58 protein-coding genes (2 of these 58 running past the window's edge) are annotated in these 54,467 nt (G+C 59.2%); 27 read left to right on the top strand and 31 right to left on the bottom strand.

Annotated elements, in window-relative coordinates; all coding sequences use genetic code 11:
- From J7413_RS12970 to J7413_RS12955, 4 genes are all read left to right on the top strand, one after another.
- On the top strand, positions 1–729 hold the 3' portion of the coding sequence (locus J7413_RS12970; RefSeq protein WP_209098837.1) for an SMP-30/gluconolactonase/LRE family protein. The gene continues 132 nt to the left of window position 1, outside the view; the window shows 729 of its 861 coding nt (coding positions 133–861); the start codon falls outside the window, past its left edge; it ends in the stop codon at positions 727–729.
- On the top strand, positions 726–2,663 hold the full coding sequence (locus tag J7413_RS12965) for a beta-galactosidase (RefSeq protein WP_209098835.1): 1,938 nt from the start codon (positions 726–728) through the stop codon (positions 2,661–2,663). The genes J7413_RS12970 and J7413_RS12965 overlap by 4 nt, the downstream gene beginning before the upstream one ends.
- A 145-nt stretch (positions 2,664–2,808) precedes the next feature.
- The gene (locus J7413_RS12960; RefSeq protein ID WP_209098833.1) at positions 2,809–3,270 is read left to right on the top strand and encodes a MarR family transcriptional regulator; all 462 of its coding nucleotides are present in this window, start codon (positions 2,809–2,811) and stop codon (positions 3,268–3,270) included.
- A complete protein-coding gene (locus tag J7413_RS12955; protein WP_247743510.1) occupies positions 3,270–4,166 on the top strand; it encodes an alpha/beta fold hydrolase in 897 nt (298 codons plus the stop codon). Before J7413_RS12960 ends, J7413_RS12955 begins: the two co-directional genes overlap by 1 nt.
- A gap of 93 nt (positions 4,167–4,259) precedes the next feature.
- On the opposite strand, the gene J7413_RS12950 is transcribed toward J7413_RS12955, so the two are convergent.
- Positions 4,260–5,174, bottom strand: coding sequence for a manganese-dependent inorganic pyrophosphatase (locus J7413_RS12950; RefSeq protein ID WP_209098831.1), 915 nt, complete (start codon positions 5,172–5,174; stop codon positions 4,260–4,262).
- A gap of 103 nt (positions 5,175–5,277) precedes the next feature.
- Positions 5,278–6,279, bottom strand: coding sequence for a TraB/GumN family protein (locus J7413_RS12945; protein WP_209098829.1), 1,002 nt, complete (start codon positions 6,277–6,279; stop codon positions 5,278–5,280).
- Between the two features lie 116 nt (positions 6,280–6,395).
- Between J7413_RS12945 and J7413_RS12940 the strand changes: the two genes are divergently transcribed.
- Both J7413_RS12940 and J7413_RS12935 read left to right on the top strand, forming a co-directional pair.
- Positions 6,396–7,055, top strand: coding sequence for a DUF2161 family putative PD-(D/E)XK-type phosphodiesterase (locus J7413_RS12940; RefSeq protein WP_209098827.1), 660 nt, complete (start codon positions 6,396–6,398; stop codon positions 7,053–7,055).
- A gap of 124 nt (positions 7,056–7,179) precedes the next feature.
- Positions 7,180–7,593 carry a GrpB family protein gene (locus tag J7413_RS12935; RefSeq protein ID WP_247743509.1) on the top strand — a complete coding sequence of 138 codons (414 nt, stop codon included), beginning with the start codon at positions 7,180–7,182 and terminating at the stop codon, positions 7,591–7,593.
- Positions 7,594–7,958: 365 nt separating this feature from the next.
- On the opposite strand, the gene J7413_RS12930 is transcribed toward J7413_RS12935, so the two are convergent.
- A complete protein-coding gene (locus J7413_RS12930; protein WP_209098825.1) occupies positions 7,959–8,546 on the bottom strand; it encodes an NAD(P)H-dependent oxidoreductase in 588 nt (195 codons plus the stop codon).
- Between the two features lie 161 nt (positions 8,547–8,707).
- Between J7413_RS12930 and J7413_RS12925 the strand changes: the two genes are divergently transcribed.
- Both J7413_RS12925 and J7413_RS12920 read left to right on the top strand, forming a co-directional pair.
- Positions 8,708–9,535 (top strand): hypothetical protein, encoded by an 828-nt coding sequence (locus tag J7413_RS12925; protein WP_209098822.1) that lies wholly within the window; start codon positions 8,708–8,710, stop codon positions 9,533–9,535.
- 146 nt (positions 9,536–9,681) lie between these two features.
- A complete protein-coding gene (locus J7413_RS12920) occupies positions 9,682–10,017 on the top strand; it encodes a hypothetical protein (protein WP_209098820.1) in 336 nt (111 codons plus the stop codon).
- A gap of 353 nt (positions 10,018–10,370) precedes the next feature.
- Here the strand turns inward: J7413_RS12920 and groL are convergent, their stop codons facing one another.
- Both groL and J7413_RS12910 read right to left on the bottom strand, forming a co-directional pair.
- Positions 10,371–12,008 (bottom strand): chaperonin GroEL, encoded by a 1,638-nt coding sequence (gene groL / locus J7413_RS12915; RefSeq protein WP_209098818.1) that lies wholly within the window; start codon positions 12,006–12,008, stop codon positions 10,371–10,373.
- A gap of 38 nt (positions 12,009–12,046) precedes the next feature.
- The gene (locus tag J7413_RS12910; RefSeq protein WP_209098815.1) at positions 12,047–12,334 is read right to left on the bottom strand and encodes a co-chaperone GroES; all 288 of its coding nucleotides are present in this window, start codon (positions 12,332–12,334) and stop codon (positions 12,047–12,049) included.
- A 243-nt stretch (positions 12,335–12,577) separates the two neighbouring features.
- Here J7413_RS12910 and J7413_RS12905 point away from each other — a divergent pair, with 243 nt between their 5' ends.
- The 5 genes from J7413_RS12905 (at position 12,578) to J7413_RS12885 (ending at position 18,035) form a co-directional block, all read left to right on the top strand.
- Entirely contained in the window at positions 12,578–14,077 is a 1,500-nt protein-coding gene (locus tag J7413_RS12905; RefSeq protein ID WP_209098812.1) for a malonyl-CoA synthase, read from the top strand.
- Between the two features lie 3 nt (positions 14,078–14,080).
- On the top strand, positions 14,081–14,965 hold the full coding sequence (locus tag J7413_RS12900; protein WP_209098808.1) for an alpha/beta hydrolase: 885 nt from the start codon (positions 14,081–14,083) through the stop codon (positions 14,963–14,965).
- A 244-nt stretch (positions 14,966–15,209) separates the two neighbouring features.
- Complete coding sequence (gene rsgA / locus J7413_RS12895) at positions 15,210–16,298, top strand: ribosome small subunit-dependent GTPase A (protein WP_209098805.1); 1,089 nt, start codon at positions 15,210–15,212, stop codon at positions 16,296–16,298.
- 133 nt (positions 16,299–16,431) lie between these two features.
- A complete protein-coding gene (locus J7413_RS12890) occupies positions 16,432–16,986 on the top strand; it encodes a chalcone isomerase family protein (protein WP_209098802.1) in 555 nt (184 codons plus the stop codon).
- Positions 16,987–17,171: 185 nt separating this feature from the next.
- Positions 17,172–18,035 carry a DMT family transporter gene (locus J7413_RS12885; RefSeq protein WP_209098799.1) on the top strand — a complete coding sequence of 288 codons (864 nt, stop codon included), beginning with the start codon at positions 17,172–17,174 and terminating at the stop codon, positions 18,033–18,035.
- Positions 18,036–18,039: 4 nt separating this feature from the next.
- On the opposite strand, the gene J7413_RS12880 is transcribed toward J7413_RS12885, so the two are convergent.
- The gene (locus J7413_RS12880; protein WP_209098796.1) at positions 18,040–18,489 is read right to left on the bottom strand and encodes an NUDIX hydrolase; all 450 of its coding nucleotides are present in this window, start codon (positions 18,487–18,489) and stop codon (positions 18,040–18,042) included.
- Positions 18,490–18,600: 111 nt separating this feature from the next.
- Here J7413_RS12880 and J7413_RS12875 point away from each other — a divergent pair, with 111 nt between their 5' ends.
- Both J7413_RS12875 and J7413_RS12870 read left to right on the top strand, forming a co-directional pair.
- The gene (locus J7413_RS12875) at positions 18,601–19,473 is read left to right on the top strand and encodes an alpha/beta fold hydrolase (protein WP_247743525.1); all 873 of its coding nucleotides are present in this window, start codon (positions 18,601–18,603) and stop codon (positions 19,471–19,473) included.
- A complete protein-coding gene (locus J7413_RS12870) occupies positions 19,463–20,605 on the top strand; it encodes an alpha-D-ribose 1-methylphosphonate 5-triphosphate diphosphatase (protein ID WP_209098791.1) in 1,143 nt (380 codons plus the stop codon). The genes J7413_RS12875 and J7413_RS12870 overlap by 11 nt, the downstream gene beginning before the upstream one ends.
- A gap of 113 nt (positions 20,606–20,718) precedes the next feature.
- Here J7413_RS12870 and J7413_RS12865 read toward each other — a convergent pair whose 3' ends face one another.
- From J7413_RS12865 to lgt, 6 genes are all read right to left on the bottom strand, one after another.
- Complete coding sequence (locus J7413_RS12865; RefSeq protein WP_209098789.1) at positions 20,719–21,798, bottom strand: 5-(carboxyamino)imidazole ribonucleotide synthase; 1,080 nt, start codon at positions 21,796–21,798, stop codon at positions 20,719–20,721.
- The gene (gene purE / locus J7413_RS12860) at positions 21,791–22,282 is read right to left on the bottom strand and encodes a 5-(carboxyamino)imidazole ribonucleotide mutase (RefSeq protein WP_209098788.1); all 492 of its coding nucleotides are present in this window, start codon (positions 22,280–22,282) and stop codon (positions 21,791–21,793) included. The genes J7413_RS12865 and purE overlap by 8 nt, the downstream gene beginning before the upstream one ends.
- A 206-nt stretch (positions 22,283–22,488) precedes the next feature.
- Positions 22,489–22,629 carry a hypothetical protein gene (locus J7413_RS12855; protein WP_209098786.1) on the bottom strand — a complete coding sequence of 47 codons (141 nt, stop codon included), beginning with the start codon at positions 22,627–22,629 and terminating at the stop codon, positions 22,489–22,491.
- A 244-nt stretch (positions 22,630–22,873) separates the two neighbouring features.
- On the bottom strand, positions 22,874–23,632 hold the full coding sequence (pgeF, locus tag J7413_RS12850; RefSeq protein ID WP_209098784.1) for a peptidoglycan editing factor PgeF: 759 nt from the start codon (positions 23,630–23,632) through the stop codon (positions 22,874–22,876).
- Entirely contained in the window at positions 23,629–24,687 is a 1,059-nt protein-coding gene (locus tag J7413_RS12845) for an SAM-dependent methyltransferase (RefSeq protein WP_209098781.1), read from the bottom strand. Before J7413_RS12845 ends, pgeF begins: the two co-directional genes overlap by 4 nt.
- Positions 24,684–25,580 (bottom strand): prolipoprotein diacylglyceryl transferase, encoded by an 897-nt coding sequence (gene lgt, locus J7413_RS12840; RefSeq protein ID WP_209098779.1) that lies wholly within the window; start codon positions 25,578–25,580, stop codon positions 24,684–24,686. Before lgt ends, J7413_RS12845 begins: the two co-directional genes overlap by 4 nt.
- A 110-nt stretch (positions 25,581–25,690) precedes the next feature.
- Between lgt and J7413_RS12835 the strand changes: the two genes are divergently transcribed.
- Positions 25,691–25,930, top strand: a complete 240-nt coding sequence (locus J7413_RS12835) for an accessory factor UbiK family protein (protein WP_058239539.1) — start codon at positions 25,691–25,693, stop codon at positions 25,928–25,930.
- A 60-nt stretch (positions 25,931–25,990) separates the two neighbouring features.
- Here the strand turns inward: J7413_RS12835 and J7413_RS12830 are convergent, their stop codons facing one another.
- Positions 25,991–26,815 (bottom strand): PhzF family phenazine biosynthesis protein, encoded by an 825-nt coding sequence (locus J7413_RS12830; protein WP_209098776.1) that lies wholly within the window; start codon positions 26,813–26,815, stop codon positions 25,991–25,993.
- Positions 26,816–27,076: 261 nt separating this feature from the next.
- On the opposite strand from J7413_RS12830, the gene J7413_RS12825 reads away from it, so the two are divergent.
- Genes J7413_RS12825 through J7413_RS12810 form a run of 4 tightly spaced genes read left to right on the top strand, consistent with a single transcriptional unit; the run spans position 27,077 to position 29,704 of the window.
- Positions 27,077–27,577 carry a YbjN domain-containing protein gene (locus tag J7413_RS12825; RefSeq protein ID WP_209098773.1) on the top strand — a complete coding sequence of 167 codons (501 nt, stop codon included), beginning with the start codon at positions 27,077–27,079 and terminating at the stop codon, positions 27,575–27,577.
- A gap of 30 nt (positions 27,578–27,607) precedes the next feature.
- Positions 27,608–28,423, top strand: coding sequence for a pyrroline-5-carboxylate reductase (gene proC, locus J7413_RS12820; protein WP_209098771.1), 816 nt, complete (start codon positions 27,608–27,610; stop codon positions 28,421–28,423).
- The gene (locus J7413_RS12815; protein WP_209098769.1) at positions 28,416–28,754 is read left to right on the top strand and encodes a tRNA-binding protein; all 339 of its coding nucleotides are present in this window, start codon (positions 28,416–28,418) and stop codon (positions 28,752–28,754) included. Before proC ends, J7413_RS12815 begins: the two co-directional genes overlap by 8 nt.
- Complete coding sequence (locus J7413_RS12810) at positions 28,751–29,704, top strand: D-glycerate dehydrogenase (protein WP_209098766.1); 954 nt, start codon at positions 28,751–28,753, stop codon at positions 29,702–29,704. The genes J7413_RS12815 and J7413_RS12810 overlap by 4 nt, the downstream gene beginning before the upstream one ends.
- 49 nt (positions 29,705–29,753) lie before the next feature.
- Here J7413_RS12810 and J7413_RS12805 read toward each other — a convergent pair whose 3' ends face one another.
- Positions 29,754–30,356 (bottom strand): thymidine kinase, encoded by a 603-nt coding sequence (locus tag J7413_RS12805; RefSeq protein WP_209098764.1) that lies wholly within the window; start codon positions 30,354–30,356, stop codon positions 29,754–29,756.
- A gap of 401 nt (positions 30,357–30,757) precedes the next feature.
- Here J7413_RS12805 and J7413_RS12800 point away from each other — a divergent pair, with 401 nt between their 5' ends.
- Both J7413_RS12800 and J7413_RS12795 read left to right on the top strand, forming a co-directional pair.
- The gene (locus tag J7413_RS12800) at positions 30,758–31,213 is read left to right on the top strand and encodes a hypothetical protein (protein ID WP_209098762.1); all 456 of its coding nucleotides are present in this window, start codon (positions 30,758–30,760) and stop codon (positions 31,211–31,213) included.
- A 3-nt stretch (positions 31,214–31,216) separates the two neighbouring features.
- A complete protein-coding gene (locus J7413_RS12795) occupies positions 31,217–32,092 on the top strand; it encodes a LuxR C-terminal-related transcriptional regulator (protein ID WP_209098759.1) in 876 nt (291 codons plus the stop codon).
- A gap of 403 nt (positions 32,093–32,495) precedes the next feature.
- On the opposite strand, the gene J7413_RS12790 is transcribed toward J7413_RS12795, so the two are convergent.
- Entirely contained in the window at positions 32,496–33,617 is a 1,122-nt protein-coding gene (locus tag J7413_RS12790) for a beta-ketoacyl-ACP synthase III (protein WP_209098757.1), read from the bottom strand.
- Positions 33,618–33,767: 150 nt separating this feature from the next.
- On the bottom strand, positions 33,768–34,532 hold the full coding sequence (truA, locus tag J7413_RS12785; RefSeq protein WP_209098755.1) for a tRNA pseudouridine(38-40) synthase TruA: 765 nt from the start codon (positions 34,530–34,532) through the stop codon (positions 33,768–33,770).
- 107 nt (positions 34,533–34,639) lie between these two features.
- Here truA and J7413_RS12780 point away from each other — a divergent pair, with 107 nt between their 5' ends.
- Positions 34,640–36,052 (top strand): YcjX family protein, encoded by a 1,413-nt coding sequence (locus J7413_RS12780; RefSeq protein ID WP_209098753.1) that lies wholly within the window; start codon positions 34,640–34,642, stop codon positions 36,050–36,052.
- The gene (locus J7413_RS12775) at positions 36,049–37,044 is read left to right on the top strand and encodes a TIGR01620 family protein (RefSeq protein WP_209098751.1); all 996 of its coding nucleotides are present in this window, start codon (positions 36,049–36,051) and stop codon (positions 37,042–37,044) included. Before J7413_RS12780 ends, J7413_RS12775 begins: the two co-directional genes overlap by 4 nt.
- A gap of 76 nt (positions 37,045–37,120) precedes the next feature.
- Here J7413_RS12775 and J7413_RS12770 read toward each other — a convergent pair whose 3' ends face one another.
- Positions 37,121–37,528, bottom strand: a complete 408-nt coding sequence (locus J7413_RS12770) for a group III truncated hemoglobin (RefSeq protein ID WP_209098749.1) — start codon at positions 37,526–37,528, stop codon at positions 37,121–37,123.
- A 306-nt stretch (positions 37,529–37,834) separates the two neighbouring features.
- Between J7413_RS12770 and J7413_RS12765 the strand changes: the two genes are divergently transcribed.
- The 3 genes from J7413_RS12765 (at position 37,835) to J7413_RS12755 (ending at position 41,899) form a co-directional block, all read left to right on the top strand.
- Positions 37,835–38,032: a hypothetical protein gene (locus tag J7413_RS12765; RefSeq protein WP_209098746.1), complete on the top strand. Its 198-nt coding sequence runs from the start codon at positions 37,835–37,837 to the stop codon at positions 38,030–38,032.
- A gap of 417 nt (positions 38,033–38,449) precedes the next feature.
- Complete coding sequence (gene ileS, locus J7413_RS12760; RefSeq protein ID WP_209098744.1) at positions 38,450–41,377, top strand: isoleucine--tRNA ligase; 2,928 nt, start codon at positions 38,450–38,452, stop codon at positions 41,375–41,377.
- Positions 41,378–41,446: 69 nt separating this feature from the next.
- Complete coding sequence (locus J7413_RS12755) at positions 41,447–41,899, top strand: methylated-DNA--[protein]-cysteine S-methyltransferase (protein ID WP_209098742.1); 453 nt, start codon at positions 41,447–41,449, stop codon at positions 41,897–41,899.
- Between the two features lie 15 nt (positions 41,900–41,914).
- On the opposite strand, the gene J7413_RS12750 is transcribed toward J7413_RS12755, so the two are convergent.
- The 14 genes from J7413_RS12750 to J7413_RS12685 all read right to left on the bottom strand — a co-directional run.
- Positions 41,915–42,610 carry a CDP-alcohol phosphatidyltransferase family protein gene (locus tag J7413_RS12750; RefSeq protein WP_209098740.1) on the bottom strand — a complete coding sequence of 232 codons (696 nt, stop codon included), beginning with the start codon at positions 42,608–42,610 and terminating at the stop codon, positions 41,915–41,917.
- A 99-nt stretch (positions 42,611–42,709) separates the two neighbouring features.
- Positions 42,710–43,555, bottom strand: coding sequence for an NAD(P)-binding domain-containing protein (locus tag J7413_RS12745; protein ID WP_247743508.1), 846 nt, complete (start codon positions 43,553–43,555; stop codon positions 42,710–42,712).
- Positions 43,556–43,598: 43 nt separating this feature from the next.
- The gene (locus J7413_RS12740) at positions 43,599–44,999 is read right to left on the bottom strand and encodes a PepSY domain-containing protein (RefSeq protein WP_209098738.1); all 1,401 of its coding nucleotides are present in this window, start codon (positions 44,997–44,999) and stop codon (positions 43,599–43,601) included.
- Positions 45,000–45,071: 72 nt separating this feature from the next.
- Entirely contained in the window at positions 45,072–45,437 is a 366-nt protein-coding gene (locus J7413_RS12735) for a DUF2946 domain-containing protein (protein WP_209098736.1), read from the bottom strand.
- Between the two features lie 3 nt (positions 45,438–45,440).
- A complete protein-coding gene (gene yihA, locus J7413_RS12730) occupies positions 45,441–46,094 on the bottom strand; it encodes a ribosome biogenesis GTP-binding protein YihA/YsxC (protein WP_209098734.1) in 654 nt (217 codons plus the stop codon).
- Positions 46,094–46,837 carry an MOSC N-terminal beta barrel domain-containing protein gene (locus tag J7413_RS12725; protein WP_209098732.1) on the bottom strand — a complete coding sequence of 248 codons (744 nt, stop codon included), beginning with the start codon at positions 46,835–46,837 and terminating at the stop codon, positions 46,094–46,096. The genes yihA and J7413_RS12725 overlap by 1 nt, the downstream gene beginning before the upstream one ends.
- Positions 46,837–48,657 (bottom strand): membrane protein insertase YidC, encoded by a 1,821-nt coding sequence (yidC, locus tag J7413_RS12720; protein ID WP_209098730.1) that lies wholly within the window; start codon positions 48,655–48,657, stop codon positions 46,837–46,839. The genes J7413_RS12725 and yidC overlap by 1 nt, the downstream gene beginning before the upstream one ends.
- Before the next feature lie 150 nt (positions 48,658–48,807).
- The gene (locus tag J7413_RS12715; RefSeq protein WP_348538750.1) at positions 48,808–50,265 is read right to left on the bottom strand and encodes a bifunctional diguanylate cyclase/phosphodiesterase; all 1,458 of its coding nucleotides are present in this window, start codon (positions 50,263–50,265) and stop codon (positions 48,808–48,810) included.
- A 158-nt stretch (positions 50,266–50,423) separates the two neighbouring features.
- Entirely contained in the window at positions 50,424–51,293 is an 870-nt protein-coding gene (ttcA, locus tag J7413_RS12710) for a tRNA 2-thiocytidine(32) synthetase TtcA (RefSeq protein WP_209098726.1), read from the bottom strand.
- Between the two features lie 257 nt (positions 51,294–51,550).
- The gene (locus J7413_RS12705; protein WP_209098724.1) at positions 51,551–52,054 is read right to left on the bottom strand and encodes a hypothetical protein; all 504 of its coding nucleotides are present in this window, start codon (positions 52,052–52,054) and stop codon (positions 51,551–51,553) included.
- A gap of 102 nt (positions 52,055–52,156) precedes the next feature.
- Positions 52,157–52,414, bottom strand: a complete 258-nt coding sequence (gene yidD, locus J7413_RS12700; protein ID WP_209098722.1) for a membrane protein insertion efficiency factor YidD — start codon at positions 52,412–52,414, stop codon at positions 52,157–52,159.
- Positions 52,415–52,498: 84 nt separating this feature from the next.
- A complete protein-coding gene (locus tag J7413_RS12695) occupies positions 52,499–53,806 on the bottom strand; it encodes an ATPase (RefSeq protein WP_209098720.1) in 1,308 nt (435 codons plus the stop codon).
- A 119-nt stretch (positions 53,807–53,925) separates the two neighbouring features.
- Positions 53,926–54,450 (bottom strand): prepilin peptidase, encoded by a 525-nt coding sequence (locus tag J7413_RS12690; RefSeq protein ID WP_209098718.1) that lies wholly within the window; start codon positions 54,448–54,450, stop codon positions 53,926–53,928.
- Positions 54,451–54,462: 12 nt separating this feature from the next.
- On the bottom strand, positions 54,463–54,467 hold the end of the coding sequence (locus tag J7413_RS12685) for a tetratricopeptide repeat protein (RefSeq protein WP_209098716.1). It continues 844 nt past the right edge of the window; 5 of the gene's 849 nt are visible here — the last part of the coding sequence; its start codon lies off the right edge, out of view; the stop codon is at positions 54,463–54,465.

Raw genomic sequence — 54,467 nt, 5'->3', positions numbered from 1 at the left:
GAATGGCAATTTGATGAGCATTTCTCTGCGGCGGGCTGGGTTGACGAGGACACGCTGATTGTTGCCTCAGAGACGGCGCTGTGGCGGATGGATCTGGAAACCGGTCTGCGCGAACATGTGATCGCGCTCGAAGCGGACAATCCGGTGACGCGCTCCAACGATGGGCGTGCGGACCGTTGGGGTGGTTTCTGGATCGGGACCATGGGGAAAGCCGCTGAGGCCAAGGCGGGCGCGATTTATCGGTTCTACAAAGGGGAACTGCGTCAGGTGGTTGGCGACATCACCATTTCCAATGCGATCTGTTTCGATCAGACACGGGCCTGTGCATATTACACCGACACGCCAACAGGTCAGGTGATGCGCCAAAGCGTGGACCCAGTAACCGGCTGGCCTCAGGGCGCGGCGGAGGTTTATCTCGACTTGAAGCCAGAAGGTTTGAATCCGGATGGCGCGGTGGTCGACGCGGAAGGCACTGTCTGGATCGCGCAATGGGGCGCGTCGCGTGTGGCCGCCTATGATCCTGAGGGCCGCTTTGTGAAAGCTGTGGAGGTGGGCGCGCTGCAAGCCTCTTGCCCGGCTTTTGGCGGGCCTGAGCTGCGTGATCTCTATATCACCACAGCGGCGGAGGATCTGGCGGCAGATGTGCTGGCAGCTGCGCCGGAGAATGGCATGACATTTGTGCAGGAAAATGCCGGTCAGGGCGTTGCGGAACCGCGGGTGATCCTATGAAACAAGAGGTGGGCGTCTGTTATTATCCGGAGCATTGGCCGGAGGAAATGTGGGCGAAAGATGCCGCTGATATGATCGCGGCAGGCATCACCTGGGTGCGGATTGGCGAATTTGCCTGGAGCCGGATGGAGGGAGTGGCGGGCACGCTGACGCTGGAGTGGCTGGACCGCGCGATTGAGGTGCTGGGCAGTGCGGGGTTGAAGGTTGTGCTGGGCACGCCAACAGCCACACCGCCGCGCTGGATGATCGACAAACACCCCGACATGCTGGCGGTGGACGAGGCGGGCAATCCGCGCAAGTTTGGCTCGCGTCGGCATTATTGCTTCAGCCATGAAGGGTTTAAGGCGGAAAGCGCGCGGATCACCAAGATCATTGCGGAGCGCTATGGGAAGAACCCGCATGTGGCCGCATGGCAGACGGACAATGAATACGGCTGTCATGACACGATCATCAGTTATTCCAAACCTGCGAAGACCGCCTTCCAAGCTTGGTGCAAGGCGCGCTATGGCACGGTTGAAGCGCTGAACGCGGCCTGGGGCAATATCTTCTGGTCGATGGAGTATTTCTCCTTTGATCAAATCGACTTGCCCAACCTCACGGTGACCGAGCCGAACCCGGCGCATGTGCTGGCCTTCCGCCGGTTCAGCTCTGATCAGGTGGTGGCGTTTAACAAGGTGCAGACCGATATTCTGCGCGCCCATACCGATGCGCCGCTGATCCACAACTACATGGGTCGCATCCTGGAATTTGACCATTTTGACGTGGGCGCAGACCTCGATATTGCGAGCTGGGACAGCTATCCGATTGGCTTCTTGTCAGACCGCTTGGAAGCGTCAGAGGATCACAAGGCGCGGTTTCTGCGACAAGGGGACCCAGATATGCAGGCCTTCCACCACGATCTTTATCGAGCGGTGGGCAAGGGCCGTTGGTGGGTCATGGAGCAGCAACCCGGCCCGGTGAACTGGGCACCATACAATCCCGCGCCTTTGCCGGGGATGGTGGCGCTGTGGTCGCTGGAGGCCTTCGCCCATGGGGCTGAGGTGGTGAGCTACTTCCGTTGGCGGCAGGCACCGTTTGCGCAGGAGCAGATGCATGCAGGGCTGCAAACGCCCGACGGCCGTGAGGCACCGGGTATGGATGAGGCGCGCGCGGTGGCCAAGATTTTGGCCGCTTTGCCCCCGCAAGAGACACAGCAGGCCGATGTGGCACTGGTGTTTGACTACCCGTCCGACTGGGCTTGGCACACACAGCCGCAGGGCGCTGGCTTTGACTATTTTAGACTGGTGTTCTCCGCTTACCGCGGGCTGCGCCGTGCGGGGCTTTCGGTGGACATCGTAAGCGCCTCCTGCCGTGACTTTGCAGGCTACAAAGCGGTGTTTGCGCCGGGGGTGGCGACGGTGGATCCGGCATTGGTGGAAGCTGTCAGCACCACAGGCGGGCTGGGCATCTACGGGCCGCGCACCGGGGCCATCACCGAGGACTTCTTTATCCCCGCAGGAGGCCGCCCGGAGGTGCCGGAGCTGGATGTGCGTGTTGAGCTGATTGAAAGCATGCCACCTCATGCCGGGATGCCGGTTGTAGGTGGCGGTATGGCCGATCACTGGCATGAACGGCTGAGCGGCGCAGCAGAGGTGCTGCTGGCAACCGAAGCAGGTGCGCCGGTGCTGATGGGGCAGGGGGACCGTTGGTATCTCGGCAGCTTCCCCGACGATGCGTTGTGGGATCGGCTAGTGGCTATGGTGGCAGAGAAGGCTGGTTTCGCTGTCAGCCCTCTGCCGGAAGGCCTGCGCAAACGCCGCTTCGGAGAGTTGGAATTTGTGATCAACTACAATGGCTTTGCAGAAACGCTTGGGGATGTGACGGTGCCCGCATGCGGCGTTGTGGTGCTTCGAGGTGGAAAGCCGATTGCGGTAAGCGATCTGAGCCAGAGCTGATCCAGGTCTCCCAAATTGATACACAGAAAGGGCGAGGGGGTTTCTCTCGCCCTTTTTGGTTGGCGTGACGTCAACGTCAAGATGACTTGCTAAGGCAGGTGATTCGTATACGAATTAACTGAAACAAATTCGGATGCGAACCAAAATGGCCAGACAACCCCGTCTGTTTTTTCTGATCAACAAAGCCTATGCGGCGCTGGCGCGGGCGTCTGAGCGAAAGACGCAAGCCATGGCTGGGCTGTCGATGCCGCAACATGGCGTGTTGGCGCTTTTGTCCAAAGAGGACGGTCAAACAGTGACCGATTTGGCTAAGGCGCTATCGATGCGCAAATCAAGCCTCAGCGGGTTGATTGACCGTATGGTGGAGCGCGGCTTTGTCCGTCGCGCGCGTGAGGATGCTGATGGGCGCGTGGTGCGAGTATACCTCGAACCCTCTGCGCAGGACTTACTGCAGCGTACGTTGCCTTTGGTTCAGCACATTAACGGGCTGCTGCTGGCACCGTTTGACGCGGCCGAACAGGAGGTGATCGGGCGCTTTTTGACCCACATGGCTGAGAATGCGGAAGAGATCATTGATCAGGTAGAACTTTCTGAGGAGCGAGCGTGATGTTGGATATGAGTGATGTTGCCATCAAAGATGTAACGCTCACCACCGAGGATGGCACGGTGCTGGCTGGCACGCTCTATCGAGGGGCCGCGCCGCAGGTGGCAATCTTGATCTCGGCAGGGACCGGATATCCGCGCAGGTTTTATCGCCATGCGGCGGCCTATCTGGCGGCGCGGGGTGCGGTGGTGCTGACCTATGATTTTCGTGGGATTGGCGACAGCGGCGCAAAGGACCTTGCAGCATCGGAGATCGATTACCCTGATTGGGGGCGGCTGGATATGACGGCGGCGCTAAGCTGGTTGGCGCAGGAAGCGGAGGGGCTGCCGCTGACCACATTGGGGCATAGCGTTGGCGGGCAGTTTGTCGGATTTGCGCAGAACAATACACTGGCGGTGCGGCATGCCTTTGTCGCCGTGGGCAGCGGATATTGGCGGCTGCACAAGCCTGCGAATTGGCCGCTGGAGCTGTTTTGGTGGTGGGGCTATGGCAGCTATTGCCTTGCGCGATATGGATTTATTCCCGCAGGCGGCATCTGGGGCGGAGAGGCTTTGCCGCCTAAGGTGTTCCGAACGTGGCGGCGGTGGAGCAGCCGGAGGAGCTATCTGTTGCCAGATCTCGCATCAGGCAAATACCTGCATCACTACGATCAGGTGACCGCCCCGATGTGCTCCTGGTGTTTGAGCGATGATCCGATAGCGACGAGGGCCGCCTCAGAAGACACACTGTCCTATTATTCCCGTGCGGAGAAGCAACTGGCCTTGCGCACACCCGCGGCGCTGGGCGTCAAGAAGCTGGGCCATGAAGGGGCGTTTCGCAAAGGCCGGGAGGCGCTTTGGGCCGAGCTGTGGGAGTGGCTGGCGGCGGGGGCGTTGCCGGAGGGGGCCGTGGCGAAATGATTGGTGAGGCGCGCAGGGATTGCGTACCCTACAGGCATAGAAAAAGGCCGGTGTGGGGACACACCGGCCTTTCGTTTTGAGATATGCGCGCGATCAGACTTTGAGGTTTGGAATGATCTGCTTTTTGCGGCTGACAACACCCGGCAGCACAACGCTGTCACCTTCGGCGGTTGCGTCAAAGGACTTCGCGGCAACGGTTTTCACCAGATCGTTTGGCACCAGCAGTGTGCTTTCTTCGTTCAGGATGTCCACCACGAAGAGCAGAACCTGATCCACGCCGTCCTCGGAGGCCACGGTGGTCATGCTTTCCATCAGGGACGCTTTGCGGTCCAGCACGATGGCAGGAGAGGTGGTTTCCAGAACGGAGACGCGGAACTTGGTGCCGTCGACTTCGTATTCTTTGGAGTCCATGCGCAGCAGCTCTGCGTCGGAGAAAGAAGACACGTCGGATTTTGCGGCAAACATTTCAGCAGCATAAGACGGGATGTCGATGCCCAGATCGGCGGCCAGTTTCTCGGCCACAGCTTGGTCGTGGTCGGTGGTGGTCGGGCTGCGGAATTCCAGCGTGTCAGACAGGATGCAGGTCAGCATGGTGCCTTTGATCCAGTCTGGCATCTCGATGTCGCCCATCAGGTCGTGCATGATGGTCGCGGTGCAGGCCACGGGACGGATGGTGATGTCGATTGGACCTTTGGTTTCCAGACCGCCCACCAGCTTGTGGTGGTCGATGATCGCCTGAACGTCTGCGCCGTTGATGTTGGCAGGCAGCTCGGCTGGGTTGTTGGTGTCGACAATCACCACGGCGGCGTCATCTGCGACGTCGCCGATGATCTCAGGCTTGGTCAGATCCCAGCGCTCCAGCAGCCATGCGGCTTCGGTGTTGGGCTCGCCCAGCAGCTTTGCTTCGGCTGGGGTGCCTTTGATTTCAGAGAGATACCACGCCCAGATGATCGGGGAGCCGGTGGAATCGGTGTCTGGGGATTTGTGGCCAAAAACCTGAATGGTCATGTCTGGAGGTCCTTAGGAAATGGGGAAAATTGTGAAGTTGCGCGCCTTATAAAAGGGCGCGCGGGCTTTGTCACGGGGGCAGGCAAAATGGCGGCAATTTGGCCTATAGATCGAGGCGCGTGATGGTGAAACCTGCGGCGTTTAGCTGTGAAAGGACGCCGTCTTTGCCGGGAAGGTGCAACGCGCCAAATGCGATCAGCGAGGGGGTTTCGGACAAGGCCGGTGCGAGCACTTTGACCCAGTCGGTGTTCCGGGCGACTATGAGGTCTTTCTCAACCTGTTGGAGCAAGTCAGCGATGCGTTCCGCATCTGTGTCTCCCTTGGCGGCCGCGCGCATGTCAGCCCTGTTTAACTCCCAGATAAGCTGAATGGTTTCAGAGAGATACATATCGATCACGGTTGGGATCATCTCTGGCGCTGAGAGGTCAGTGCCCAGTGTGAGAGACCAGCGCAGATCATCCACCTGTGCCTCAATCGGATCGCTGGCCAAGAGGCTGATCAGGCGCTCGGTTGTATCGAGTGAAACGCGGGGCAGGTCACGTTCTTGAGCAAGGGCCTCAATTTGCAGATCCAGCCCTTTTTTGCCTGATTTTACAATATCAAAGGCGCAGGGGGGCACCATGAGCGTGAGACCCAAAAACCACGGTTGATAGCGCGCAGCCATGAAAGGAGGCATGCCGCGCGCTTTGAGTTGATCGGAGACCACAGCCCAGTGTTCTGGCCCGAGCCGGTCAATCAGAGAGGGGCCCGTTTCGATCAAAAACAGCTCTGGGTGCTGTGTGAGATGGCGTTGAAAGCCGAGCTGGTCCTCTGAGGTCATCTCCATAAAAAGCTGCTGGGGTGGTGGCGTGAGGCTGCGCAGGCGCGTCACGGTGGCTGCATGTTGGGGCAGGTGCAGATGGAATGTGCCGATGATGTGGGAGACAACGCCGTCTTTCTCCACCCGCCAGAGCAGACCTTCGGAAAAGGGCGCCTCTGCGGCGGCATTCTGCATGGCTGTGCGTTCAGCCTCGGGCCGTTGATCAAACAGGTTCGGGCCTTCGCAATTGGCCATGGCTGCCCCTGAAAACCCGAGCATAAACAATAGTGTATAAAGAACGCGCATCATGTGCCTCATTGGATTTGACGCCAAATTAACAGCTTGATCCGTGTGCTCAAGGGGGAGACTGCTGGCGGCAACAGCGCGGTAGGCTTTCGACGCATTTGGCGCTACCAAGAGGTATGAGCAGGATCGCAGAAACAGAACTTTATGCCCCGATCAAAGCCTGGCTGGAGGCGCGGGGATTTGAGGTGAAGGCCGAAGTGGGGGCAGCGGATGTGGTGGCGCTGCGGGCAGGGGAAGAGCCTGTCATCATAGAGTTAAAGACTGGTTTCTCCCTCGCGTTGCTGCAACAGGCGGTGGCGCGTCAGGCGGTGACAGATGCGGTTTATGTGGCGGTGCCGCGCTGGAAGGGGCGGGCCGGGTGGAAGGCGTTTTCCGGCAATATTGGCTTGTGCAAGCGGCTGGGGCTTGGGGTGCTGTCGGTGCGGCTGAAAGACGGGGCGGTGGAGGCACATTGTGATCCGGTGCCGTTTCAGCCACGCAAGTCAAAAACGCGTAAGGCCAAGCTATTAAAAGCGTTTTCGCGGCTTGAAGGCGATCCGAATGTGGGCGGGACGCGCGGTGCAACGGTGACGGTTTACCGTCAGGATGCGGAAAAATGCGCGGTTTTTCTCAATGAAAACGGCGCCAGCCGGGGGCGGGATGTGGCTGGCGGCACAGGTGTGGAGAACGCCACAACCCTGATGCGGGACAACCACTATGGCTGGTTTGAGAAGGTCGAAAAAGGCGTCTACATGTTGAGCGAGTCTGGCGTCGCGGCGCTTTCAGATGCGGACTAAGCGTTGCGCCGGGACGGTGCATTCATCTGCAAAAGGGGCCCTGTTGGCACGTCGGTATTGCGTCGGTATTACGACTGTTTCGCGACGGTGGAATTTTTTGGACTTGAAAGGTTAACACAGCGACATGGTTTTGGTTGTGGCACATGATCCCGCATGGGCGGCGGGCTTTGCGAAAGAGGCGGCCGCGATCCACGCGGCGCTGGAAGCTGAGGCGATCGAGTTGCATCACATTGGCAGCACTTCGGTGCCCGGTCTGGTGGCCAAGCCGATCCTTGATCTGCTTGGTGAGGTGGCGGATCTGGCGGCGGTGGATGCGGCCGCTGCGCAGTTTGAGGCGCTGGGCTATGAGGCGATGGGAGAGCTCGGCATTCCGGGGCGGCGCTATTTCCGCAAGATGGACGGTGCGGGGCAGCGCAGCCATCACCTGCATGTGTTTGAAAGAGGCTCTGCTCATGTTGCGCGCCATCTGGCGTTTCGCGACTACCTGCGTGCGCATCCGGCGGTTGCGGCGGATTATGGCGCGTTGAAACGCCAGTAGATTGCGGAAGGGCGCGGCGATTGGGAGGCGTATATTGACGGCAAAGACGCCTTTGTGCAGCGGGTTGAGGCGGAGGCCCTGGCCTGGGCGCGGGGGCGGGGTCAGAGCTGAGTGTAGTTTTCTAAGTCATAAGAGGATCGGGAGGGCCGCGCCTGAGCCTGGGTGGGCGCGGAGGAGCGGTGATGCATGGCAGTTTATCTGGCCAAGAGACTCCGCCGTTTTGAGGAATGAAGACCTTTGCAAATGCGCCCTCCCATGGGGAGGGTCGGGCGCGGCCCGGAGTGGTCATCCGGGCTTTGATGGGTTTTGCAAACCCTCATCGTCCAACAAATCTGCAACGCCTGAAGCAGGTCGCCCTTTCTGCGTCACTCTTGAGACGGCGACGCCAAGGTGAGGCCGGTCTGGTAGCTGCGCTCAAGGAGAGCAGCGCGGCGGGGGGCGGAGCCGGTGGAGCCATTTAAGAGTTCGATCTTGCGCGGGGAGAGGCCGAAGTAGCCAAAGGTGCCTTTTGTCCAGAGGGTGTTAAGCGCCGCCGTGTAGCCCTCTTCTTCCATTTCGTCCGAGCGCGCGCCTGCGGGGATGAGCAACACGCCTGTGCGGGGTTTCAGCAGGCTTTGGTCGGGATCATCGAGCTGATCATAGGCCCAGCCCCAGGAAAAGATGCGGTCCATCCAGCCTTTCATCATCGCGGGCATGCCCCACCAGAACAGCGGGAAAACAAGACAGATGGCATCGCAGCGTTCAATGCGCTCCTGCTCGCGCCGCACGTCGGGCGGGGGCGTGTCTGTGCTCTCGATATCAGCCATGGACCAAAGAGGGGATAACCCCTCTGCGTTGAGATCGGCCAACTCGGTGCTGTGACCCGCCGCCTGCGCGCCGCGCATGAATTCGGCGGCAACCGCGTGGCTGAAAGAGGCGGGGTTCGGGTGGTCGATCACCGTGAGAACATGCATGTTGTCTGATCCAGTTTGGCTGTGTTCTCAGAGAGATAGGGGCAGGGGCGGTGGTTTGCGAGGGAGTGCCTTTCGTGGATCGAGAACGTCGTGATTTCCACCATGGATTGTTGCGGGCGTTTTGTTAACTTCGGAATGTGGGTGCAATTGGGAGACAATCTATGAGCGAAGGTCACAAGTGGTCATTTTCTGGCGGAGTTTTGGCGATTGGCCTTTGCGCGCTCGTTGGGACCGCCGTTTCAGCACAGGATGTCGCGGTGAGCGAAGGGTTGAACACGGGGCCTTTGACGTCTTCGGAACAGTTTCAGGATGAGGTCGTGGATTTTGGCGCGTTGGGGCAGACGCAGTATCGCGGGAAACGGTTTCCTGTTCATCTGAGGCATGGCGCTTTGAAAATTGGGAGCGTTTTCAAAGGTCAGTACCTTTCTGCGCACACAACCGGGAATACTTCAGACAGTGGGCCGGTCATTGACCGCTTCGGAGATGGTAAGACGCTTTTCTTAGAAATGATCTCTGAGGGTCTCACCTATGGAAAGCGAGAGAAATACACGAGAACTGTTGGCTATGGTGCGCAGGCGAAAAAGACTGTGACTGTTGAGACCGTGCTGGGACACAGGCCGTTGGCTGTGGTGTTCCCCCGACCTCAATATGCCTTTGGAATTGAGGTAAAACGTCTGTTTCGCATGGAACAGCATGATGGGGCGGGTAAAAATGATCGACACATTCGCGTGAAAGCCTTTGGTGCAAACGGAGACGTTGTGGCGGAGCGGCGGATCATTGTTGCTGATGTATTTTCCGCAAGCTTTGTGCGCTGCCAGTATTCCCAAGATGTCATGGCGTTGCAAATCACGTCGAACGTGGATGGAGGCATCGCGCTGTCCAAACTGAGTTTTGACACCTCCCCAAAGCCGCCTGAGACCACGCGGAAAGCGCAAGTGGATTTGCCGGAGGGCTTTGAATTTATGCCGTGCAACTCACCGATGGGGTAGTGTCGACGGAAGGCTTCGCGAGGGACGGGGCGTGCCGAAGGGTGGGCTTTGTGCTAGGTGTCGTTGTTGCCTGCACGGGAGTGTACTTAAGGGCCGGCTTAAGGCGGTGTAGGGATGCACCTCTATGATTTTGAAGCACAGCATCTATGATAGGACTAGGGTCGCTTTCCGAACGGATTTTAGAGGACTTCAGCAATATGCCTCTTGAGGTACGTGATCTTTTATATTTTTTCCCAGCAGTGATAATTGGTGCCTTCCTCGTATTTTTTCTTTGGGGATCAGGGCTGCGGCTCGGCCGCCAGGGCTTTCGATTCATCCAGCCAAAATTTTCAAAGAATTTTCGTGAAAAGAAGGGTGCGCGGGACTTCACCACAACTGAGAGTGTATTCCTAGTAAAAGTGCGGGGCTACTACTTGGTCGGTGCAGTAATGATGTTTCTGTTCCTTCTTGAATTTTTCTTTCCGGGTTTGAATTTACTATAAATTATACTGCGGCGTATGTGTTCGCGATGCCATTGCTGCGTTTCGAGGTGGGACGCCTGACAGCCCGGAACAAGGGCGTAGCCCGCCGGGCCAGCGCCCGACCGCCCCTCTGGGCGGGCGCTTTGTGTACGGTTTTAGGAGGTTGCGGGCCAAGAGGTCTTTGGCAGAGATAAAGTGGCGGCTTTGCACGTCTGTGCGCCCACCCGCGGTCGGGCGCTGGCCCTTGCAGCGGATAACGAAAAAGGGCCGCCCGGAGGCGACCCTTTGAAACGTGTCTGGCGGAGGCTTTCGTGACCTTGGCCCTTGCGGGGCCAAGGCACTGTCGCCATCACAATCCCTGACGGGAGTTGTGATTACATCATGCCGCCCATGCCGCCCATGTCAGGCATTGCAGGTGCGCCTGCGCCTTCTTTGGCTGGCTTGTCTGCAACCATCGCTTCGGTGGTGATCAGCAGGCCTGCAACGGAGGCTGCGTCTTCCAGAGCGGTGCGGGTCACTTTGGCTGGGTCGATCACACCGAAGGAGAACATGTCGCCATATTCTTCGGTCTGCGCGTTGAAGCCGAAGGAGGTGTCGTCGCTCTCGCGGATTTTGCCCGCCACAACAGCACCGTCAACACCGGAGTTCTCTGCGATCTGACGCAGAGGTGCTTCGATGGCTTTGCGCACGATGTTGATGCCTGCGTTCTGGTCAGCGTTTGCGCCTTCCAGACCGTTCAGTGCTTTACCGGCCTGAACCAGAGCAACACCACCGCCGACGATCACGCCTTCCTGCACAGCTGCGCGGGTTGCGTTCAGAGCATCGTCAACACGGTCTTTGCGCTCTTTCACTTCCACTTCGGTCATGCCGCCGACGCGGATCACAGCAACACCGCCTGCCAGTTTGGCAACGCGCTCTTGCAGCTTCTCACGGTCGTAGTCAGAAGAAGTTTCTTCGATCTGAGTGCGGATCTGAGCCACGCGTGCTTCGATCTCTGCTTTCTCGCCTGCACCGTCAACGATGGTGGTTTCGTCTTTGGTGATCTCGATTTTCTTGGCAGTGCCGAGCATGTCCATGGTGACGTTCTCGAGCTTCATGCCCAGATCTTCGGAGATAACCTGACCGCCGGTCAGGATCGCGATGTCCTGCAGCATGGCTTTGCGGCGGTCGCCGAAGCCAGGTGCTTTTACAGCAGCAATTTTCAGGCCGCCGCGCAGTTTGTTCACAACCAGAGTTGCCAGCGCTTCGCCTTCCACGTCTTCTGCGATGATCAGAAGAGGCTTCTGGGACTGGATCACCTGCTCAAGCAGTGGAACCATCGGCTGCAGGGAAGACAGTTTCTTCTCGTGCAGCAGCACCATGCAGTCGTCCAGATCAGCGATCATTTTGTCTGCGTTGGTGACGAAGTAAGGGGAGAGGTAGCCGCGGTCGAACTGCATGCCCTCAACAACATCGGTCTCGGTTTCCAGACCTTTGTTTTCCTCAACGGTGATCACGCCTTCGTTGCCAACTTTCTGCATCGCGTCTGCGATCTGCTGGCCGATTTCGGCTTCGCCGTTTGCGGAGATGGTGCCAACCTGAGCAACTTCTGCGGAGTCAGCCACTTCGCGGGATGCGGATTTGATGCCTTCAACAACTTTTGCAGTTGCCAGGTCGATGCCGCGCTTCAGGTCCATTGGGTTCAGGCCAGCTGCAACCTGCTTCAGGCCTTCTTTGACGATCGCCTGAGCCAGAACGGTCGCGGTGGTGGTGCCGTCGCCTGCTTCGTCGTTGGTGCGGGAAGCAACTTCCTTCACCATCTGTGCGCCCATGTTTTCGAACTTGTCTTCCAGCTCGATCTCTTTGGCCACGGACACACCGTCTTTGGTGATGCGTGGTGCGCCGAAGGATTTGTCCAGAACAACGTTACGGCCTTTTGGGCCGAGGGTCACTTTGACGGCGTCTGCGAGAACGTTCACGCCGCGCAGCATTGCGTTGCGGGCATCGGTGTCGAATTTGACGTCTTTTGCCATTTTATAGGCTCCTAATTTGGAATTCTTGGGTCAGACGATCAGGCAATGATGCCCATGATGTCGGATTCTTTCATGATCAGCAGCTCTTCACCGTCGACGGTGACTTCGGTGCCGGACCATTTGCCAAACAGGACTTTGTCGCCTGCTTTCACGTCGAGCTCGACGCGGGCGCCTTTGTCGTCACGCAGGCCAGCGCCCACGGATACGATTTCGCCTTCAGCAGGTTTTTCTTTTGCGCTGTCTGGGATGATCAGACCGCCTGCGGTTTTCTCATCGCTTTCAACGCGGCGTACGAGTACGCGGTCATGCAGTGGTGTAAATGCCATGACTAGGTTTCCCTAATTGAGTTGTCTCCCTGACTCCTCAGCGGAGTCGTTATCACTCCCAAGCGGCGAGTGCTAACGGCGAAAGAGGTAGGGGGCGATTGCGGGGGAGTCAACGCTGTCGCCCCAATTTTTTGAAATGGGCGGGAAAACGTAGGATGCGCCCTTGTTTCATGGCGCTTGTAAATCGAAGCGGGATGGCGAAAGGTCTGCCTGCGAGACCACACTGATAAAGGACCCTCTGGCGTGACCAACATACTATACGACGCTTTGATTGCCCCACATGCGCAAAATACGGCTGAGTTTCTGGCGTGTGACGATGGGGGTTCGCTGAGCTATCAGGGGTTTGTCGCGCGCGCGGCGCAGATGGCGCATGTGTTGGCAGCTGCGGGTGTTGCGCCGGGAGAGCGGGTTGTGGTGCAGGCGCCCAAGACGCGCGACACGCTGGCGCTTTATGGTGGGGCTTTGCAGGCGGGGGCGGTCTATCTGCCGCTGAATACGGCCTATACGCAGGAGGAAGTGCGCTACTTCTGTGAGGACGCAACGCCGAAGCTGATTGTCTGTGACGCCAAAGATGCGGAGGCAATCGGGGAGATTGCGGCGGATGTGGGCGCACGGGTGCTGACGTTGACCGCAGAGGGCGGGAGCCTGAGCGCGGCGGCTGATGAACAGCCGGCGCAGTTTGAAACTGTGGCGCGAAGACCGGATGATCTGGCGGGGCTTCTCTATACTTCTGGCACCACGGGGCGTTCCAAAGGCGCTATGATGTCGCATAAAAACCTGCTGTCGAATGCGCAGGCGCTGACCGATCTGTGGCAGATCACATCCGGCGACCGGCTGATCCATGCTTTGCCGATTTTCCACACTCATGGGCTGTTTGTGGCGATGAACACTGCGCTGCTGGCGGGGGCGCAGGTGCGGTTGATGGGGCAGTTTGATCTGGAGGTCATTCTGCGTGAGGTGCCGCACTCCACGCTGATGATGGGCGTGCCGACGTTTTACACGCGTCTGTTGGGGGATGCGCGGTTTGACAAGGACCTTTGCGCCAATATGCGGCTGTTTATTTCTGGCTCGGCACCTTTGCTCGCGGAAACGCATCAGGCTTTTGAGGTGCGTTCCGGGCATCGCATTCTGGAGCGCTATGGCATGACGGAGACCAATATGATCACCTCCAATCCCTACGCGGGGGCGCGGGTGGCGGGTACTGTGGGCTATGCGCTGCCGGGCACGGAGGTGAAGATCACCAGTCCTGAAACGGGCGCGACCCTGCCCCATGGGGAGATCGGCATGATCGAGGTGCGCGGGGCCAATGTGTTTCAGGGCTATTGGCAGATGCCGGAAAAGACCGCAGAGGAACTGCGCGCGGATGGGTTTTTCATCACCGGCGATCTGGCGGTGATGGAGCCGGACGGGCGGGTGACCATTGTTGGGCGGGCGAAAGATCTCATTATCTCGGGGGGATATAATATTTACCCCAAGGAGGTTGAGGATGTGCTCAACGATCTCGATGGGGTGTCAGAAAGCGCGGTTTACGGCGTGCCCCATGCGGATTTTGGCGAGAGCGTGATCGCGGCCTTGGTGGCGCTGCCTGGTGCGGAACTGGACGTGGAGGCGATCAAGGCAGAGGTGGACAAACGGCTGGCGCGGTTCAAACATCCGCGGGTGTATCAGATCATGGAGGCCCTGCCGCGCAACACCATGGGCAAGGTGCAGAAGAACGTGCTGCGGCAAGAGCACAAGGGGTAAGAGATGCAGATCACGGCAAATGGCATTCAGATTGAGGTGGAAGATCACGGGCCGCGCGATGGCGTGCCGCTGGTGCTTATTCGCGGGTTGGGATCGCAGCTGATCCATTGGCCTGCAGAATTTGTGCAGGGTCTGGCCGATGCGGGCTTTCGCGTGGTGGTGTTTGACAACCGCGATGTGGGGTTGTCGCAGCGTTGCCCCAAGGAGGGCGTGCCCAGTCAGGCAGAAGAGATCACGGCGCAGGCTTTGGCGGAGGGCGCGGTGCCTGCGGCCTATAGCCTGAATGACATGGCGGCGGACACCATTGGCGTGATGGATGCGCTGGGCATCGCGCAGGCGCATGTGTTTGGCATGTCGATGGGCGGGGCGATTGTGCAGATCCTCTGTCTGGATCATGCGGCGCGGCTGTTGAGTGCAACAATTGTGATGGCCACGGCGCGCCCCTTTGCGGAGCGCGGCGGCAATGCGGAATGGCTGGCGACGCTGTTGGCGCATCCGGTGGACCGCGAGGATTTTGTGGCCAATGCGATCCGTGAGTATGCGTTCTGGGGCAGCCCGGCCTATCCGATGACGGACGCAGAGCTGAAGGCGCAGGCGGGGCTGGCCTATGATCGCGGGTTTGATCCGGAAGGCGTGAACCGGCAGGTGCTGGCGGTGATTGCCTCCAAAGATCGACGGCACGCGCTGACCAAAGTTTCGGTGCCGTGTCAGGTCATTCACGGGGAGAATGACACGTTGATCCCGCCAGAGGCTGGAGCGGAGATTGCGGGGCTGATCCCGCAGTGTGACCATCATCTGATTGAAGGTATGGGGCATGTGATCACGCCGAAACAGGCCCCCATGCTGGTAGCGATGATGCAGGATTTTGTGGCGCGGCACGCTGCTTGAATGAGCGTGTTGAATTGACCTGTGCGGCCTGAAGGCGTAGAGCTGACGCCAACTCAGATGGAGGTTTTATGGCCCGGTATCAGGATGCCTGAACATGGCGGGTGGCAGAGCGCCCACCCGATGCACGAACAGATCATCGACCCAAGCGCCTTGGCGCGGGGCTGAGCGTTTGTGCCCCCACTATTTTCTGTTACCTTTCGGCCAGATGCGCAGCGTGTGGCCTATCCATGAGAGTTCATGACCAATGACACGGGACTATTCCCAATTTTTGCCCAGCAGTGGCACCGCTTCTGACAGCCCCAAGCGCGCGCCGCTGGATATTCTGGGCTGGCAGCCGTTTTTTGCCCAGCAGACTGATCTTGAGGCTTTGGAAGCCTCCCCGCCGGTGCGGGTGGTGGAAGTGCATCGCAATGGCCTGCGCGTGCGCGGCGATGGTATTGAGGCGCTGATCCCGCCGGGGCCTGAGGCCACGGTCGGCGACTGGCTTTTGTACAATGCAGAGTTGCCGAGCCACAGCGCAGTGCTGGAACGCAAAAGCCTGTTTAAGCGCCGCGCCGCCGGACACGACCGCAGCATTCAGATGATTGCGGCCAATGTGGACACGGCTTTTGTTGTGACGAGCTGCAACAATGATTTCAACGTGGCGCGACTGGAGCGGTTTCTGGCGTTGGCCTTTGAGGCAGATGTGACGCCGGTGATCGTGCTGACCAAGGCGGATCTGTGCGACGACACGGCGCCCTTTGTAGAAGAGGCGCAGCGGATTTCGGCGCGGGTGCCGGTGGTGTTGCTGAATGCCAGAAGCGAGGAGCCTGCCGCAAAGCTCGCAGATTGGTGCGCGCCGGGGCAGACGATTGCGTTCCTTGGCACCTCTGGTGTGGGGAAATCCACGCTGGTGAATGCTTTGTTCGGCAGTGAACAGGCGGAGACCGGGGCGATCCGTGAGGATGACAGCCGCGGGCGGCACACCACCACGGCGCGGCAGTTGCATTTCACCGAGGCCGGGCTGGCCATTCTGGACACGCCGGGGATGCGCGAGTTGCAGCTTGCGGAGGCGGGCGATGGCTTGGCGGATTTGTTTGCCGATGTGGTCGAATTGGCCACACAGTGCAAATTCCGTGATTGTGCCCATGAAAGCGAGCCGGGCTGTGCGGTGCGCGCGGCGATTGCGGCGGGCACGCTGGATGCGGATCGATTGGAGCGATGGCGCAAGCTGGAGGCAGAGGAGCGGCATAACACCGCCTCGCTGGCGGAGCGGCGGGCCTATGACAAAAACTTCGGCAAGATGATCAAAACCGTCACCAAGGCGCACAAGGGGCGCAAAGGGCGGAAATAGACATTTGCAAAGTGCAAAAACGGGGGCGTTCGGAGTGATCCGGGCGCCTTTTGCTTGCGTAACATCTTCATAACGCGCCGCGCGGCAATCGTGTGGGAGCAGGGTGAGAAGACTGTTGGCAAGGGAGGCGCAGATGCATGTGAGATTGCCCATAAGAGAACGGGTGCTGATGCTGTGCCTGAGTGCTGCGGTGACACTTGGCTGGGTGGCGGAGAGCAAAGCGGAGGTGGCACCGGAGGTGCAGAGCCTGCTGGGACAGCCACAGGCGCTGGGCGCTGGGCAGTTCCGTTACCTCGGGCTGAAAGTCTATGACGCGGAGATTTATGCGCCGCGTGGTCAAGGATTTGACCGTGACGGGAAATACGCGCTGAAGATCGAGTATCAGCGCAAGATCCGCCGCAAGATCCTGCTGAGGGCTTCGCTTGATGAATTGGAGCGGATTGAAGGGGATCGGGCCGATCATCCTGAAATCCTGCAAAAATTGACCGCGTGTTACCGCGACATTCGCCCCGGTGACCGGATTGTGGCCTCTCCACGCAGTGCGGATGCGCTGCGGTTCTGGGTGAATGGGGCGCAGACCTGCACCCTGCGGCATGACAATATTCGCGATCGCTATATGGCGATCTGGTTGGGAGACAAAGCGCGCGACAAGCAGTTTGCGCGTCAAGTGATGGCTGAGCAAAGGTAGCGGGGCTGACAGCTCCCCCCAGCGTGGCGGTGCCGCGTTCCGCTCGATGCGGTATCGCGATAGCCCCCGCAACCTTGCAGTAGGCCCGGCCCCCTGTGTGCGGCTTTGGTCCGGTCGCGACACTTGGGGCTGCGCGTGGTCGGGATGGCTTGCTCGTCTCGGCCACGCGTGTCACTCAGGGCGGCATGAGACTTCTGCTTTTGACCGCCCTGACCATGACGGCGTTTGCCGCAAATTCCGTTTTGAACCGTGCCGCCGTGGGCAGTATGGGCATGGATGCCATGAGTTTTGGCGTGATCCGGCTTGCATCTGGCGCGCTGGCGCTGGCGGCGCTGATTGCCTGGCAGAAGCGTGGCTTTGCGATTGGCGGCTTTGGCCGGGGCGTGGCCGTTGCCGGGCTGCTGGCCTACATTTTCGGATTTTCCGTGGCCTATCGTGGGCTGGATGCCGGGCTTGGGGCGCTGATCCTGTTTGGTGTGGTGCAGATCACCATGTTTGGCGGCGCGGTGCTTGCACATGAAGAGGTGCCGATGACTCGCTGGCTGGGCGCTGGGTTGGCGCTGGCGGGGCTGATCTGGCTGCTTGCGCCGGGCATTGACGGCGGTGCGGGGGCGGCGGTGTCGGTGGCGCATGCCGCCGCGATGGCATTGGCGGGGTTTGGCTGGGGCATTTATTCGTTGCAGGGGCGCAAAGAAGCGGATGCGACGCAAGCCACGGCAATGAATTTCATTCTGGCAGCGCCGGTGGCGGTTTTGCTGAGCTGGGGACTGGCTGGCGAGATTGGGATCAGTGGTGCCGCGGCGCTGAGCGGGCAGGGCGTGGCGTTGGCGGTGATTTCTGGTGTGATCACTTCGGGCCTTGGATATGCTTTGTGGTATGCGATCCTGCCGGGGCTGGGCGCGAGCCGCGCGGCGGTGGCGCAGCTGACGGTGCCGGTGATCGCCATGGCGGGGGGCATGGTGTTTCTGGCGGAGCCGCTGACGTTGCGGTTTGTCAGCGCGGCAGCGCTGGTGATCGGGGGCGTGCTGGTTTCCATGCGCAAGGCGTGAAGCGCTATTTTGAAGGTCTCACAATCGGTTCGAGCGGGTCATATGTGAGGCCACCGCCCCAAGCCACATCCGGCAGGCTGTCAGGTTTAAACGGCACCTGCGCCAAATCTTCCCGCGTGAAAAACCGCCGGGTGGTGACGATGTTTTCCGGGTCTTTCCAATCGTCAGACAGCGCGCCTTTGATGATGGTGCAGCGGAAGTAGATGTCGACCTGATGAAAGCTGCCCTCTGGATCATGAAATTCATTGATCAGGCAGGGATCATGCACGGCGACTGTGAGGCCGCATTCTTCCCAGACTTCGCGGGCGAGATTTTCTTTCAGCGAGCTGTGGCGCTCCACCCCACCGCCGGGCACGCACCAAAGATCGCTCTGACCCTCCGGGTAGGCATTCACAAGCAGCAGCTTGTCGTCTTGCAGGATGATGGCGCGGGCGGCGAGGCGGGGCGAGGACATAAATAAAGTTCCGTTAGGTTTCTTCTTTTGTAGAGCGCGCGGAAAGCCTATCTCAAGACCATGACCAGATTGATCTACAAAATAGCTGCCTTGGCCGCGCTGTTGCCGCTGATGGCGGTGCCTGTGCTGGGCACGTCGCCCGGTGAGAAAGAAGACACGGCTGCAGAGGAGTGTGTGGTTCTGTTGCACGGGCTGGCGCGCACGGAAAGCTCCTTTCTGGTGATGGAGCTTGCGTTGGAGCGCTATGGCTTTGAGGTGGTGCGTCAGGGCTACCCCTCCACCGAGGATGAGATTGCGGATCTGGCCCACAGCACCCTCCCCGATGCGGTGGCGCAATGTGGCGAACGCAAAGTGCATTTTGTGACCCATTCCATGGGCGGCATTCTGACCCGCGTGTGGTTTGTCAATCATAAGCCGGAGAACCTCGGCCGTGTGGTGATGTTGGGGCCACCCAACAAAGGCAGTGAGGTGGTGGATGAGCTGCGCAATCTGGCCCCGTTTGAGTGGCTGAATGGTCCGGCGGGGATGGAGCTGGGCACGGATGGCTTGCCCAGTGATCTGCCGCCGGTGGATTTTGATCTGGGAGTGATTGCCGGCACACGGTCGCTCAACCCGTATTTCTCTAGCCTGATTGAGGGGCCCGATGATGGCAAAGTCTCGGTTGAGAGCACGAAAGTGGCGGGGATGAATGACCATATTGAATTGCCGGTGACGCATACATTCATGATGAACAATCCCATGGTGATCGCGCAGACCCGTGAGTTTCTGGCCCATGGGCAGTTTGATCCAGAGTTGCATTGGGGCGATGCGCAGGCGGCGTTGCGTGAGTTGCAGCGTCTGGTGGATGATGACTGTACCGCCGAGGGCTGTGCCGAAAGTGAAGGTGACGATTTCTTTGACTGGATCGAGAAATACACCGACTGGGACGGAGACGGAGATCTGGACGCGGATGATGCAGAGGGCGCCGGTGCCGATGACACGTGATCTGGAGCTGGTGGGCGCAGAGGTTTTGCGCCCTGACGGGCTTGAGCAGGGGGCCTTGGCGCTCAAGGATGGCGTGATTGCCGAAAGTGGTGGCGGCCGTCAGGTGGATCTGAGCGGTTTTCAGGTTTTGCCGGGCATTGTGGATCTGCATGGAGACGGGTTTGAGCGCCATCTGGCACCGCGGCGTGGGGCGATGAAAAATCTTGGCGAAGGGCTTTTGTCTGCGGATGCGGAGCTTGCGGCCAATGGCATCACCACCGCCGTTTTGGCCCAGTTCTGGAGCTGGGAGGGTGGCATGCGCGGCCCGGCATTTGCGCAGCGCTTTCTTGATGCGCTGGCGGCGGCTGAGGGGCTGTTGACGGATATGCGTGTGCAGCTGCGCTTTGAGAGCCATTTGTTGTCTGACTACGCGGCGTTTGAGGCGGCGGTTGCGGCGCATGACGTGCCCTATGTGGTGTTTAATGACCACCTGCCGCATGCGGCGCTGGAGAAGGGCAAGAAGCCCCCCAGACTGACTGGGCAGGCGCTGAAAAGCGGGCGCAGCCCTGAGGCCCATCTGGCGCTGCTCAAAGAGCTACATGAGGCGCGAGAGGCAGTGCCAGAGGCGGTGGCCGGGCTGGCGGCGCGATTGGCGGCGCGTGGCGTGCGGCTGGGCAGTCATGATGATGATACGGCTGAAACGCGCACTTTTTGGCGGACGCGTGGGCTGCGCATCAGCGAGTTTCCCGAGACGCGGGAGGCGGCAGAGGCGGCGCAGGCGGCGGGCGACCCGGTGGTGATGGGCGCGCCCAATGTGGTGCGTGGCGGCAGCCATTCCGGCAATGTGACAGCGGCGGATCTTGTGGCTGACGGATTGGTGGATGCGCTCGCGTCTGATTATCACTATCCAGCCCCCAAACAGGCGGTGTTGCGCATGGTGGCGGATGGGATCTGTGATCTGGCGACGGGCTGGGCGCTGATCTCGGCGCGGCCTGCAGCGGTGCTGGGCCTCTCAGATCGCGGCACGCTGGAGGCGGGCAAACGCGCGGATTTGATTGTTATGGGGCCGGACGGGCGCATTGGCGCAACGCTGGTGGCGGGCCGAGTGAGCCATATGGCAGGTGAGGTCGCAGCGCGGTTTATGGCGGCCTGAGGGAAAGAGGGGGGCTTCGCCCCTGCCACATCTATGATGTGGCTACCCCAGGATATTTGGCGAATGAGAAGGCGGGGCCCCGTGACAGGGCCCTTTGAGTGCGCCTTGACGTGTTATTTGGTCGCGTCGGCTTTGATGCGGTTGACGTGGCCCATTTTTCGGCCTGCTTTGACCTCTGACTTGCCGTAAAGATGTACGGCGGTGTCGCGCTCGGTCAATAAGGTTGGCAGCTGGTCCATGTCGTCGCCAATCAGGTTTTCCATGACCACATCGCTGTGACGCTGGCCGTCGCCCAGAGGCAGGCCCACCACAGCGCGGATGTGTTGTTCGAACTGGTCCACTGCGCAGCCGTTTTGGGTCCAGTGGCCGGAATTGTGCACACGCGGGGCGATTTCATTGACGATGAGGCCCTCGGATGTGACGAAGAGCTCCACACCCATGACGCCAACATACTCCAGCGCGTTCAGGATGTTGGCGGCGAGCAGCACCGCGTCCATGCGCTGAGCGGCGGTGAGGCGGGCGGGCACGGTGGTGGTGCGCAGGATGCCATCAGCGTGCACGTTTTCGCCCGGATCAAAGCAGGCAACCTGTCCGTCGATGCCGCGTGCGGCAATCACGGAAACTTCGTGGGAGAAGTCCACAAAGCCTTCCAGAAGGGCGGGGGCGCCGGCCATATCGGCGAGGGCAGCCTCGGCATCGGCGGCGGTTTTCAGGCGGGCCTGACCTTTGCCGTCATAGCCAAAGCGACGGGTTTTCAGGATCGCAGGTGCGCCGATTTCGGCCACGGCGGCGGTCATGGTGTCTGCATCCGTCACGTCTGCGAAAGGCGCGGTTTTCAGGCCCAGCTCGCGCAGGAAGGTTTTTTCCGTCAGGCGGTCCTGGCTGACACGCAGGGCTTCGCGGCCCGGGTGGATCGGCACATGAGCTTCAAGGATGTCGAGCGCGGAAGTGGGGATGTTCTCAAACTCATAGGTGATCACATCCACAGACTCTGCAAAGGCGCGCAGGGCCTCGGCATCGTCGTAGCTTTTCTGGAAGTGGTAGTTGGCCACGTGGCTGGCGGGGCAATCGCCGCCGGGTTCATAGATGCAGGTTTTGTAGCCCAGACGAGAGGCGGCCACGGAGAGCATGCGGCCGAGCTGGCCACCGCCAAGGATACCGATGGTGGAACCGAGAGGAAGGGGCTTAGTCATCTTGGGGTTCATCCGGGATAGAGGCCGAGAGGGCATCGCGCCACGCATCAAGGCGGGTGGCGAGGTCTGGATCTTGCAGGGCCAGAATGCCAGCGGCCATGAGGCCCGCGTTGGCGGCACCGGCTGCACCAATGGCCATGGTGGCCACAGGGAAGCCTTTGGGCATTTGGACGATGGAATAGAGGCTATCCACGCCAGAGAGGGCGCGGGTTTGCACCGGCACGCCCACCACAGGAACGCGCGTTTTGGAGGCCATCATGCCGGGCAGATGGGCCGCACCGCCTGCGCCAGCGATGATGACCTGCAGGCCGCGATCGGCGGCTTCTTTGCCATAAGACCAGAGGCGATCTGGGGTGCGGTGGGCAGAAACGATCTTCTTCTCGTAGGAAATGCCCAGCTCTTCCAGAATGGTGGCTGCTTCTTTCATGGTGGGCCAATCGGATTGGCTGCCCATGATGATGCCGACTTGAGGTGTGTCCGTCATATGCGCCTCTGACATGAGAATTTGGCCAGCGTTATAGACGGTTTCGGGATTTAAGCAACGGAGCCGGTGGGCTTTGCGCAAATAGGAGGATGAGACGCAAAAACTGTGTCATGAATTGCGCATATGCCTGGGATTGCGGGGCACAAATGCAAAACACCCCGCGACTGGCGCGAGGCGTCTTGCATGAATTGGGAAGGGTGCGCCTGTTAAGCGACTTTTTTGAGCGTCAGGCCTTTGCGTTTGGCAATGAAGGCGGCGCGACGTTGGCCACGGGCCCAAGGCATTTGAGGGGCGTCAGCCTTGGATGCGGCAACAACGGATTTGATAAAGCGGCTCTGGGTTTTCATCTCTGCTCTCCTTGGTCGTTCTGACCCTTGTTGGGTCTATTGTTTCCAACTTGAGATCAGTTTCTTGCTGAATTGGGGCAGAGATGCGGCGAGATTGGTCAGATTTTAGGAAAATTAGACGATAATCCCAAGGGGCGCGGGGCATTGTTTCGCAGAAGCGGCCTTTGTTTATGGCCTCTGCGAGAGGCGTGATGTGTTTTCGGACACAAAGTAGCGCTGCATTTTAATTAAATTTGTCGCGTTTTTAGAGGCGAATGCAGGAGATCAGGCGGCCGTAGTCGGCCTCTTTGGCGTGGGTGGTGCGCCGGTAAGAGTAGAATCTGGCCGGGTCTGCATAGGTGCAATGGCGAATCCACTCCGCAGCGCCAACACCTGCCTGTTTCAGGCGATGCAGGCCGTAAGCGGGCAGATCAAACAGCATGCGGTCGCCCTCGCCCGGGGCAAAGAAGCGGCGGTTGTCTGCGTCTTCAGAGAGAAAATTGTCGAGAAACTCGGGGCCAACCTCATAGGCGCTTTGGCTGATGCAGGGGCCAATGACGGCGTTGATGTTAGTGCGAGTGGCGCCGAGGGCCTCCATCGCATCGAGTGTGGCTTCCATCACGCCATCGCGGGCGCCGCGCCAACCGGCATGGGCTGCGCCAATCACACCGGCATCGGGGTCAGAAAACAGCACGGGCTGGCAATCCGCTGTCAGAATGGACAGTGCGAGGCCGGGCTGATTGGTGACAATCGCGTCCGCGCGCGGGCGTTCGCCTTTGATTGGGCCTGTTGCTGTGTAGGCATCGGGGGAATGCACCTGATGTACGGAGGCCAGATGGGCGATGTCGACCTCCATCGCCTCGGCCACGCGCTGGCGGTTGATGGCGACAATTTCGGATTGATCGGAGCTGCCGACACCGCAGTTGAGCCCCTCAAAGATGCCGGAGGACGCACCGCCACGGCGGGTGAAAAAGCCATGATGCACAGGGCCAAGCAAATCAGAGGTGAGTATCTCAAGTGTCATGTGGTGCATCCTGCTGGGGGTGTGCCGCCTTCTGGGAAGAGCGCGAGGACTTTGAACAGGTTTCCCATTTCCTCGGGGTGCGTCAAGCGGCGATGTGCGGCGATGTGGCTGTCAAGCGCCGCGCCGGTGAGCCGTGTGGCCAGTGCCTGTGCGCGGGCGGTGATGCCGAGGCGCTCCAGAAACACGCCTTGGGGTGTGAGGCGGCTGTGGGCGCAGGGGGCGGCCTGCGCCAAAGCCTCAAAATCCACATGGGCGGTGAGGTCGCTTGCGCCCGGCGCGGTCAGCGGGTCGATAAAGGCGTGATCTTGCAGGGCTTGCAGGGTGTCGCCCTGCGCGCGCCAATCGCCGTAGTCAATCACGAGTGCCACGCCGCCTGTGTCGCGGATGCGGGTGCCGATTTGATCGGCAATGGCGGCGGCTTGAGGGCAGGTTTCGACGATGTTGTCTTGCACTGTATCGGCGAGGCGGTGCGTGAGATGGGGTTGCGGCAGCTCTGGCCCCAAAGCGAAGGCAAGTGTGCCGTCACGCATGGCAATCAGGCGCTCGTGCCAGCCCTCTGCGCCACGCTGATATTGGCGGATTGGGAGGGCGTCAAAGAACTCATTGGCGACAAGATAGAGCGGCTGATCTGGCAGGGTGTCGAGGCTGTCGTGCCATGTGACTTGATCGCCGAGGGTGTCGCGCTGTTTGGCACGCAGGGTTGGGGACGCTTCCACAAGGTGGATTTGGGCGGCAGCGTGAAAGCCCGGCACCGCGCGGGTGGCGCGCAGGATGTCGGCCATGAGTGTGCCGCGCCCGGGGCCGAGTTCGGCCAGTGTGAAGGGGGCAGGGGTGCCTTGATCAAGCCAGGCCTGCGCCAGCGACAGGCCAATGAGTTCGCCAAACATCTGGCTGATCTCCGGCGCGGTGGTGAAATCACCTGCGGTGCCCAGGGGATCGCGGGTTGTGTAATAGCCCAAGGTGGGATGCAGCAGCGCCTCGCCCATGAAATCCGCCACGGTCATGGGGCCGTAGGCCTCAATCCGGGCGAGGAGGTGCTGCGTGAGTTTGTTCATGTGGCGGGGGCAGGCACGGGGCGGGCGCGCAGTATGAGGTAGAGGCCAAGCGCGATCATCGGCAGCGAGAGCAGCTGGCCCATGGTGAAGCCGTAGCCGTTCATCTGCAACGCGAGGCCGAGTGGGTTGCCCGGTGAAATGAACTGGGCGTCGGGCTGGCGGACAAACTCCACAAGGAAGCGCGCGGTGCCGTAGCCTGCGAGGAAGGTGCCGATCAGGGTGCCGGGGCGTTTGAGGGCGCCACGGCGATAGGCGAGCCACAACATGAGGCTGCCAAGGATCACGCCTTCCATGAGGGCTTCATAGAGCTGGGAGGGGTGGCGCGCGCAATAGGCCACCAGTTGGCCGCAATCCTGCGCGGCCTGACCGGGGAAGATCACGCCCCATGGCAGATCGGTGGGGCGGCCCCAGAGCTCGGCATTAATGAAGTTGGCGATCCGGCCGAGAAACAGGCCGACCGGCACGCCAAGCGCCATGGCGTCGCCCACCTGCATCGGGCGCAGGTCATATTTGCGGCAATAGAGGAAGCCTGCGAGGATCACGCCCAACATCCCGCCGTGAAAGGCCATGCCGCCATCCCAGATGCGGATGATGTCGCCCGGATTGGCGAGGTAGAAGGCGGGTTTGTAAAACAGCACATAGCCGAGGCGGCCGCCAAGGATCACGCCGAGAATGACCCAGCTGAGCAGGTCTTCGACCTGTTGGGCGGTGATGGGCGCCGTGTTGTTTGGCCAGAGCGCGGCGCGTTTGACGGTGGCGACCACAATACGCCAGCCGATCAGGATGCCGACAATATAGGCCAACGCATACCAGCGCAGTGCAAATTCCATGCCGAAGGCGGAAATCGCAAAGATCTCTGGTGAGATGTTGGGGAAGGGAATTTGTCCGCTCATGTGCCTCTCCGTTTGTGGCCCAAATGGCCGGGTGCGCGCGACAAAGTCAACCTTGTGTCTGCGGGCGTTGGTGCCCATATAGGGGGCAGGATCACAATGCGGAGAGAGCGATGCAGACCCGGAACAAATTCATGGACGACATGTCTCAGCTGATGACCAACGCCATGGGTGTGGCTCAGGGCGCCAAGGATGAGGCGGAAAACGCGATGAAATCGCTGATGGACCGTTGGCTGGCGGATCGCGATTTTGTCACCCGCGAGGAATTTGACGCGGTGCGCGCCATGGCGCAGAAGGCCCGCGAAGAAAACGAAGCCCTGAAGGCCCGGATCGAGGCGCTGGAAGGTAAGTAAGGCGTAAGGCTTTACATGACAGACCGAATGGGGCTGGCCGATGGGCTGGCCCTTTTTGTTTCAGAGACGGATGGTGCCTTCCACACAGCTTTGCACCGCGCCACCGACCCAGATTTCGGCCCCATCGCTTTGCACATGCACGCGGCCTTTGCGCCCCAAGGCGGTGCCTTGGGCGGCGATGTAATTGGGCGCAGCGTGGCAAGAACCGATGAGCCATTGGGCGATGCCTGCGTTGAGACTGCCGGTGACGGGATCTTCAAACCCACCTGCGGAGAAGGCGCGGACCTCAAAATCGGTGTCCTGTGCCGGGGCGACGACGCCGATGCGCAGGCCGTTCAACACGCTGTAGTCGGGGGTGATGGCCATGGCGGTGGCGCGATCTTGCAGCAAAAGCGCGGCCCAGCCGGGGCCATTGTCGACCCATGCAGCATCCAGGATATCGGTGTCAGTGAGCCCGAGGCCCTTGATGGCACGGGTGCGGGTGTCTGCATCCAATGCGCCGCTGCGGGTGAGGGGCGGGGCCCTGAAGAAGAGGTGCTCGCCCTCGCGACGAATGCGGATCAGGCCCGCGCCGCACTCTTGCACAATGTCGCGGCCCTTGGGTACGCCGCCCTGATTGAGCCAGACCTGCGCGCTTCCGAGTGTCGGGTGGCCGGCAAAGGGCAGCTCTTGCAAGGGCGTAAAAATCCGCACGCGGTAGTCCGCAGAAGGCTCTGATGGGGGCAGCAGAAAACTGGTTTCGCTGAGGTTGGTCCAATGGGCGAGCTGGGCCATTTGCGCGGAGCTGAGGGCGGCGGCGTTGCTGACCACAGCCAGCGGATTGCCGTAACTTGGGCTGTCGGTGAACACGTCCACCTGTGCATAGGGAAATTGGGTGGGCTGCATGTTATCCTCTTGGAGTCTCAGGAAAAACCGGGTGTTTGGCACAGCCCCTCTTTGGGTCTTGCACCAGTTGGCGAAGACTTGTGCTTAGATCACTTTAATCCACAACTTATTGCGTTATCCACAGATATTTTGCTTTACACATCCTTAAGGGCACCGCACCATATGTTGTAAGGATGGTGGAGTTTTCCACAGGTCCTAGAGCAGGCACCAAGCGTTAGGGGAGCTGCCAATCCCCGCGCGATAGCAAAACGAGGTGGCGCCATGGCATTATCAGAGCAGTTTCTGGAAGAAGACCTGCATCCGATCGATATCGTTGAGCATATCGCAGAGGTGCGGGACTGGAATTTTGAGCGGATCGCGGACGATCAGATCGCGATGGCGGTTGAGGGGCAATGGAAGACCTATTCCATCACCCTGGCCTGGTCCGCCTATGATGAGACTTTGCGCATGGTGTGCTCCTATGAGGCGGAGCCGCCCAAAGAAAAGCTGCCCCAGCTCTATGAGACCATCAATGCGGTGAACGATGAATGCTGGGCCGGGGCGTTTACTTACTGGGAGAAGCAGCAGTTGATGATTTACCGCTACGGGCTGGTATTGACGGGCGGTCAGGTGGCGAGCCCGGATCAGATTGACACGATGATCCGCAGTGCGGTGCAAAATGCCGAGCGGTTCTACCCGGCTTTCCAGCTTGTTGTCTGGGGCGAGCGAACTGTGAAAGATGCGATGCAAGTTGCCATTGCAGAGGCCTACGGCCGGGCGTAACACTTGCCCCCAAACGGATAGGGGGCTTTCATGGACATGGAATTGGTTGCCGCACGCGGGCTGGTGCTTTTGGGGTGTGGCAAGATGGGCTCTGCGATGTTGCAGGGCTGGCTGGCGGATGGGCTGCCTGCGGGCTCGGTCTGGGTGCAGGATCCACATCCGAGTGATTGGGTTCAGCACAGCGGTGTGCATGTGAATGCTGCGCTGCCCGCCGCGCCTGCGGTGGTTCTGATTGCCGTTAAGCCTCAGATGATGGCTGATGCGCTGCCTGTCTTGGCGGCGATGGGCAATGGCGAGACGTTGTTTGTTTCGGTGGCCGCCGGGATTTCCATTGGCACTTACGAAGAGATTTTGGGCGCAGACACCCCGATTGTGCGCGCCATGCCCAACACGCCAGCGGCGGTGGGCAAGGGCATCACCGCGATTGTGGGCAATGGCCCTGCCGGGGAAGCTGGTTTGATTGCCGCCGAAGCGCTGTTGTCTGCTGTGGGGCAGGTGGTGCGCCTTGAGACCGAAAACCAGATGGATGCGGTGACGGGGCTGAGCGGCTCTGGCCCGGCCTATGTGTTTCATATGATTGAGTGCATGGCGGCTGCGGGGGAAGCGCAGGGCTTGTCGCCCGAGCTGTCTATGGCATTGGCCAAGGCAACGGTTGCAGGTGCGGGCGCGCTGGCCGAGATGGCAGAAGACAGCCCGGCACAGTTGCGTGTGAATGTGACCAGTCCCAATGGCACCACGCAGGCCGGGCTTGAGGTGCTGATGGACACTTCAACAGGGTTGCCGCCGTTGATGATCAAAACTGTGGGGGCCGCGGCAGACCGTAGCCGGGAGCTGGCCAATGGGTGAGATCAGTTTTGAGGACTTTCAAAAGGTTGATATTCGTGTCGGCACGGTGGTGCGGGCCGAAGACTACCCTGAGGCGCGCAAACCGGCGATCAAGCTTTGGGTGGATTTTGGCGATGAGATTGGCGTGCGCAAAAGCTCTGCCCAGATCACGGCGCATTACAATCCCGATGGGCTGATCGGCAAACAGGTGATGGCGGTGGTGAATTTCCCGCCGCGCCAGATCGGCAAATTCATGTCCGAAATTCTGGTGCTTGGACTGCCGGATGCGGCGGGTGAGATCACTTTGATTGGCCCGGATGGGCCTGTGCCAAATGGGGGGCGGATGCATTGAAGGACCTTTTGATCACACGGCCCTTGCCTGACGATGTTCTGGCGGCGGCGCGGGCGCAGTTTTCGGTGACGGTGCGGCTCAACAACCTACCGATGCAGGCGGATGAGCTGCGCGATGCGTTGCGCAATTTTGATCTGGTGTTGCCCACGCTTGGCGATGCGTTTGATGCCCGTGTGTTTGCGGATGTGGGCACGCCACGCACCAAATTGCTTGCGAATTTTGGGGTTGGGTTCAATCACATTGATACGCAGGCGGCTAAGGCGGCGGGGGTGGTGGTGACCAACACGCCGGGCGCTGTGACCGATGCGACGGCGGATGTGGCGATGACCCTGATGCTGATGAGCGCGCGGCGTGCGGGCGAAGGCGAGCGGTTGGTGCGGTCAGGCCAATGGCGCGGCTGGCACCCCACGCAGATGCTGGGCCTGCACCTGAGCGGCAAAACAGTGGGCATCGTGGGCATGGGCCGGATTGGGCAGGCGATTGCGGCGCGTTGTCATTTCGGCTTTGGCATGGCGGTGAAATACTGGAACCGCTCTGAAAAAGATCTGCCGTTCCCGGCGGATCGCGTGGCGGAGCTAACAGCGCTTGCGGCGCAGGTCGATGTGTTGGTGGCGGCGGTGCCGGGTGGAGCAGATACGCAGCATCTGTTTGATGCTGACGTGTTTGCCGCGATGCCGAAGTATGCGCATTTCATCAATATCTCGCGCGGGGAAGTGGTGCAGGAGGCTGCTTTGATTGCGGCGCTGCAAGCCGAAGAGATCGGCGGCGCTGGGCTGGATGTTTATGAGTTTGAACCCAAAGTGCCAGAGGCGTTGCGCAAGCTGGAAAATGTGACGCTGCTGCCGCATCTGGGCACGGCTGCATTGGAGGTGCGCACACAGATGGGCATGATGGCTGTGGACAACCTGATCGCCTTTGATCGGGGGCAGACACCGCCCAATCTGGTGTGACGGTTTAAGCAAGGGCCACGCCCCTTGAGCGGGTGTGGCTGGGGCTATCCTAGGTATTGGTTGCGTCTTTGGCCACATCGCCCATCGCGGCGCGCCAGTGACGGCGGCAGAGAGAGACATAGCTTTCGTTGCCGCCGATTTGGACCTGAGCGCCCTCGCGCAGCACGTTGCCTGCCTCGTCCTGACGTATGACCATGGTGGCCTTCTTACCGCAGTGGCAGATGGTGCGCACTTCGCGCATTTCGTCTGCCAGAGCTAGCAGCGCGGCGGAGCCGGGGAACAGCTGGCCTTGAAAATCAACCCTCAGGCCGTAGCACATGATGGGAATTTTCAGATCATCGACAACCCGCGCCAGTTGCCAGACCTGCGCCTCGCTCAGAAACTGGGCTTCATCGATGAAGACGCAGGCGATCTCACCTTGCGCCTTGCGGGTTTCAATCTTTGCATAGAGGTCAGAGGTGGCTTCAAACGTGTCAGCGGGCTCTGAAATGCCGATGCGCGAGGCGATGCGGCCTGCGCCTGCGCGGTGATCCAGTCTTGCGGTGAGCAGATAGGTCTGCATGCCGCGCTCTTTGTAGTTGTGGGATGCCTGCAAAAGCACGGTGGATTTGCCGGCGTTCATTGTGGAGTACTGAAAGTAGAGCTTGGCCATGGGCGCGTGATAGGCCGCAACCATCAAAGGGCGCAAGGGGCTGCGTTTGTGGCTGTGCCAAAAAGTCAGAGAGCGGTGCAGAGATGCCAATTCGGGTGTAGGGCGAGGTAAACACGCGCTGCAAAAAACGCGACCCGGTGCACTTTGGCAGGGCCAAATGGGGATGATTGCCGGGTCGCGCGGCCATTGGCCGGCGATGGATTTCCACGCAGATTTCCACCGCTTTCCTCTGGTTCGGTACCACTCACCGAAACCTGATCGTGCCGGAGGAAACGCTTCCGGCCTTTCTCACATGCCAAAAATAGGGTTTATTCGATACTGGGAAAACAAAAGTACCTTTCCCCGCATGTGGGACTGTGGGATGAAGTGCGCTTGATCAATCAATGGGTTGGGAAGACCAAATGAGTGTTGTGCACAGTTATCTGAAGAAGCATTCCGAGGCGTTGGTGAAGGATGTGGGCATAGAAGCTGCCTGTGCGCTGACCGGGAAATCAAAGGCTACGCTTGGACGCTATTACTCAAGCCATGCTGAGCACGCGGAGCGTTTCATGCCGATTGATGCTGTGGCTGCGCTTGAGGAGGCGGCGTCCTATCCGCATGTCACCTCTGCCTTGGCTGAGCTGCGGGGCAACTCGTTGAACCATGATGGCTGCCGTCCGGCGCATGGCAAAGGCGGGGTGAACTCAGACGTGATTTTGCTGAGTCAGCGATTTGCCTTATTGATGGCGGAATACAACCAATCGATTGAAGATGGCATTATCACAGTGTCAGAGGCCAAGCGTCTGCTGCGGGAAACAGCTGCATTGCAGCAGGTGTTGGTGGATATGAAGTTGCATTTGGAAGAGGAAATTTCTTAACCGATGGTCGAGGAGGCTGGGCGCAGGCCGCTATTGGCGGCGGAACGTCACACACCGGAACTGTTGCACGGGTTTCTGGCTGATCTGGAAACCACCCAGACGTCTGCGGAAGTCTGGCAGTTGATCGTGGAGGTGGGGCGCACGCTGAACCTGCCATGTATTGATTTTATCTGTGCCAATAACTTTTCCAACTGGCAGCGTACCCTGTTTATTCGCACGTCTTACGACAGCAGCTGGCTCAATGCGCACAACAATGATCCAGAAGTGTCTAAGTGGAGCTATTTCCGAACGCATGCGATCAACTGCCTGACCCCCATCGCGGTTGGCTTGGAGTTTGCAGATGAATTTCACCATATCCCGCAGCAGCGGTATCAGGTTTTGAAAGAAGCTGCGGAGCATGGGATGCGGGCCGGATTTTCCATTCCTTTGCGTTTGAATGCGCCTCCGCAGGCGGCTTTGATCACCTTCTGTGGAGATCACTCCAAACGCGAGATGCGTCACATCATTCAGACCCATGGATGGGTCCTAAATACTGTCGCAATGATGGGGCATCAGCGGTATCTCGCTCATTTTGCGGCGGAATTCACCCAGCGAAACCAAATTTCTGACAAGCAGCGTGAGCTGTTGGAGATGATCGGCGCGGGGCTGCAAGATAAAATGATTGCACAAAAGCTGGATATTTCTGTTTCTGCGGTGCGGCAACGGATGAAGAACATTCTGGCCAAGACCGGTCTGGCCAATCGCGCAGACTTGGCCGCGCTCGCTATGAGTGCAGGGCTTGTGAAAGATCCGCTGAACCGGATGCACAACGAAGAAGCCGGAATTCTTGTGGAAATGGACGTGCCACCCGGTGCTACACATCGGGTCAGGTACGATTAGTGTTTGATATTAAATGATTTTTTTAGGCCATCGTTGATTTGAAGCCCCCGAAAAAAAGGTGCCTCGGTAAGACCGAGGCACCTACACGTCATAAAAAGACATACACGGATAATATGTGCACGGGTGTGCAATACAACTCTGCACGGGACAGCACAGAGTAGAAGGGGATCAGTAAACTATCACCTCTCGAACCTATTGCCTCAGGGCGCCTGGGGTAGCACCGCGGCGAAACAACAGCTCCCTCCATGGACTATGCTATCGCATTACGTAGCGTGAGTCTGGTGGGGGAAACCTGCTCATCACAGATGAGAGAGCTGTCAATTATGATAGGTATCGCACTTTTGGCTGTCATTTATGGTAGTTTGTGCACGGTGGTACACAAACCAGTTCGAATCGCAGCGACTTAATGCCGCTTGACGAGCACGGAACCCACTGAGTAGCCCGCGCCAAACGAACAAATGACCCCATAGTCCCCAGATTCGAGATCATCAGAGAACTTTGAAAATGCGATGATCGACCCGGCTGAAGAGGTATTGGCGTAGTCTTGTAGAATGTTAGGCTGCTCACCGTTTTCAGGGGTACGCCCCAAGACTTTTTTACCGATGAAATCGTTCATGGATTTGTTGGCCTGATGCAGCCAGAGGCGGCGCAGGTTGTCCGGTGCAATGCCTTCGTCTGCAAGGTGGGCAAGCATGTGAGCGGAGACCATGGGGACCACTTCCTTGAACACTTTGCGGCCGTTTTGCATAAATTGCATGTCGCGACGATCTGCGACGCCATCTGGGCGGGAGCGGCGCAGGAAGCCGTTGTTGTTGCGGATGTTGTTGGAGAATTCCGTGGCACAGCGTGTGGAGATGATCTCAAAGAATGCGCCTTTGGCATCTTCGCTGCGTTCCACGACGGTTGCGGTGGCCACATCGCCAAAGATGAAGTGGCAATCCCGGTCACGCCACTCCAAATGTCCGGTGCAGATTTCCGGGTTCACCACGATGGCCTTGCGTACGGAGCCTGCGCGCACCATATCGGCGGCGGCCTGAAGGCCAAAGGTGGCGGAAGAACAGGCGACATTCATGTCAAAGGCAAAGCCGCCCGCGCCGAGTTCTTTTTGAATTTCGATGGCCACGGCGGGGTAGGCACGCTCCATATTGGAGGCGGCGCAGATCACCAGATCAATTTCTGAGGCGTCAATCTGTGCCTGTGTCAGCGCTTTTTTACAGGCATCGACGGCCATTTCGGTCATCACAGAGGGTTCATCATCCGCGCGTTGGCGCAGCTGGGGGTGCATGACGTCCGGGTTCAGCACGCCCTCTTTGTCGAGCACATGGCGCTGTTTGATGCCGGAAGCTTTGTAGATGAATTCGCTTGAGGAATGCTGCATCGGCTCCATCTCGCCGGCCTCAATGGCGGCCGCGTTCTGCGCGTTCATTTTGTCGGCATAGGCGTTGAAGCTTGCGACCAGCTCATCGTTGGTGATGGTTTGGTCAGGTGTGAACACACCGGTGCCGGTGATGGCTGGCTTGAACATGATGGCCCTCAAGAGTTTCCTGTGCCGCGCAGCTAGCATGGAATTGGGCGCAAAGGTCAAGAGTTTCCCCTTGGTCACTTTGCGCGCTGCGCCCTGATTTTGAAGGGGTGGAGGGCCTCTCGGACCTTCGATCGTTAAGGGCGCAGCTGCTTAGAAGGGGGCGTCGGGGTAAGTGACCCCTGCCAGATAGAGCCCCTGTGGCGGGCAGACTGGCCCGCAGGCGGCGCGGTCGCGGGCCTCAAGTGCGGCGGTCACATCATCCGGGGTCCATGCGCCTGCGCCGACACGCTCCAGCGTGCCGACAAAGCTGCGCACCTGATTGTGCAGAAAGGAGCGCGCCCGCACGTGGAAGTGGATTTCCGGGCCGCCGATTGTTTCCACGCGCTCAACCCGCAGCTCATCGAGGGTTTTCTGCGGGCTTGCTGCCTGACAGATGGAGCTGCGGAAGGTGGTGAAATCATGGTTGCCGATCAGCCGATCCGCCCCGGCCTGCATCGCGGCCACATCCAGATCATGTTTGACCTGCCAGACCAACCCGGCCTCATGCGTGGCGGGGGCGCGGCGCATGAGGATGCGGAAGAGGTAGCGCCGCTCGGTGGCGGAAAACCGGGCGTGCCAGTCGTCATCCACTTTGGCGGCATTCACGATGGCCACAGGGTCTGGCTTTAGCTGAAAATTCAGCGCCTCAGACAGCCGGAAGGGATCCCAGTCTTTTTCCATGTCGCAATGCGCCACCTGTGCCAGGCCATGCACGCCCGCATCGGTGCGGCCTGCGGCGGCGATGGTGTGGTCGCGGCGCTCAAGCTTGGCCAGGGCGGCCTCAATGGCCCCCTGAACAGAGGGTTGATCGGCCTGGCGTTGCCAGCCTGCGAAAGGGGCGCCGTGGTATTCGACTTGGAGGGCATATCTGGGCATGGTCGTCCAGCTACCGCACTTGGGGGGAAATTTGAAGCCATTCTCACCACTGGAAATGCGGGGAGCCGCTGCATAGGTTGGGGCAAACAGGCAAAGGGCCCAAGCTATTGGTTATAAGCACACTTACAGATGGGATCGCGCGGCAGGTTGAAGCGGTGGCCGACGGGGTCAGCAGCGTGTTTGAACCGGTGGTGCGGCTGGGAGTGACCGGGCTTGCGCGCTCTGGCAAGACGGTTTTCATCACATCGCTGGTGGCCAATCTGCTGGATCGTGGGCGTATGCCGCAGTTGGCGGCAGCAGCGGAGGGGCGCATTGAGGCGGCGTTTTTGCAGCCGCAGCCAGATCAGCTGGTGCCGCGGTTTGAGTTTGAGCGTCATCTGGCGCAGATGACGGGGGCACAGCCACAGTGGCCTGAAAGCACGCGGGCGATCAGCGAATTGCGGGTGTCGTTGCGGGTGCGGCCCAATGGATTGCTGGCCGGACTTCAGGGCGCGCGGACGGTGCATCTGGATATTGTGGATTATCCCGGTGAATGGCTGCTTGATCTGGGCCTGATGGACAAGAGTTTTGCGCAGTGGAGTGCGGAGGTTTTGACGCGGATCGCAGGGCGCGAAGAGGCGGCGGAATATCTTGGGCTGCTTTCAGTGACAGAGGGCACGGCGGCGCTGGATGAGCCAAAGGCGCAGGATCTGGCGGCGGCCTTCACTGAATATCTGCAGAGCGCGCGGCAGGCGGGCTATTCCGATTGCGCGCCGGGGCGGTTTTTGCTGCCCGGGGATTTGGCGGGCTCTCCTGTGCTCACATTTGCGCCGCTGCGGGAGGCGGAGAAGCCCGCGCGGGGCAGTCTGTGGCGTGTGTTTGAGAAACGGTTTGAAGCCTATAAGGCGCAGGTGGTGAAGCCGTTTTTTCGCGATCATTTTGCGCGGATCGACCGGCAAGTGGTGCTGGTGGACGCATTGGGTGCGATCCACGCGGGACCACGGGCGCTGGAGGATCTGCGCGGTGGGTTGGCGGACACGCTGACGGCGTTTCGCCCCGGCCGCAATGCCTGGTTGACCCGGCTTTTGGGCGGCAAGCGGGTGGAGAAGATCCTGTTTGCGGCCACCAAGGCGGATCATTTGCATCACAGCCAGCATCCGCAGCTGACAGCGATCATGCAGGCGTTGACACGAGAGGCCGCGAATCGGGCGCAATTTGCAGGCGCGCAGACCGAGGCGCTTTCGCTGGCGTCCTTGCGGGCCACGGTTGAAGAAAGCGTGCCCCATGACGGTGCGACGCTGGACTGTGTGCGCGGGCGATTGCTGGCAGATGGGCGGCAGGCTGCATTTTATCCGGGCACATTGCCGGAGGATCCGACGGTGTTGTTACATGCGGCGAAGACGGGGGCTGCAGCGTGGCTCGATCAGGATTACCAGATCATGCGCTTTGCCCCTGCGGCCAACACATTGCGCCCCGGAGAAGGGCCACCGCACATCCGGCTCGACCGGGCGGCGCAGTTTTTGGTGGGAGATTTGTTGTGAGCAAAGGTCCAGTCCTGATTGATCTGGAAGATCGTCCGGCCCCGGAAGTGGCGGAGGCTGCGCCGGTGCCTGATCTGGCGATTGAGGCGCCAAGCGGGCAGGCGATGCAGGTGGCCGCACGGCTTGCTGCGCGCAAACCTTCGCGGTTGGCGCGCCTGTTCTGGGCGTTGGTGGGGGCGTTCCTTGGCGCTGCTGTATCGGTTGCTGCCTGGGATTTTGCCACCGGATTGGTGGCGCGTTTCCCAGTGTTGGGATGGGCGGTCACCGCTGTTGGGGTGGCGGCGCTGTTGGTGGCACTGCTGATTGTGCTGAAAGAGCTGGCGGGGCTGGCGCGTTTGCGGCGTGTGGATGGGCTGAAGGCGCGTGTGGAGGCGGCGGCGCGGGCCCATGACATGGGGCAGGCGCGCGGCATTGTGGATGAGCTGTTGCGGTTTTATCGCGGGCGGGAGGATCTGGCCTGGGCGCGGGACGATCTGGCGAAACGGCGCGAAGAGGTGCTGGATGCAGATGCGTTGGTCGCGCTGGCGGAGCAGAGTTTGATGACGCCTTTGGACACGGCGGCTCAGCGGGAAGTGGAGGCCGCGGCGCGGCAGGTGGCGGCGGTGACAGCGCTGGTGCCGCTGGCGCTGGCTGATGTGGTGGCGGCGCTGACAGCGAATGTGCGCATGATCCGGCGGATTGCAGAGATATACGGCGGACGGTCTGGCACGCTGGGCAGCTGGCGATTGTTCCGCGCCGTGATGACACATCTGGTGGCGACGGGCGCGGTTGCGGCGGGGGATGATCTGATTGGCACGATGGCGGGTGGTGGCGCGATGGCCAAATTGAGCCGTCGCTTTGGAGAAGGCATTGTGAATGGTGCGCTGACCGCGCGGGTGGGGGTGGCCGCGATGGAGGTCTGTCGCCCGTTGCCCTTTGGCGCTGGGCGAAAGCCGAGCGTGGCGGGGCTTGTGAAGCGGGCGCTGACCGGGCTGTTTGCCAAAGACAGCTGAGCTGGACGTATGATCGGCAGCCCGCTGCGCCATTGGCGTGGCGGGTATATTTACGGAAAGAGCAATGTGAGGTGGCTCAGCGCAGGATTGGGATGCCGCCGGGGCCTTTGGTTTTTTCCACCACACCAGCGCGCAAAGAGCGGCCGATGCGATGGGCTAATTCAGACCAAGCGGCGGCCTGATCCGAGGTCAGCTCGCTGCGCAGGGTCATCTCAAACAGCGCGAGCCAGGTTTCAAACATGCCTGGGCGGACGTTGCCTGCGTCGCGGTGCACTTTCAGCGGATTGCCATCGTAGCTGCGTTCATAAAGGATCGCATTGGCCCAGAAATCCGTCACCTTGGCTTCGTGGCTCGGCCAGTCCGCGACATGCACAGCAAAGACGGGACCAAGTCCGGGATGTTGGCGCACGCTTTCATAGAAGGCGGCGACGACGCGGGCGATTTCAGGGCGGCTTATGTCAAACTTCGGAGGCAGGGGTGCCATTGGGGGATCCTTTTGCCTGTGCGTGCATGGGCTGTGTCTGCCCCACAAGGACGTCTGTGTCCATGCGGCATTTCGTGAGTCTTTTTATAGGGCATGCAGCAAGTGTTTTTCTCAGGAAATGTTGTTGAGTGAATTAGTCAACCAATTGAAAACAAACAAAAATAACCTTGTGTTTAGAATCGTTCTTATATACCTATTGGTGTAGTTCAACTTAGAGATTCGCCAGGGTCTCATCAGCCATCAGGTTCGACACAGCCAGCAGAACGCCAGCCAGTTGTGGATCTGAACAGCAAAAGGAAGACGAAGATGACTGATAAAGCTTGCAACGTATGCGCCTTTTTTGACAACGCCGCAGTAAAAGAGACATCCGCGAAGGAAGCCGGTGGTCTGTGCCGTTTCAGCGCGCCTACTTTCCTGACCGAAGAGGAAATGCACGGTGACGCACATTGGCCAGTTGTGAAGAGCAACGACTGGTGTGGCAGCTTTGAAGGTCAAGCCGCCTGATTTGCCATCCACTCGCGGTTGGCCTGTACAAACGGGCCGCTCAGAGAAAGTGACCAGCGCGCCAGATCACGCGACGCAGCCAGCACCCGGGGCAACCTGTGGGCCAGCCACGCAGCCAGATCCAGCCAGCCAATCACATACGCGGGAAGAGGGGACGCTTTGCGTGCCCTCTTTTTGTTTGGTCGGGGTGAGATTCGCCCACGGCGCGGAATGTTGCGTTGAATGGGCGCCTTGGTCTTATGGCTTTACCCTGTGCTTGCTGCGGCCTATAAGGCGCTCATGACGCAGATAATCGCGATTATTATTCGAATTATCAGCCCGGCGCTCTAACTGATCGAGCCGCCGGGACAAGGCGTATGGAAGACCGCGCCGCCCTTCGACCATTCCGAATACGACCGCCTGAAAAGGACCGGACACATGTGTGCCGATACACCCGAATACAAAGATACGCTGAACCTTCCCAAAACTGATTTTCCAATGCGCGCTGGGCTGCCCAAGCGTGAGCCTGCGTGGCTGGAGCGTTGGGAAAACATTGGCGTGTATGACCGCCTGCGCGAAAAAGAAGGCCGCACGCCGTTCACGCTGCATGACGGCCCGCCCTACGCCAACGGCCACCTGCACATCGGGCACGCGCTGAACAAGACCATCAAGGACATGATCGTCCGCTCCCATCAGATGATGGGCCATGATGCGCGCTATGTGCCGGGCTGGGATTGCCACGGCCTGCCGATCGAGTGGAAGATCGAAGAGCAGTATCGCAAGAAGGGCAAAGACAAAGACGCGGTGGATATTGTCGAGTTCCGTCAGGAATGCCGCAAGTTTGCCGAGGGCTGGATCGACATCCAGCGCGAAGAATTCAAGCGTCTGGGCATCACCGGCAACTGGCCAAACCCCTATATCACCATGGATTACCACGCTGAGGCGGTGATTGCCGATGAGTTCATGAAGTTCCTCATGAACGGCACGCTATATCAGGGCTCCAAACCTGTGATGTGGTCGCCAATCGAGAAAACCGCGCTGGCGGAAGCGGAAGTTGAGTATCACGACAAGGAAAGCTTCACGATCTGGGTGAAGTTTAGAGTGGCAGAGCCAGCCGATCACAAGCTGGCCGGTGCTTATGTGGTGATCTGGACCACAACGCCCTGGACCATCCCGTCCAACAAGGCGGTCGTGTTTGGCAATGACATTGCCTATGGCCTTTATGAAGTGACCGGCACGCCGGAAGAAAGCTGGGCCAAAGTTGGCGACAAGTTCGTGCTGGCCGACAATCTGGCGGGCGACGTGATGGCCCGTGCGCGTCTGGATGACAGCATGTGGACCCGTGTTGGTGACGTGCCGGTCAGCGATCTGGAAGGTGTGGGGCTGGCCCACCCTCTGCATGGGGCCGAAGGTGGCAATGGCGAATGGGATGATCTGCGTGATTTCCGTGCCGCTGAGTTTGTGACCGACACCGAAGGCACCGGCTTTGTACACTGTGCGCCAAGCCACGGTATGGAGGAATTTGAGCTCTACCGTGATCTCGGCATGCTCGAGAGTGTCCTGACCTACAATGTCATGGATGACGGTGGGTTCCGCGCGGATCTGCCGTTCTTTGGTGGCAAATACATCCTGAACCGCAAAGGCGGTGAGGGCGATGCCAACAAAACCATCATCGACAAGCTGGTCGAAGTGGGCGGCCTGCTGGCGCGTGGCAAGATCAAGCACAGCTATCCGCACAGCTGGCGCTCCAAGGCGCCGATCATCTATCGCAACACGCCGCAGTGGTTTGCGAGCGTGGATCGCAAGCTGGATGACGGCATGGGCGAAATGGGCGACAGCATCCGTGAACGTGCGCTGCGCTCCATCGACGAGCTGGTGAAATGGACCCCGCAGAAGGGCCGCAACCGTTTGTATTCCATGATCCAGGATCGCCCGGATTGGGTGTTGTCGCGTCAGCGCGCCTGGGGCGTGCCGCTGACCTGTTTTGTGAAAAAAGGCGCGCTGCCCACCGATGAGGGTTTCTTGCTGCGTGATCCTGAGGTGAACGCCCGCATCAAGGCGGCCTTTGAAGAAGAAGGCGCGGATTGCTGGTATCTTGAGGGCGCGAAAGAGCGCTTCCTCGGCGAAGGCTATAATGCGGATGAGTGGGAGCAGGTGTTTGACGTGCTCGACGTGTGGTTTGACTCTGGCTCCACCCACGCGTTTGTGCTGCGCGACCGTGAGGATGGCACCGAGGACGGGATCGCCGATGTCTACATGGAAGGCACCGACCAGCACCGTGGCTGGTTCCACAGCTCGCTGTTGCAAGCATCTGCCACGCTGGGCCGTGCGCCTTATCGCAATGTGGTGACGCATGGCTTCACGCTGGACGCCAAAGGCAACAAGATGTCCAAATCTCTGGGCAACACCATTGTGCCTGAGAAAGTCGTGCAGCAGTACGGTGCGGATATTCTGCGCCTGTGGGTGGCACAGACCGACTACACCGCGGATCAGCGTATCGGGGATGAGATCTTAAAAGGTGTGGCAGACAGCTATCGCCGTCTGCGCAACACCATGCGCTTTATGCTGGGATCGCTCAGCGATTTCACAGAAGCGGATCGTGTGGACCCGGCGGATATGCCGGAGCTGGAGCGCTGGGTGCTGCATCGTCTTGCGGAGCTCGACCATCAGGTGCGCAAAGGCTATGCGGAGTTCAACTTCCAGGGCGTTGTCTCTGCGGTGTTCAACTTTGCCACTGTGGAGCTGTCTTCCTTCTACTTCGATATCCGCAAGGATGCGCTCTATTGTGATGGCAACACGCTGCGCCGCCGCTCTGCGCGCACTGTGCTCGACATCCTGTTCCACCGCCTGACCACATGGTTGGCCCCGGTGATGGTGTTCACCATGGAAGAGGTCTGGCTGGAACGCTTTGGCGGTGAGGATGCTTCGGTGCATTTGGTGGATTTCCCAGACACCCCTGCGGACTGGATTGATGAGCCACTGGCCGCGAAATGGGCCAAAGTGCGCGAAGTGCGCCGGGTTGTGACCGCCGCGCTTGAGGTGCAGCGGACCAACAAGGTGATTGGCGCGTCCCTGGAAGCGGCCCCGGTTGTGCATGTGCGCGACGCTGAGGTGGTTGAGTCTCTGAAAACCGTTGAGTTTGCGGATGTCTGTATCACCTCTGACATTTCGGTCACCAATGATCCGATGCCGGCAGAGGCCTTCCGCATGCCGGAAGTTGACGGTGTTGGTGTGGTGTTTGAAAAGGCGGTTGGGCAGAAATGTCAGCGCAGCTGGAAGATCCTGCCCGATGTGGGGCAGTACAAATACCCCGGCGTGTGCAAACGCTGTAGCGAAGCCCTTGAAGAAATGGGTTTTGAGATCTGATCGAATGGGGCGCCGGAGACGGCGCCCTTTTTCGTTGTGATTTGTGATTGAAGCGCGCATCGTCGCACCATGTTGCAAATCTCTGTGGATACCCCGACTGGACCAATGACCCTGACCGAAGAGGACGGGGCGATTGTGCGTGCAGAATGGGGCACGGGTGGTGGGGATGATACGTCCCTGCTGAGAGAGGCAGCGGCGCAGTTGGTGGCCTATTTTGAGGACCCTGCGCGCGGCTTTGATGTACCGCTGAGGGTCGAAGCGTCTGAGTTTCAGCAGAAAGTCTGTGAGGCCATGCTGGCCATTCCTTTGGGGGAAACCCGCACCTATGGTGAGTTGTCCAAAGAACTGGGTGTACCGGCGCAAGCGATTGGGCAGGGATGTGGCGGCAATCCGATCCCGGTGATCATTCCATGCCACCGGGTGCTTGGCGCCAATGGACTTGGCGGTTTTTCAGGGCGCGGTGGCGTGGAGACCAAGGTTTGGCTGCTAAAGCATGAGCGCGCTGGTGGGCTGTTGATCTAGGCAGATGGCCCCTGATCAAAGCCGCTCGCGATAGAGCAACTGCTGGGCTGCGCCAGCACAGAGCAGGTAGGCCGAGGTTGCCACAAGCCCCCAGAGCGCCCAGCTTTCCGGGTGGAAATCGACCCACGCCGCCCAGCCTGCAAAAAGCGTCCACGCGAATGCGGTGGGCAGGGAGATCCAGCGCCAGCGTTCGGTGCGCACCGGGTGAATGAATTTGATCGGCAGGAACATGGCCACGGCCAAGACTGTCACAAGTGCGAGGCTGACCCAGAAGTTCGGCTCCACCGCAAATATCACAATCACCAGCATGTTCCAGCATCCGGGGAAGCCAGAGAAGGAATTATCCTTGGTTTTCATGCGGGTGTCGGCGAAGTAGAGCGCCGAAGCGAACGTGATCACGATGATCGCAAACCAGCCGGTCCAGCCATCCATCAGCCCTGATTTGAAGAGCGCGAAGGCGGGAATGAAGACATAGGTCAGATAGTCGATGATCAGATCCAGTAGAACACCATCAAACTCGGGCGCGTTCTTTTTCACATGATAATGGCGGGCCAATGGGCCATCGATGCCATCCACGATGAAGGCCACCACGAGCCAAAGGAACATGAGGCTCCATTTGCTATCAACCGCTGCGAGCATCGCCAGCATGGCGAAAACCGCCCCGGTAGCAGTGAAGAAATGAACGGAGAGCGCGCGTGTGTGAAGTGTCATGTCGTTGTCATGCAGCAAATCGTGGCATTTGGCAACGGTGGAGGGCGCATCCAGTCAGGCAGTTGTGATAGATTTTTTGCTGTGGGTGCCACTTCGTGGTCACTGCGATGAGGGCGGCTTTCTGGGGCGGGTTTTGAGCGCCCGAATTTGGGTCTTTATCAGATCCGGCAGCGCCGTATCTGCGCCGTCTGGTGCCGCGTCCAGCGCGGAGGCCACGTCTTTGGTGAGGATGCCGATTGTGTTGTCCGCTTCCCAGCCGTCGCGCGCGAATTCGATTTCCTCAAATCCCGAGGCGAGCCAGTTTTGGCCGGATGAGGTGTGAATGAGATCAAGCAGGGCGCGCTCCTCGATGCCGCTCTGGTCGGCCCAATCCAGTACAAGGCGGGTCATGGCGGTGTTGGAGGCGGCCAGCAGGTTGTTGAGCACTTTGGCCTGCATGCCTGCGCCAAAGGCGCCCATGTGGTGAAAATGCGCGCCCATGACCTCAAACAGAGACTGATGGCTGGCAATGTCCTGCGGGTCGCCGCCAAGCATGAAAGAAAGCCGGGCCTCTTTGGCGGCAATGGCGGCGCCGGACATGGGCGCATCAATCAGGGTGATGTGTGGTGGGACACGTTCCCGCAGGGCGCGGACATAGCGAGGCGAGAGCGTGGAAGAAATGATCACGGTGGTGAGGTCCGGCGCGGTTGCAATCAGGTTCTGCGCGCCAAAGAGCACATCGTCGGTTTGCTCAATGTCGCGCACCACGGTGATCAAGGTGGTGAGCTGAGCTGCGAAGTCCGGGAGGGGCAGGATATGCGGTGCAAGCGCGCCGAAATCGGAGGGCGGGCGCACGTCAAAGCCTTTGGCGTCAAACCCGGTGGCGCGGAGCGCGGTGAGCATCGGCGCGCCCATGCGGCCACAGCCTGCGATGCCGATGCCGGTTGCGAAATCTGGATTGGTCAAGTTGTAGCCCCCGCCTGCGTGATGCCGACGGGGGCTCACGGGTTTAAGAGAACGCGCGTTTGAGCGCTGGAATGTTTGAGAGCACTATAACGTCAAAGGCGAGCACGGCCAGCAGGGTGGCGCCCACAAGCGGAAAGGCGATGGAGACCAAGACCGCGATCAGGAGTGCCCCTTTCCAGAGCGGCATGTCGCGCGGGGCTGGTGGCGCGGCGAGGCGCAGGGCTTTGCCCGGGCGGCGTTTGACCCACATCACCACGCCCGAAACACAGAGGAAGATCACGGCGAGGCAGAAGAGGGTGTTCAGGATCAGGTTCCAAAGCCCCATGAGCCCCATGTGGAAGGGGATACTGACCGCCATGGATTTGCCGGCGACGGAATAATCGGCAAAGCGCACCTCTGCGAGGATTTTGCCGGTGTATTGATCCACATGCACGGTTACATCGCCCATCGGGTCGGTGCTGTCGCTGCTCATGCTGTCACGGTTGATGGTCCAGACGCCTGTGTCACTGCCCGGATAGGCGACGCGGAAGCGGCCCTCCAGACCCAGCGCGCGCCCCAAAGCCACGAGGCTGTTGATGTCGACCGCTGCGCCTTCGGGTGTGCCGGTGACGCCCATATCGGAGCCGGAAGCAGGCATCGGTGTTTGCTCAAGCGCCCATGGCACGTCGTTCTGGTTGCCGTGGCCTATGGCGGCGTGGGTGCTGTCTGACAGAGGCACGTTGTTCCACTTCTCAGCAGGGAAGGTGGACCACGCTTGGACAAATTTACCGCCCCAGATGCCGGCCCATGCCAGACCGGAGATTAAAAAGATCACCATGAGGGCTGAGATCCAGAAGCCGACAACCGCGTGCAAGCTTTTCCAAAGCGCGCGGCCACGGGCGGCCAGATTTGGCACCAGAACGGAGGTGGCGTTGCCGCGGGGCCACCAGATGTAAAGGCCGGTGAGCACCAGAACGAGACCAAGGCCTGCGGCGATTTCAATCAGGCGATCACCTGTGTCGCCCAGCAGCAGGGAGCCGTGCACGTTGTCGGCAAAGTCATACCAGCCGTTGCGGCGGTCCCAGCTTTGCAGAACGGCGCCGGTGTAGGGATCTACGGCGACAAGCTGTTGGGTGCTGTCTGTTTTGACTCGGAAGACAGCGGCGAGGCTGTCAGTTTTGGGGCCGATGTATTCCATCACAGTGCCGGGGACGGCGTTGGTTGCGGCCGCTGCCTGTTCTGAGATCGAGAGCGCGGTGGCTTGCGGGGTGACGGCGATTTTCTCCCCGTCGCGCCCGTCAAACTGGGTGATGAACATCATCATCATTCCGGTGATGGCGAGCATCATCAGGAAGGGGATCACATAGAGACCCGCATAAAAATGCCAGCGCCATGCGGCGAAATAGAGTTTCTGAGACAGGGTGTTGGGGGCGGCGTCGCCGCTGATGTGGCTGTTGTGAGCCATGAAGATATCTCCTGACGGACCGCAGCCCGTGCAATCGGGGCGGTTTGGATAAAGCTAGGTTTTGAAAGGGTGTCAGGAGAGGGAAGGGGGGCCGCGCGCGTCATAGCGGCGGTGAAAGCCTGCGCTTTCATGGGGGAACCCCTGATGCTGCCAAAGCGCTGTGAGAGCACTTTCAAGGAGCAGAGGGTGTGGGCCATCTGCCACAATCGCGACATCGGCCACAGCTGAGAAGGCGCAGGGACTGCGCTCTTCGCCGGTTTGTTCGTGCAGAGGCACGGGCTCGCCATTGGCATCGACGAGCAATTCGACCATTTCATCCGCTGTACAGAGGATCAGCACCATGTGGCCGTCATCCATGACTTTTGGCATCCACCCTTTGGGAATGGTGGCGGACAGGCCAATCGCCAGAAGCAAGATGAGCGGCACAAGCCGGTGCATGTGTTATTTTAGCCCTGCAATGATGGCACGCAATGTGCCAATACCGTCGCCTTTTTCAGAGCTTGTCAGGACCATTTCAGGATAGGCTGCCGGGTGTTTGGAGAGCTTCTCGCGCACTTGTTTGAACACTTTGGCGCGATCTTTCTCTTTCACTTTATCGGCTTTGGTCATCACCACCTGGAAGGTCACGGCGGAGCTGTCGAGCAGCGACATGATTTCTTCGTCGACATCTTTCACGCCGTGGCGGGTGTCGATCAACACAAATGCACGGCGCAAATTGACGCGGCCTGACAGGTATTGTTTGAGCAGGCGCTGCCATTTCTCAACAACAGGCAGGGGCGCGTTGGCGTAGCCATAGCCCGGAAGGTCCACAAGATAGTGGCTGTCGGTCAAGGTGAAGAAGTTGATTTCCTGTGTGCGGCCCGGCGTGTTGGACGCGCGCGCAAGGCGGGTACGTCCGGTCAGCGCGTTGATCAGGCTGGATTTGCCGACGTTGGAACGGCCCGCGAAACAGACCTCCACACGGTCACCGGCGGGTAGGCCATCCATGGCCACCACACCCTTGAGAAATTCGGAGTTGGCGCCGTTGAACAGTTTGCGACCACGCTCCAGCGCGATCGGCTCTGGATCTTCGACAAAGGGGAAGGGCAGTTGCATCAGAGTAGCTCCGCAGGTGCGCCGATGGCAACGTCACCGGATTTGGTGACAACGCCATAGACGCCAAAATCTTGATACCCCAGAACAGCTTTGAGCGCGCCAAGCGTGTCGGCGTCGCGTTCGCCGGTGTCTGGGTTTGAGGTGGTGGCAAGGCAGCGTGTGATGCGCTCGCGCACCTCGATTTCCGCATCGCCAATCCGCAGGGTTTTGCCAATCCAGTCAAATTCGGCAAAAGCCTCAAAGCCATCGAGCCAGATATTGCCGCGCCAACGCTCTGTGGAGAGCGCATGCCCCAGCTGGGTCTCTACCGCGCGGTGGCTGGCGGTGGTGTGGATCGCGATGGAGGGAAAATCGCTGTCGGTCATGCCAACGTCACCCGCAGGCACCAGTTTGGTGCTGGCGGCGCGCTCTTTGGGCATGATTGGGCGAACCCATTCAATCAGCTTGTCGCCCTGTGTGGCGGGATCAAAGGTCACCTCCCAGAGGTCTGGGTGGTTGAGTGTGATCTTGCCACTGTCTTCATCGACTTTGGCGGTGATCGCCATCAGGGCAGGGGCCCCGGCGGCACGGGAGAAGTTGCGGCAGGAGGCCCATTCTCCGCCCTCCGTTTTGGACCGCTCGTGGGCCACGGCATAGCGGCGATCCCAAGGGAAGGTTTGGCCTGCGACCAAAGAAATGTGACCCACGGACTCGCGTCCGTGGGCCTTGATTGGATGTCTCCAAAGTGCGGCGACTGTGCCCATCACTTTGCGTCCTTTTTTGGCTTCTTCTTGAAGCTGGATTTGATGTTGCCAAACACGTCAGGCTTGTAGCCGTGGTGCCGCATGATCGCGTACTGCTGAATGAAGGTGATCACGTTGTTGGTGATCCAGTAAACCACCAGGCCGGAGGCGAAGCTGCCGAGCATGAACATGAAGACCCATGGCATCCAAGCAAAGATCATTTGCTGTGTTGGATCGGTGGGTGCCGGGTTCAGCTTTTGCTGCAGCCACATGGAGATGCCGAGCAGGATGGGCAGGATGCCGAGGCTGAGGATCTCAAAGAAGCCCAGTTCCGGAATGCCAAACGGCAGCAGGCCAAACAGGTTGAAGATCGAGCTTGGGTCCGGCGCGGACAGGTCGGTGATCCAGCCAAGCCATGGGGCATGGCGCAACTCCAGCGTCACGAAGATCACTTTGTAGAGCGAGAAGAAGATCGGGATCTGAATCAGGATCGGCAGACAGCCGGCCGCTGGGTTGACCTTCTCTTTCTTGTAAAGCTCCATCATGGATTGCTGCATTTTCTGGCGGTCGTCACCGGCCGCCTCTTTCAGCTTTTCCATCTGTGGCTGGAGTTCTTTCATCTTCGCCATGGAGGCATAAGATTTATAGGCCAGCGGGAAGACGATGATTTTCAGGATCACGGTCAGACCGATGATCGCCCAGCCCATGTTGCCGATCTGAACGTTCAGCCAGTGCAGCAGCGCAAAGATCGGCTTGGTCAGGAAGGCAAACCAACCCCAGTCGATGGATTCCACAAACCCCTCAACACCACCTTCGTTTTGGTAGGCGCGGATGGTGGCCCATTCCTTGGCACCCGCAAAGAGCTGGCTGGAAGTGGTTGCGGTTTCGCCCTCGGCCACGGTGAGCGTGCGCATCACCGCTTCGGTCTGGTAGATGTCGCGGTTCGCGTCATATTTGGCGACGGATTTGAAACCCTGACCGGGTGCCGGGATCAGAGTGGCCATCCAGTAGTGGTCGGTGAAGCCCGTCCAGCCGTTGGTCTCAACCTGTGTCACCTCAGCAGGCGCGCCTTCACGCTGATCAAAGGTGAAATCCGTCATGTCGTCATAGTCGATTTCGGCCAGTTCGCCGTCCGCCATGGAGACCATGCCCTCGTGTAGGATGAAGAAGTTCTTCAGATCCTCTGGCTGGCCGTAGCGGGCGAGCACGCCGTAGGGGGCGAGAGAGACAGAGCCTGCACCGGTGTTTTCAACCGATTGATCGATAGAGAACATATAGTTGTCATCCACCGAAATGGTGCGGCGGAAGGTGAGGCCGGCGCCGTTGTCCCAAGAGAGGGTCAAAGGGGCATCTGCGGTCAGGACCTCGCCGCTCTCAACAGACCAGAGGGTGTTGGAGCCGGGAACTTGATCAAGGTTGAGACCTGCGCCGGGCGCCCAGCCATAGAGCGCGTAATAGGCGTTTGGCTCGCCATTCGGAGACAGCAGCGTCACGATGGGGGAGCCGTCGTCCAGCGTTTCGCGGTAGTCGTTGAGTTTCAGATCGTCAATGCGGCCACCCAAAAGGGAAATCGAGCCAGACACGCGATCTGTTGCAATTTCAAGACGTGGCGCATCTGCGGCGTCTGTCGGTTCTGCGTTGGTGGCAGCCGTTGACGCTGTGTCCGCCCCGGAAGTGCTTGGAGCCGCTGCTGGGGTCGATGCATCCGCGCTTTGTTCGGTGATGGCGGGGGCGTTGGGATCCTCCACCGCTTCAGGTGGGGGAAACAGGGTGAACCAGATCAGGATGACGCCAAAGCTGAGCGCCGTCGCGAGGATGAGGTTCTTGTTCTGATCGTCCATTGCCGCAAGCCATCTGTCGTTGAAACGTTGGGGAGGTTCAACAGAGGTGGGGGGCAAAGGTCAAGGGGATTCGACTGTAAACGGTCCAAAGCTGCCGGTTCGTTGCCTGACAGTGCGTGTCTGTCGGGACAATTGGAACAGTGCGCGCGCTTAGGACGGTTTGTTGCCAATCTGCAGGGCGGGGCCGATTTTCTCCTGATGGGCGGTCATCCATTTCAGGGTTTCGTGGAACGGCATGGGGCGCGCGATGCCGTAACCTTGCACATGCGAGCAGCCCAGTTGTGCCAGCATCGCATGTTCGGAGGAGTTCTCGACCCCTTCGGCCAGGGTTTCGAGCCCTAGACGCTCCGCCATGGTCACAATTGCGGCGATCATGCGTTGTTGTTCCTGATCGCGGTCCACATTGGTGACAAAAGAGCGGTCAATCTTGATGCGTTTGACAGGAAGGCGGCGGATTGAAGAGATCGATGCATGGCCGGTGCCAAAATCATCCAGATCGATGGAGCAGCCCAGGGCAGAGATTGCTTCCAGATTGCGCACGACCATATCGTCAGGCGCGCCGGCCACAACGCTTTCCAGCACTTCAATGCCGAGGCGTTCCGGCTGCAATTCGGTGCGGTCAAGTTCCCACTGAATGCGTTCCAAAAGTGTGGGGCTGCGCAGTTCTTCGCCAGCGAAGTTCACGCCCACCGCAGGCACATTGAAGCCCGCGTCATCCCAAGCGCGCAGTGCATCAAGAGACTGGCGCAGCATCAAATCGGCAAGCTGGCTCATCTGCCCGGTTTGTTGAAGCACGTCGAGAAACTGAATAGGCGCAAGAATGCCGCGCTCTGGATGGTCCCAGCGTGCCAGAGCCTCAAACCCGGTCACAAGTCCGGTGTCAGTGGAGACCTGCGGCTGAAACCATGCGCGAATTTGGTCGCGTTGAAGGGTGCGTGCGGCCTCGCTCTGGGTTTTGCGGCGGGAAATCACCTTGCGGCCCATGTCAGTTGAGTAGGCGCGGATGTTTGAAGCCCCGGTCAGCTGCGCCTCGTTCATCGCCATATCGGCGGCTTGCACCATGGCTGATGCGCTTGGGTTGTTAAGCCGCGAGGACAAGCAAAAGCCAACGGAGACGCTTACATAGATGGATGCCATTTGCAGTGGAATGGGTTCTTCCAGCGCGGTCTGGAAACGCGTGGCCATCTGAATGCCGCTTTCCACATCGATATAGGCCACAGGCTCCAGTGCAACGATAAAGGCGGCGTCGCCCGCGCGCGCGACCATATCGCCAGACCGCAGCGCACTCTTCAGACGGTTGGCGACATTGCGCAGCACGTCCTCTGCGGCTTGGTCCCCGTGGTTTTCACGCAGGCGCGCGAAATTGTCGATCTTGATCGAGAAACAGGCGGTGACGCGGCCATCCTGTTGCAGCGTTTCCAGCTTGTCCTGCATCTTGCATTCGATGCCAGCAGAGGTCAGCAGGCCCGTCAGGCCATCAACTTCGTTGGCAGAGCGGCGTTTTGAGCTTTCAGAAAAGGGAGAGAACGCCAAGAAGGGCAGGGGCAGCAAGAAGGCACAGATCAGCAGGCCCAGTTCCCCAAACGCCAGCCAAGACACGAGAGTCACGGCTGGGATCGCAAGCGGAACAGCGCGTCTTAACACCGACTCCTGAGCGAAAAATACCCGAAAAGAGCCGATGAGATGTCCCAGCCTTGACTGCATTTGACGTTCCCTATGCGGTAATAAAACTCGGACTACTCTCATCGATTCTCTTAAGTGATCCGTTAACGCAGCTTAGGAATACTGTCGGAGTTTTGTTCAAATTTTATCGGATCACGCATCAATCCAGCAAAATCGAAGAGGTTCGGATCCATCATATGGCTGGGTCTGATGTTGGTCAGCGCCTTGAACATAACCTGACGCCGCCCCGGGCTATTGGCCTCCCACTGGTCTAGAATTTGTTTTACCTGCTGGCGTTGTAGCCCATCCTGCGAGCCGCAGAGGTCACATGGAATGATCGGATAATTCATGGCATTCGCGAACTTTTCGCAGTCCTCTTCGGCCACATGCGCAAGCGGGCGGTAGACGAACAGATCGCCCTCTTCGTTAACCAATTTAGGGGGCATGGTGGCCAAACGTCCGCCATGAAACAGATTCATGAAGAAGGTTTCGAGAATGTCATCGCGATGGTGCCCCAATACGACGGCACTGCAGCCTTCCTCGCGCGCGATGCGATAGAGATTGCCGCGACGCAGCCTTGAACATAATGCACAGTAGGTACGACCGGCCGGAACTTTGTCTTTCACAATCGAATATGTGTCTTGGTATTCGATGCGGTGGGGCACTTTCATGCGCTCCAGAAACTCTGGCAAAACGGTGGCGGGAAAGCCTGGCTGTCCCTGATCGAGATTGCAGGCCAGAAGTTCGACTGGCAGCAAGCCGCGCCATTGCAACTCGTGCAACACAGCCAACAGGGTATAGGAATCTTTGCCGCCGGAGAGGCATACAAGCCAACGCGTGCCGCGTTCGATCATGCCGTATTGTTCGATTGCCTCGCGGGTTTGCCGTACGATTCGTTTGCGCAACTTCTTGAAACTGGTCGAAGAAGGCGCGCCGTGAAAGAGCGGGTGAATATCATCTAGGTCATCAAGCATGTGCGCCTTATGCGAAGTCTTTTGCAAAGGTCAATCGTCCCCAAAGTTATCCACAGGCGAGTCGTGTGGCGCAAGACGATAATCGAGCAAAGGGCAAGACTTTTTTAAAGCGGCATTTGATCGTGTCAAAAAGGCCAGTCTTTGAGCGTTTGTGGGCGGCGGAGGGCCTCTTTTGAGGGGACAGAATGAAAAAAGGACCGCCGTTAAGGCAGCCCTTTGTTAACCTTTAGACCACGGCGCGTCGACCGCAGCATGTGTTACTGGGTCTGTTCCGCATTGCACTTGCGGGCAAGATTGAGCGCCTTTGCAGTGCCTGTCAGATCCACTGTGAAGCCATAGTGTTTTTCGGGGAAAACAAACATGGTCTGTTCGCGCGCGATAGCCTCAAAAACAGCTGGGTTGTCTGTCAGCACATAGCCACCGCTGTAGCCTTTGGTGATGTTGCCACGCATGCCCGTTGCTTCGCCAAAATAAATCTCATCGCCGAGTTTGATGGCAACCGCTTCTTTGTCATCGCGTTTGATGTCAGTTTCAGCTTTGGTGAACACGCCAATGTAGCCAATACCCCGATCCGTGGTGAGGCCCATTTGAATGACGTTGTCCAGCGCGTCTTTGGTTTCTACGAGGCAGGATTTCTTTTCGGTATCGATGTGCACGTTCCAGCCATCAATGGCACCATAGCCGACAAATTTGTCAGCAAAGCTGGCTGTGGACGTGAGAGCGACAAGGGCAGAAGCCGCAAGCATATGTGAAATTCGCATATAAAAACTCCAAGCAAATCAAAAATACGTGTGCCACAACGCTAGGTAGACTCCAGCGGCGTGTCCAGAGCTGCTGTGTGGCGGGCCGCAAATCGGCGAAATTTAGGGTTTAGAACACCCGCAGCTTTTTGAGGCTTTTGCATCGGGCACCGGATCATAGCCAGAGCTGCCAAAGGGATGACAGCGCCCGATACGGCGTAGGGTTAGCCAGCTTCCTTTGAGTGCGCCATGTTTTTCCAGCGCTTCAAGCGCATAGGCCGAACACGTTGGTTGATAGCGGCAATTGAAGCCAACCCATGGGCTGAAAAGCAGGCGATACGCCCGGACAGGCAGCGCAAAAATCTTGGCGAGAGGTGACATTCAGTCATTTTACGGAGAACCGTAGCAAAGAAAAAGAGAGAACAGCAAAGCTGTCCTCCCTTTCCGAGGTCCTCGGGTGAGGACTTACTTTACGATGTGTTCGTCTTTGACAAACATGTTGGACCACGCGCGATCAATCAGATCAGGTCGCATTTGATAGGGAATGCCTTCAAATTCACAAATCGAGATGATCTGATCGATCAGGAAGACGGGCTGATAGTTCGCATATGTGTTGTCAATTGTGGGGTATTTTGTTTTCAGCAGATGGACGAGGCTGGCCTCATCCAGCGGCAGGCCCTTTTTCTTGGCGACCAGTGCGAAGATTTTCAGGAAGTTCTCCTGACTGGGGCCATCAATTTTGATCTTGTAGAAGATCCGGCGCAGCGCTGCCTGATCGAAGATTTCATTGGGATGGAAGTTGGTGGAGAAGATCACCAGCGTGTCAAACGGCACTTCGAACTTTTCGCCCGATTGCAGTGCGAGAATGTCTTTGCTTTCCTCAAGCGGTACGATCCAGCGGTTGACCAGCGCTTGCGGCGGCTCTTCCTGTCGGCCTAAGTCGTCCACGATGAAAATGCCGCCGGTGGATTTCAGTTGCAGAGGGGCCTGATAGGTGCGCGCGGTTGGGTTGTAGACCAGATCCAGCATGTTGAGTGACAGCTCACCCCCCGTGATCACTGTGGGACGGTCACATTTGACATAGCGGCTGTCAAAGCGGGCAGTGCGGCGCAAACTTGACATGTCCTGCTCTTCGGCCTCGGCTGCGGAGTGCACAATCGGGTCATAAACGGTGATGACCTGACCTGCGTATTCGATGGCGTGTGGCACATAGACCTTATCCCCCATCGCGTCGCGAATGCCGTTTGAAATTGAGGACTTACCGTTGCCCGGAGGGCCATACATCAGAATGGAACGGCCTGAACCCACGGCTGGGCCAAGCTGATCGAGCAGGGTGGGCGGCAAAATAAGATGGCCCATGGCATTGGTCAGCTGGTCACGGGTGATCTGGATATTGCGGATCGACTGGCGTTTGACCTGTTCGCGGTAGACATCCAGCGGTACTGGCATGGCGCCGAAATATTCGGATTGGGCCAGCGCATCCATGGCGCGGGTTTTGCCCGCATCGGTCAACTGATAGCCCATCTCATTGCCACTGTTGGCATTCAGCGTGCCGGTGGCCTCCAGCAGTTTCTGTTCACGGGCCATATCCACCAGCTGTTGTGTGACCGCGATTGGCAGACAGATGGCTTTCGCGATGTCTGTGACCATATCGACATTTTTGCGGAAGATGGTTTTCAGCAAAATATCCCGCATCATGACGACGGGCAACTGCATGTCTTCGAGCCGCTTGGGGGCGGGCGGGGCCATCACATTGGTGGTGTGCATGTTCATGACTGGAACACTCCTGATCGGGCCACGTATGGCCCCACTGCTGTTTCCATCTCATAGACAATCAAAAGGTGGCGTTTTTTGGGCCGCTTCGGGCCGGGATGGTGAAGCTTGCGCCTGGCTTAAAGCGCGCCCAGCAGCAGATAGGTGCAGAGCATCAGCCCGATGCCGGTGCCCATGGGGAGGGTCATTTGGTTTCCTTTGCCCACCGATACCCCGTCTGTTGAGGGTTTCAGCCGCCATGCGGCCCAATCGGGTGCCAGATTGCGCAGTGGTGAAAAGCGCACGATCAGAGTCGCAAAGGTGGCCGCGATCAAGCAGGCAAAGGCAAGCCACAACGCATCTGCCGCATCTGCGCGATCCACAAAAAGTGCTGCCACAGCGGCCATTTTGACGTCTCCGGCGCCCATCTGGCGCAACATCCACATCAGAAATAGGATGGCAAATACCACGGCGTAATTGGCAAAGCGCCATGCCATTTCCATGAGGGGAAGTGTGCACAGGCCAGCGACCACAAAAACGGCGAACAAGGCCCAGACGGCCTTGTTGCTGATCCGTTTGAATTTCATGTCGGCATAGAAAATATACAGGCAGATCGGCAACGCCAAGATCAGCGACAGGAGCGCGAAGCTGCTGGAAACCTGCATATTGCGTGCGCCTTAGC

Source organism: Shimia sp. R10_1, assembly GCF_017744095.1.
Classification (GTDB): domain Bacteria; phylum Pseudomonadota; class Alphaproteobacteria; order Rhodobacterales; family Rhodobacteraceae; genus Shimia.
This window is presented reverse-complemented; position numbering and strand designations above follow the sequence as displayed.

Bases quoted from the DNA above. Each gene is read 5' to 3' on its own strand.
- J7413_RS12955 (WP_247743510.1), top strand. From the start codon at position 3,270: ATGTTGGATATGAGTGATGTTGCCATCAAAGATGTAACGCTCACCACC.
- proC (WP_209098771.1), top strand. From the start codon at position 27,608: ATGGACATGGAATTGGTTGCCGCACGCGGGCTGGTGCTTTTGGGGTGT.
- yidD (WP_209098722.1), bottom strand. From the start codon at position 52,414: ATGTCACCTCTCGCCAAGATTTTTGCGCTGCCTGTCCGGGCGTATCGC.
- J7413_RS12935 (WP_247743509.1), top strand. From the start codon at position 7,180: ATGGTTTTGGTTGTGGCACATGATCCCGCATGGGCGGCGGGCTTTGCG.
- J7413_RS12725 (WP_209098732.1), bottom strand. From the start codon at position 46,837: ATGGGCACAGTCGCCGCACTTTGGAGACATCCAATCAAGGCCCACGGA.
- J7413_RS12875 (WP_247743525.1), top strand. From the start codon at position 18,601: ATGGCGGTGCCTGTGCTGGGCACGTCGCCCGGTGAGAAAGAAGACACG.
- J7413_RS12950 (WP_209098831.1), bottom strand. From the start codon at position 5,174: ATGACCATTCAGGTTTTTGGCCACAAATCCCCAGACACCGATTCCACC.
- J7413_RS12765 (WP_209098746.1), top strand. From the start codon at position 37,835: ATGACTGATAAAGCTTGCAACGTATGCGCCTTTTTTGACAACGCCGCA.
- ttcA (WP_209098726.1), bottom strand. From the start codon at position 51,293: ATGCTTGATGACCTAGATGATATTCACCCGCTCTTTCACGGCGCGCCT.
- J7413_RS12790 (WP_209098757.1), bottom strand. From the start codon at position 33,617: ATGTTCAAGCCAGCCATCACCGGCACCGGTGTGTTCACACCTGACCAA.
- J7413_RS12930 (WP_209098825.1), bottom strand. From the start codon at position 8,546: ATGCATGTTCTCACGGTGATCGACCACCCGAACCCCGCCTCTTTCAGC.
- J7413_RS12845 (WP_209098781.1), bottom strand. From the start codon at position 24,687: ATGAACAAACTCACGCAGCACCTCCTCGCCCGGATTGAGGCCTACGGC.
- J7413_RS12690 (WP_209098718.1), bottom strand. From the start codon at position 54,450: ATGCAGGTTTCCAGCAGCTTCGCGCTCCTGTCGCTGATCTTGGCGTTG.
- J7413_RS12740 (WP_209098738.1), bottom strand. From the start codon at position 44,999: ATGGCTCACAACAGCCACATCAGCGGCGACGCCGCCCCCAACACCCTG.
- J7413_RS12735 (WP_209098736.1), bottom strand. From the start codon at position 45,437: ATGCACCGGCTTGTGCCGCTCATCTTGCTTCTGGCGATTGGCCTGTCC.
- ileS (WP_209098744.1), top strand. From the start codon at position 38,450: ATGTGTGCCGATACACCCGAATACAAAGATACGCTGAACCTTCCCAAA.
- J7413_RS12925 (WP_209098822.1), top strand. From the start codon at position 8,708: ATGAGCGAAGGTCACAAGTGGTCATTTTCTGGCGGAGTTTTGGCGATT.
- J7413_RS12815 (WP_209098769.1), top strand. From the start codon at position 28,416: ATGGGTGAGATCAGTTTTGAGGACTTTCAAAAGGTTGATATTCGTGTC.
- purE (WP_209098788.1), bottom strand. From the start codon at position 22,282: ATGACGGACACACCTCAAGTCGGCATCATCATGGGCAGCCAATCCGAT.
- J7413_RS12695 (WP_209098720.1), bottom strand. From the start codon at position 53,806: ATGAACATGCACACCACCAATGTGATGGCCCCGCCCGCCCCCAAGCGG.
- J7413_RS12770 (WP_209098749.1), bottom strand. From the start codon at position 37,528: ATGGCACCCCTGCCTCCGAAGTTTGACATAAGCCGCCCTGAAATCGCC.
- J7413_RS12835 (WP_058239539.1), top strand. From the start codon at position 25,691: ATGCAGACCCGGAACAAATTCATGGACGACATGTCTCAGCTGATGACC.
- lgt (WP_209098779.1), bottom strand. From the start codon at position 25,580: ATGAGCGGACAAATTCCCTTCCCCAACATCTCACCAGAGATCTTTGCG.
- J7413_RS12705 (WP_209098724.1), bottom strand. From the start codon at position 52,054: ATGCGAATTTCACATATGCTTGCGGCTTCTGCCCTTGTCGCTCTCACG.
- J7413_RS12965 (WP_209098835.1), top strand. From the start codon at position 726: ATGAAACAAGAGGTGGGCGTCTGTTATTATCCGGAGCATTGGCCGGAG.
- J7413_RS12890 (WP_209098802.1), top strand. From the start codon at position 16,432: ATGCATGTGAGATTGCCCATAAGAGAACGGGTGCTGATGCTGTGCCTG.
- J7413_RS12960 (WP_209098833.1), top strand. From the start codon at position 2,809: ATGGCCAGACAACCCCGTCTGTTTTTTCTGATCAACAAAGCCTATGCG.
- yidC (WP_209098730.1), bottom strand. From the start codon at position 48,657: ATGGACGATCAGAACAAGAACCTCATCCTCGCGACGGCGCTCAGCTTT.
- J7413_RS12795 (WP_209098759.1), top strand. From the start codon at position 31,217: ATGGTCGAGGAGGCTGGGCGCAGGCCGCTATTGGCGGCGGAACGTCAC.
- J7413_RS12750 (WP_209098740.1), bottom strand. From the start codon at position 42,610: ATGACACTTCACACACGCGCGCTCTCCGTTCATTTCTTCACTGCTACC.
- rsgA (WP_209098805.1), top strand. From the start codon at position 15,210: ATGACACGGGACTATTCCCAATTTTTGCCCAGCAGTGGCACCGCTTCT.
- J7413_RS12805 (WP_209098764.1), bottom strand. From the start codon at position 30,356: ATGGCCAAGCTCTACTTTCAGTACTCCACAATGAACGCCGGCAAATCC.
- J7413_RS12885 (WP_209098799.1), top strand. From the start codon at position 17,172: ATGAGACTTCTGCTTTTGACCGCCCTGACCATGACGGCGTTTGCCGCA.
- J7413_RS12755 (WP_209098742.1), top strand. From the start codon at position 41,447: ATGTTGCAAATCTCTGTGGATACCCCGACTGGACCAATGACCCTGACC.
- J7413_RS12910 (WP_209098815.1), bottom strand. From the start codon at position 12,334: ATGGCATTTACACCACTGCATGACCGCGTACTCGTACGCCGCGTTGAA.
- J7413_RS12825 (WP_209098773.1), top strand. From the start codon at position 27,077: ATGGCATTATCAGAGCAGTTTCTGGAAGAAGACCTGCATCCGATCGAT.
- yihA (WP_209098734.1), bottom strand. From the start codon at position 46,094: ATGCAACTGCCCTTCCCCTTTGTCGAAGATCCAGAGCCGATCGCGCTG.
- pgeF (WP_209098784.1), bottom strand. From the start codon at position 23,632: ATGACACTTGAGATACTCACCTCTGATTTGCTTGGCCCTGTGCATCAT.
- J7413_RS12920 (WP_209098820.1), top strand. From the start codon at position 9,682: ATGATAGGACTAGGGTCGCTTTCCGAACGGATTTTAGAGGACTTCAGC.
- J7413_RS12900 (WP_209098808.1), top strand. From the start codon at position 14,081: ATGCAGATCACGGCAAATGGCATTCAGATTGAGGTGGAAGATCACGGG.
- J7413_RS12945 (WP_209098829.1), bottom strand. From the start codon at position 6,279: ATGCGCGTTCTTTATACACTATTGTTTATGCTCGGGTTTTCAGGGGCA.
- J7413_RS12940 (WP_209098827.1), top strand. From the start codon at position 6,396: ATGAGCAGGATCGCAGAAACAGAACTTTATGCCCCGATCAAAGCCTGG.
- J7413_RS12865 (WP_209098789.1), bottom strand. From the start codon at position 21,798: ATGACTAAGCCCCTTCCTCTCGGTTCCACCATCGGTATCCTTGGCGGT.
- J7413_RS12800 (WP_209098762.1), top strand. From the start codon at position 30,758: ATGAGTGTTGTGCACAGTTATCTGAAGAAGCATTCCGAGGCGTTGGTG.
- J7413_RS12855 (WP_209098786.1), bottom strand. From the start codon at position 22,629: ATGAAAACCCAGAGCCGCTTTATCAAATCCGTTGTTGCCGCATCCAAG.
- truA (WP_209098755.1), bottom strand. From the start codon at position 34,532: ATGCCCAGATATGCCCTCCAAGTCGAATACCACGGCGCCCCTTTCGCA.
- J7413_RS12880 (WP_209098796.1), bottom strand. From the start codon at position 18,489: ATGTCCTCGCCCCGCCTCGCCGCCCGCGCCATCATCCTGCAAGACGAC.
- J7413_RS12870 (WP_209098791.1), top strand. From the start codon at position 19,463: ATGACACGTGATCTGGAGCTGGTGGGCGCAGAGGTTTTGCGCCCTGAC.
- groL (WP_209098818.1), bottom strand. From the start codon at position 12,008: ATGGCAAAAGACGTCAAATTCGACACCGATGCCCGCAACGCAATGCTG.
- J7413_RS12830 (WP_209098776.1), bottom strand. From the start codon at position 26,815: ATGCAGCCCACCCAATTTCCCTATGCACAGGTGGACGTGTTCACCGAC.